52 protein-coding genes and 1 pseudogene (1 of these 53 running past the window's edge) are annotated in these 57,671 nt (G+C 49.3%); 21 read left to right on the top strand and 32 right to left on the bottom strand.

Translation table 11 applies throughout. The features are described from left to right. The 6 genes and pseudogenes from odhB to sdhC form a co-directional block, all read right to left on the bottom strand. On the bottom strand, positions 1-578 hold the start of the coding sequence (gene odhB / locus BZJ17_RS11490; protein ID WP_077640807.1) for a 2-oxoglutarate dehydrogenase complex dihydrolipoyllysine-residue succinyltransferase. The gene continues 631 nt to the left of window position 1, outside the view; 578 of the gene's 1,209 nt are visible here — the first part of the coding sequence; its start codon is at positions 576-578; its stop codon lies beyond the left edge, outside the window. A 28-nt stretch (positions 579-606) separates the two neighbouring features. Further along, on the bottom strand, positions 607-3,417 hold the full coding sequence (gene sucA / locus BZJ17_RS11485) for a 2-oxoglutarate dehydrogenase E1 component (protein WP_077640806.1): 2,811 nt from the start codon (positions 3,415-3,417) through the stop codon (positions 607-609). A 116-nt stretch (positions 3,418-3,533) separates the two neighbouring features. Next, positions 3,534-4,244, bottom strand: coding sequence for a succinate dehydrogenase iron-sulfur subunit (locus BZJ17_RS11480; RefSeq protein ID WP_069588383.1), 711 nt, complete (start codon positions 4,242-4,244; stop codon positions 3,534-3,536). Positions 4,245-4,258: 14 nt separating this feature from the next. Then, positions 4,259-6,005, bottom strand: a pseudogene (sdhA, locus tag BZJ17_RS11475) (succinate dehydrogenase flavoprotein subunit). Beyond that, a complete protein-coding gene (gene sdhD / locus BZJ17_RS11470) occupies positions 6,006-6,356 on the bottom strand; it encodes a succinate dehydrogenase, hydrophobic membrane anchor protein (protein WP_077455214.1) in 351 nt (116 codons plus the stop codon). It abuts the pseudogene before it with no gap. Then, a complete protein-coding gene (sdhC, locus tag BZJ17_RS11465; protein WP_077455215.1) occupies positions 6,350-6,742 on the bottom strand; it encodes a succinate dehydrogenase cytochrome b556 subunit in 393 nt (130 codons plus the stop codon). The genes sdhD and sdhC overlap by 7 nt, the downstream gene beginning before the upstream one ends. Before the next feature lie 400 nt (positions 6,743-7,142). On the opposite strand from sdhC, the gene BZJ17_RS11460 reads away from it, so the two are divergent. Beyond that, positions 7,143-8,432: a citrate synthase gene (locus tag BZJ17_RS11460; RefSeq protein WP_069588389.1), complete on the top strand. Its 1,290-nt coding sequence runs from the start codon at positions 7,143-7,145 to the stop codon at positions 8,430-8,432. 59 nt (positions 8,433-8,491) lie between these two features. Here the strand turns inward: BZJ17_RS11460 and BZJ17_RS11455 are convergent, their stop codons facing one another. Further along, positions 8,492-9,250: a Nif3-like dinuclear metal center hexameric protein gene (locus tag BZJ17_RS11455; RefSeq protein ID WP_077640805.1), complete on the bottom strand. Its 759-nt coding sequence runs from the start codon at positions 9,248-9,250 to the stop codon at positions 8,492-8,494. A 109-nt stretch (positions 9,251-9,359) separates the two neighbouring features. After that, positions 9,360-9,557 carry a DUF2517 family protein gene (locus BZJ17_RS11450; protein ID WP_069588700.1) on the bottom strand — a complete coding sequence of 66 codons (198 nt, stop codon included), beginning with the start codon at positions 9,555-9,557 and terminating at the stop codon, positions 9,360-9,362. 127 nt (positions 9,558-9,684) lie between these two features. Here BZJ17_RS11450 and BZJ17_RS11445 point away from each other — a divergent pair, with 127 nt between their 5' ends. Next, a complete protein-coding gene (locus BZJ17_RS11445; RefSeq protein WP_077640804.1) occupies positions 9,685-10,482 on the top strand; it encodes a DUF1853 family protein in 798 nt (265 codons plus the stop codon). 76 nt (positions 10,483-10,558) lie between these two features. Here the strand turns inward: BZJ17_RS11445 and pgm are convergent, their stop codons facing one another. Together pgm and seqA are read right to left on the bottom strand one after the other, a co-directional pair. Next, the gene (gene pgm / locus BZJ17_RS11440; protein ID WP_077640803.1) at positions 10,559-12,205 is read right to left on the bottom strand and encodes a phosphoglucomutase (alpha-D-glucose-1,6-bisphosphate-dependent); all 1,647 of its coding nucleotides are present in this window, start codon (positions 12,203-12,205) and stop codon (positions 10,559-10,561) included. A gap of 28 nt (positions 12,206-12,233) precedes the next feature. After that, the gene (seqA, locus tag BZJ17_RS11435; RefSeq protein ID WP_077640802.1) at positions 12,234-12,776 is read right to left on the bottom strand and encodes a replication initiation negative regulator SeqA; all 543 of its coding nucleotides are present in this window, start codon (positions 12,774-12,776) and stop codon (positions 12,234-12,236) included. A gap of 99 nt (positions 12,777-12,875) precedes the next feature. Between seqA and BZJ17_RS11430 the strand changes: the two genes are divergently transcribed. The 3 genes from BZJ17_RS11430 to fldA all read left to right on the top strand — a co-directional run bounded on the left by BZJ17_RS11430 (position 12,876) and on the right by fldA (position 14,584). Next, positions 12,876-13,649: an alpha/beta fold hydrolase gene (locus tag BZJ17_RS11430; RefSeq protein ID WP_069588696.1), complete on the top strand. Its 774-nt coding sequence runs from the start codon at positions 12,876-12,878 to the stop codon at positions 13,647-13,649. A gap of 60 nt (positions 13,650-13,709) precedes the next feature. Then, the gene (locus BZJ17_RS11425; RefSeq protein WP_069588694.1) at positions 13,710-13,931 is read left to right on the top strand and encodes a DUF2788 domain-containing protein; all 222 of its coding nucleotides are present in this window, start codon (positions 13,710-13,712) and stop codon (positions 13,929-13,931) included. 125 nt (positions 13,932-14,056) lie between these two features. Next, positions 14,057-14,584, top strand: a complete 528-nt coding sequence (gene fldA, locus BZJ17_RS11420) for a flavodoxin FldA (RefSeq protein ID WP_077455221.1) — start codon at positions 14,057-14,059, stop codon at positions 14,582-14,584. Positions 14,585-14,630: 46 nt separating this feature from the next. On the opposite strand, the gene BZJ17_RS11415 is transcribed toward fldA, so the two are convergent. Next, the gene (locus tag BZJ17_RS11415) at positions 14,631-15,116 is read right to left on the bottom strand and encodes a DUF4442 domain-containing protein (protein ID WP_069588692.1); all 486 of its coding nucleotides are present in this window, start codon (positions 15,114-15,116) and stop codon (positions 14,631-14,633) included. 196 nt (positions 15,117-15,312) lie between these two features. Here BZJ17_RS11415 and fcrX point away from each other — a divergent pair, with 196 nt between their 5' ends. Further along, positions 15,313-15,759, top strand: coding sequence for a ferric iron uptake transcriptional regulator FcrX (fcrX, locus tag BZJ17_RS11410; protein ID WP_069588691.1), 447 nt, complete (start codon positions 15,313-15,315; stop codon positions 15,757-15,759). Positions 15,760-15,890: 131 nt separating this feature from the next. Here fcrX and glnS read toward each other — a convergent pair whose 3' ends face one another. Beyond that, entirely contained in the window at positions 15,891-17,558 is a 1,668-nt protein-coding gene (gene glnS / locus BZJ17_RS11405) for a glutamine--tRNA ligase (RefSeq protein WP_077640801.1), read from the bottom strand. Positions 17,559-17,771: 213 nt separating this feature from the next. After that, positions 17,772-19,289, bottom strand: a complete 1,518-nt coding sequence (gene nagE / locus BZJ17_RS11400; protein WP_077640800.1) for an N-acetylglucosamine-specific PTS transporter subunit IIBC — start codon at positions 19,287-19,289, stop codon at positions 17,772-17,774. A 301-nt stretch (positions 19,290-19,590) separates the two neighbouring features. Between nagE and nagB the strand changes: the two genes are divergently transcribed. The 5 genes from nagB (at position 19,591) to asnB (ending at position 26,630) form a co-directional block, all read left to right on the top strand. Next, positions 19,591-20,391, top strand: a complete 801-nt coding sequence (gene nagB / locus BZJ17_RS11395; RefSeq protein ID WP_077455224.1) for a glucosamine-6-phosphate deaminase — start codon at positions 19,591-19,593, stop codon at positions 20,389-20,391. Positions 20,392-20,402: 11 nt separating this feature from the next. Further along, positions 20,403-21,539 carry an N-acetylglucosamine-6-phosphate deacetylase gene (gene nagA, locus BZJ17_RS11390; protein WP_077640799.1) on the top strand — a complete coding sequence of 379 codons (1,137 nt, stop codon included), beginning with the start codon at positions 20,403-20,405 and terminating at the stop codon, positions 21,537-21,539. 7 nt (positions 21,540-21,546) lie between these two features. Then, on the top strand, positions 21,547-22,761 hold the full coding sequence (locus BZJ17_RS11385) for an ROK family protein (protein ID WP_069588686.1): 1,215 nt from the start codon (positions 21,547-21,549) through the stop codon (positions 22,759-22,761). A gap of 363 nt (positions 22,762-23,124) precedes the next feature. Then, positions 23,125-24,711 (top strand): cation:proton antiporter family protein, encoded by a 1,587-nt coding sequence (locus BZJ17_RS11380; RefSeq protein ID WP_077640798.1) that lies wholly within the window; start codon positions 23,125-23,127, stop codon positions 24,709-24,711. Positions 24,712-24,962: 251 nt separating this feature from the next. Beyond that, positions 24,963-26,630, top strand: a complete 1,668-nt coding sequence (gene asnB / locus BZJ17_RS11375; RefSeq protein WP_077640797.1) for an asparagine synthase B — start codon at positions 24,963-24,965, stop codon at positions 26,628-26,630. Positions 26,631-26,701: 71 nt separating this feature from the next. Here the strand turns inward: asnB and BZJ17_RS11370 are convergent, their stop codons facing one another. The 10 genes from BZJ17_RS11370 to BZJ17_RS11325 all read right to left on the bottom strand — a co-directional run bounded on the left by BZJ17_RS11370 (position 26,702) and on the right by BZJ17_RS11325 (position 37,238). Continuing rightward, the gene (locus tag BZJ17_RS11370; protein WP_069588683.1) at positions 26,702-28,003 is read right to left on the bottom strand and encodes an inosine/guanosine kinase; all 1,302 of its coding nucleotides are present in this window, start codon (positions 28,001-28,003) and stop codon (positions 26,702-26,704) included. An 89-nt stretch (positions 28,004-28,092) separates the two neighbouring features. Next, positions 28,093-29,067: a ferrochelatase gene (gene hemH / locus BZJ17_RS11365; protein WP_077640796.1), complete on the bottom strand. Its 975-nt coding sequence runs from the start codon at positions 29,065-29,067 to the stop codon at positions 28,093-28,095. 181 nt (positions 29,068-29,248) lie between these two features. Beyond that, a complete protein-coding gene (gene adk, locus BZJ17_RS11360) occupies positions 29,249-29,893 on the bottom strand; it encodes an adenylate kinase (RefSeq protein ID WP_077640795.1) in 645 nt (214 codons plus the stop codon). A gap of 155 nt (positions 29,894-30,048) precedes the next feature. After that, positions 30,049-31,944, bottom strand: coding sequence for a molecular chaperone HtpG (gene htpG / locus BZJ17_RS11355; RefSeq protein ID WP_077479120.1), 1,896 nt, complete (start codon positions 31,942-31,944; stop codon positions 30,049-30,051). Between the two features lie 201 nt (positions 31,945-32,145). Next, complete coding sequence (locus BZJ17_RS11350) at positions 32,146-32,919, bottom strand: DUF1524 domain-containing protein (protein WP_077640794.1); 774 nt, start codon at positions 32,917-32,919, stop codon at positions 32,146-32,148. 172 nt (positions 32,920-33,091) lie between these two features. Further along, a complete protein-coding gene (gene recR / locus BZJ17_RS11345; RefSeq protein ID WP_069588676.1) occupies positions 33,092-33,700 on the bottom strand; it encodes a recombination mediator RecR in 609 nt (202 codons plus the stop codon). A 3-nt stretch (positions 33,701-33,703) separates the two neighbouring features. Further along, entirely contained in the window at positions 33,704-34,033 is a 330-nt protein-coding gene (locus tag BZJ17_RS11340) for a YbaB/EbfC family nucleoid-associated protein (protein ID WP_069588674.1), read from the bottom strand. Between the two features lie 24 nt (positions 34,034-34,057). After that, positions 34,058-36,163 (bottom strand): DNA polymerase III subunit gamma/tau, encoded by a 2,106-nt coding sequence (dnaX, locus tag BZJ17_RS11335; RefSeq protein ID WP_077640793.1) that lies wholly within the window; start codon positions 36,161-36,163, stop codon positions 34,058-34,060. Positions 36,164-36,238: 75 nt separating this feature from the next. Then, entirely contained in the window at positions 36,239-36,784 is a 546-nt protein-coding gene (apt, locus tag BZJ17_RS11330; protein WP_077640792.1) for an adenine phosphoribosyltransferase, read from the bottom strand. 37 nt (positions 36,785-36,821) lie between these two features. Next, positions 36,822-37,238, bottom strand: coding sequence for a YbaN family protein (locus BZJ17_RS11325; RefSeq protein WP_077640791.1), 417 nt, complete (start codon positions 37,236-37,238; stop codon positions 36,822-36,824). 421 nt (positions 37,239-37,659) lie between these two features. On the opposite strand from BZJ17_RS11325, the gene BZJ17_RS11320 reads away from it, so the two are divergent. Then, the gene (locus BZJ17_RS11320) at positions 37,660-38,034 is read left to right on the top strand and encodes a hypothetical protein (protein ID WP_077678158.1); all 375 of its coding nucleotides are present in this window, start codon (positions 37,660-37,662) and stop codon (positions 38,032-38,034) included. 114 nt (positions 38,035-38,148) lie between these two features. On the opposite strand, the gene BZJ17_RS11315 is transcribed toward BZJ17_RS11320, so the two are convergent. Then, entirely contained in the window at positions 38,149-38,796 is a 648-nt protein-coding gene (locus BZJ17_RS11315) for a DUF2057 domain-containing protein (protein ID WP_077640789.1), read from the bottom strand. A 103-nt stretch (positions 38,797-38,899) separates the two neighbouring features. Then, positions 38,900-39,856, bottom strand: a complete 957-nt coding sequence (locus BZJ17_RS11310) for a porin (RefSeq protein WP_077640788.1) — start codon at positions 39,854-39,856, stop codon at positions 38,900-38,902. A 520-nt stretch (positions 39,857-40,376) separates the two neighbouring features. On the opposite strand from BZJ17_RS11310, the gene dinG reads away from it, so the two are divergent. From dinG to BZJ17_RS11280, 6 genes are all read left to right on the top strand, one after another. Then, positions 40,377-42,449, top strand: coding sequence for an ATP-dependent DNA helicase DinG (gene dinG / locus BZJ17_RS11305; RefSeq protein ID WP_077640787.1), 2,073 nt, complete (start codon positions 40,377-40,379; stop codon positions 42,447-42,449). Between the two features lie 15 nt (positions 42,450-42,464). Next, a complete protein-coding gene (locus BZJ17_RS11300; protein ID WP_069588660.1) occupies positions 42,465-43,238 on the top strand; it encodes a TSUP family transporter in 774 nt (257 codons plus the stop codon). Between the two features lie 12 nt (positions 43,239-43,250). Next, the gene (locus tag BZJ17_RS11295) at positions 43,251-43,805 is read left to right on the top strand and encodes a primosomal replication protein (protein WP_077640786.1); all 555 of its coding nucleotides are present in this window, start codon (positions 43,251-43,253) and stop codon (positions 43,803-43,805) included. Between the two features lie 83 nt (positions 43,806-43,888). Next, a complete protein-coding gene (locus BZJ17_RS11290; RefSeq protein WP_077640785.1) occupies positions 43,889-44,794 on the top strand; it encodes a histone deacetylase in 906 nt (301 codons plus the stop codon). 9 nt (positions 44,795-44,803) lie between these two features. Further along, entirely contained in the window at positions 44,804-44,989 is a 186-nt protein-coding gene (locus BZJ17_RS11285) for a DUF2496 domain-containing protein (RefSeq protein WP_077640784.1), read from the top strand. Between the two features lie 577 nt (positions 44,990-45,566). Then, on the top strand, positions 45,567-46,997 hold the full coding sequence (locus BZJ17_RS11280; RefSeq protein ID WP_077640783.1) for an alanine/glycine:cation symporter family protein: 1,431 nt from the start codon (positions 45,567-45,569) through the stop codon (positions 46,995-46,997). An 80-nt stretch (positions 46,998-47,077) separates the two neighbouring features. Here BZJ17_RS11280 and BZJ17_RS11275 read toward each other — a convergent pair whose 3' ends face one another. The 6 genes from BZJ17_RS11275 to BZJ17_RS11250 all read right to left on the bottom strand — a co-directional run bounded on the left by BZJ17_RS11275 (position 47,078) and on the right by BZJ17_RS11250 (position 53,879). After that, complete coding sequence (locus tag BZJ17_RS11275) at positions 47,078-47,281, bottom strand: hypothetical protein (protein WP_069591341.1); 204 nt, start codon at positions 47,279-47,281, stop codon at positions 47,078-47,080. Between the two features lie 145 nt (positions 47,282-47,426). After that, positions 47,427-48,158 (bottom strand): 3'-5' exonuclease, encoded by a 732-nt coding sequence (locus BZJ17_RS11270; RefSeq protein ID WP_077640782.1) that lies wholly within the window; start codon positions 48,156-48,158, stop codon positions 47,427-47,429. 9 nt (positions 48,159-48,167) lie between these two features. After that, on the bottom strand, positions 48,168-50,045 hold the full coding sequence (locus BZJ17_RS11265) for a DUF294 nucleotidyltransferase-like domain-containing protein (RefSeq protein ID WP_077640781.1): 1,878 nt from the start codon (positions 50,043-50,045) through the stop codon (positions 48,168-48,170). Between the two features lie 155 nt (positions 50,046-50,200). Continuing rightward, the gene (locus tag BZJ17_RS11260; protein ID WP_198534157.1) at positions 50,201-51,817 is read right to left on the bottom strand and encodes a BCCT family transporter; all 1,617 of its coding nucleotides are present in this window, start codon (positions 51,815-51,817) and stop codon (positions 50,201-50,203) included. A gap of 55 nt (positions 51,818-51,872) precedes the next feature. Further along, positions 51,873-52,079 (bottom strand): hypothetical protein, encoded by a 207-nt coding sequence (locus tag BZJ17_RS17295; protein WP_077640779.1) that lies wholly within the window; start codon positions 52,077-52,079, stop codon positions 51,873-51,875. A 159-nt stretch (positions 52,080-52,238) separates the two neighbouring features. Next, positions 52,239-53,879: a BCCT family transporter gene (locus BZJ17_RS11250; protein WP_077640778.1), complete on the bottom strand. Its 1,641-nt coding sequence runs from the start codon at positions 53,877-53,879 to the stop codon at positions 52,239-52,241. A 619-nt stretch (positions 53,880-54,498) separates the two neighbouring features. Between BZJ17_RS11250 and BZJ17_RS11245 the strand changes: the two genes are divergently transcribed. Together BZJ17_RS11245 and yjjG are read left to right on the top strand one after the other, a co-directional pair. After that, positions 54,499-55,722, top strand: a complete 1,224-nt coding sequence (locus BZJ17_RS11245; protein WP_077640777.1) for a NupC/NupG family nucleoside CNT transporter — start codon at positions 54,499-54,501, stop codon at positions 55,720-55,722. A 143-nt stretch (positions 55,723-55,865) separates the two neighbouring features. Continuing rightward, entirely contained in the window at positions 55,866-56,549 is a 684-nt protein-coding gene (gene yjjG / locus BZJ17_RS11240; protein ID WP_077640776.1) for a pyrimidine 5'-nucleotidase, read from the top strand. A 67-nt stretch (positions 56,550-56,616) separates the two neighbouring features. Here yjjG and BZJ17_RS11235 read toward each other — a convergent pair whose 3' ends face one another. After that, positions 56,617-56,922: a hypothetical protein gene (locus BZJ17_RS11235; protein WP_077456466.1), complete on the bottom strand. Its 306-nt coding sequence runs from the start codon at positions 56,920-56,922 to the stop codon at positions 56,617-56,619. Between the two features lie 425 nt (positions 56,923-57,347). Between BZJ17_RS11235 and BZJ17_RS11230 the strand changes: the two genes are divergently transcribed. Next, the coding region (locus BZJ17_RS11230) for a fasciclin domain-containing protein (RefSeq protein ID WP_241836793.1) at positions 57,348-57,671 on the top strand (324 nt) is incomplete at its 3' end.

Genomic DNA, 57,671 nt, shown 5'->3' with positions numbered 1-57,671 from the left:
TTCGCTTCTAACAAGCGCTCAGCAACACGCTTACGCAAACGTGTCATTGGCACACGTTTTTCACCGCGCTCAGCCACTGCAGGAACGTCTTGTGCAGGTTTGTCTTGCTCGCCACCTTTTGGCTTGTTCTTCAGGTAAGCATCAACATCTTCTCGGGTAATACGCCCACCCACACCTGTGCCTTTCACCGCATCAGGAGAGATATCATGCTCGGCCAGTAAGCGACGCACGGCTGGGCTCAGTGCATCATTAGATTCTTCTTCCAGTGATGCTGTATGGCGCTTATCCGGTGACGCTTCTGATTCAGCAGGCACGTCTTTGGTCGGCTCTCCTGCCACAGCGCCTTCTTTCAACTTCGCGATGGCTTGTTTCGCCAACACGGTTGACCCTTCATCTTCAATGATTGACTCCAACACGCCATCAGCAGGCGCGGGCACTTCCAGTACCACTTTATCCGTTTCAATATCAACCAGTACTTCGTCACGGGTTACCGAGTCACCTGGCTGTTTGTGCCATGTGGCAATCGTTGCGTCAGCCACAGATTCGGGTAAATCGGGAACCAGAATTTCGATTGTCATATCGTAGTTATCCTTAATGTTCTAGTTCTTACTTGAGGGTCAGAGCGTCTTCGACTAACGCTTTTTGTTGTTTCTGGTGTACGGACATATAGCCTACCGCTGGCGATGCTGATGCCTCTCGTCCTGCGTAGGTTAAGGTAGCATCATCTGGAATCGCCGCACGGAAATTGTGTTGGCTGCTATACCAAGCCCCTTGGTTTTGAGGCTCTTCTTGGCACCACACAAAGTCCTTCGCATTAGTGTAAGGAGCGATAGCGTCTTTCACCGCATCCAATGGGAACGGATAAAGCTGCTCAATACGGATAATCGCCACATTATCGATTTCCGACTTGCGACGCGTTTCCAATAGGTCGTAATACACCTTGCCTGCGCACATGACGACGCGTTCAACCTTGTTCGCATCCAGCTCATCCATCTCGCCAATTGCGGGGAGGAAATCACCATCAGATAAGTCTTCAAGGCTCGACACACACAGCGGGTGGCGCAACAGCGACTTAGGCGACATTACAATCAACGGACGACGCATGGGACGAACCACTTGGCGACGCAGCATGTGATAGACCTGTGCAGGCGTTGAGGGTACGACCACTTGCATGTTTTGTTCGGCACACAGCTGTAGATAGCGTTCAAGACGCGCCGATGAGTGCTCTGGGCCTTGTCCTTCATAGCCGTGAGGCAACAGCATGGTTAATCCGCACATACGGCGCCATTTTTGTTCCCCAGAGCTGATGAACTGATCAATCACCACTTGCGCACCGTTGGCAAAATCACCAAACTGTGCTTCCCAAACGGTGAGACCACCAGGCTCTGCCGTCGCGTAGCCATATTCGAACGCGAGAACCGCCTCTTCAGACAACACAGAGTCAAACACTTGGAATGGCCCTTGTTTATCGTGAATATTCGCCAGTGGCAAATAGGTACTGCCGTCGGTTTGATTGTGTAAGACCGCATGACGGTGGAAGAAGGTACCTCGCCCGGAGTCTTGGCCGGTAATACGGATACGTTTACCATCATCCACCAGCGTCGCATACGCCAAGGTTTCCGCCATACCCCAATCTAGCTTTTTCTCACCTTCCACCATGGCTTTACGATCGTTATAAAGCTTGGCGACACGGCTATGAAGCTTGTGGCTTTCTGGCAATTGGCAAATCCGATGGCCGAGTTCTTTCAGACGCTTAGCATCAAACTTATTCGCCCACTCTACGGTCCAATCGTGCCCAAGGTAAGGGGTCCAATCAACCGAGTGCAACGCCATCGGGCGCCATTCTTTGACCACACATTCACCGCGGTCAAGCGCATCGCGATACTCGTTGATAAGCTCGGTCGCTTTCTCAAGATTCGCAACACCCTGCTGATCAAGAACGTCCGCATAAAGCTTACGCGGTGTCGGATGCTTCTTGATCTTTTGGTACATCATAGGCTGTGTCGCGTTGGGCTCATCCGCTTCGTTGTGACCGTGACGGCGATAACACACCAAGTCAATGACCACATCACGCTGGAATTCGTTACGGAAATCAAGCGCTAAGCGAGAAACAAAGGCAACAGCTTCAGGATCATCCGCGTTTACGTGGAAGATTGGCGCCTGCACCATTTTGGCAATATCGGTACAGTATTGCGTAGAACGAGAATCGGCTGGGTTCGAGGTGGTAAAACCGATCTGGTTATTGATGACGATACGTACCGTGCCACCAACTTGGAAACCACGCGCTTGAGACATGTTAAAGGTCTCTTGCACCACCCCTTGGCCGGCAATCGCCGCATCACCATGAATCGTGATCGGTAAGACACTCGAACCGGTGGCGTCTTCAAGACGATCTTGACGTGCTCGGACTGAGCCCATAACCACAGGGTTGACGATCTCAAGGTGAGATGGGTTGAAGGCAAGCGCTAAATGCACATCACCGCCTGGCGTGGCAAAATCAGACGAGAAGCCTTGGTGATATTTCACATCACCGGTGCCCCAGGTTTCGTCCTGTTTACCCGCAAACTCGTCAAAAAGTTCTGACGGCTTTTTACCCAGCACATTCACCAACACGTTCAAGCGGCCGCGGTGAGCCATACCGACCACCACTTCACGAGCACCTTTACCACCAGCGTGGCGGATGAGCTCTTTAAGCATCGGGATCAGTGCATCCCCACCTTCGAGAGAGAAGCGCTTTGCGCCTGGGAATTTCGCGCCCAAATAGCGCTCTAGCCCTTCAGCCGCGGTCAGTTCTTCTAGGAAGGTCAGCTTTTCTTGTTCGTTGAATTGCGGCTGCCCAACCACAGACTCTAATCGGCTTTGGATCCAACGTTTCTCTTCCGTGTCAGTAATATGCATATATTCAGCACCGATAGACCCACAATAGGTCTTCTGCAGTGCTTCATAAAGCTCGCCCAGCTGCATATTGTCTTTACCAATTGCAAATGAGCCGACATTGAAGTTTTCGTTGAAATCCTGCTCGTTAAGCGAGTGGAAAGCAGGTGATAGATCGGGTACTTGATTACGCTTCCATAAACCCAGCGGGTCAAGATTGGCCTGCTGATGGCCGCGGAAACGAAATGCGTTAATAAGTTGAAGGACTTTGACTTGTTTCGCGTCTACGTCGGGGTCATTGACTGAGGCATTTGCACGCGCTGTCTCGGTAGCTAAGCGTCGAAAGTAATCACGAACGCGAGAGTGGGGTTGTTCTACCGCGGTTTCATTCACCGCTGGTAGTTGGTCAAAGACCGCTCTCCATTCTTGATCAACTAACTCCGGGTCACTGAGGTACAGTTCGTAGAGGTCTTCTACGTAAGTTGCATTGGCGCCAGCCAAATGAGAAGACTCCATCCAAGCCTTCATCACGCCATTTTGCATTGTTATCCCTTAACCACTAGTTATTTATCCAAACACCGGTTCTAAGCCGGGTTACCTGTTATTTAGCCCCGTCCGTAGACGGGGCTTTATAGTTCACGTTAATGTACGAAAGCGTTTTAAACGCCACGCTGAATCAGCATCGACTTAATGTGTCCAATTGCTTTCGTTGGGTTCAAGCCCTTAGGACACACACTGACACAGTTCATGATACCGTGGCAACGGAAGACACTAAAAGCGTCGTCCAGATCAGATAAGCGCTCTTCGGTCGCGGTATCACGGCTATCCGCTAACCAACGGTACGCGGCGAGCAGCCCCGCCGGTCCCACAAATTTATCTGGGTTCCACCAGAAAGAAGGGCAAGAGGTGCTGCAACACGCACACATGATGCACTCATACAAGCCGTCTAACTCCGCGCGGTCCTCAGGGGCTTGTAAGTTCTCACGTGATGGCGGTGTGTCATCGTTAATTAAGTAAGGTTTAACCCGCTCGTAGTTCTCATAGAACTGACTCATATCGATGATAAGGTCACGAACAACGGGCAAACCGGGCAATGGACGGATCACAATTTCTGATTTGTCCATCAGTGATGAGAGTGGCGTGATACACGCCAATCCATTCTTACCATTCATGTTCACGCCGTCCGAACCGCACACACCTTCGCGACATGAGCGACGGAATGCTAACGTCGGATCTTGCTCTTTTAGTTGAATGAGCGCGTCCAATAGCATCATGTCCGACCCTTCAGGCACGTCGAGCGTGTAATCCTTCATATATGGCGCATCGTCCACATCTGGATTGTAGCGATAGACTGAAAACTTAACGTTCATCGTTTTCGACCCCCTTAGTAAGTACGCGCTTTCGGTGGGAAAGCGTCACGATGCACTGGCGCCATGTTGACGTCGCGCTTCGACATAGATTCCGTTTCTGGATTGTAGATGGAGTGGCATAGCCAGTTCTCATCATCACGCTCTTGATAATCAAAGCGTGCATGAGCGCCACGGCTTTCGGTACGATAGTTTGCCGCTACCGCTGTTGAATACGCGGTTTCCATCAGGTTCTCCAGCTCCAAACACTCGATACGCTGAGTGTTGAACTCAGTCGACGTATCGTCCAATCGTGCGACTTTCAAACGTTCACGGATTTCTTGCAGTTCTTTGAGGCCTTTTTCCATCGCCTCACCTTCGCGGAATACNCGCTTGGAGATCTTTACGGATTTCTACAGGGTCTTCGCCTTTTTGCGTGCTGTTCCAGCGGTTCAAGCGCGCTAAAGAGGCTTCAATATCAGATTCGCTTGCATCACGCGCTTCAACTTGCGCGGCCAAGGTTTCACCAAGGTGTAGACCCGTTGCACGGCCAAAGACCACCAGATCAAGCAATGAGTTGCCGCCCAAACGGTTTGCGCCATGGACAGACACGCTGGCGATCTCACCACAGGCAAACAGGCCTTGTACTTCAACGTCGTGTCCCATTGGATCTTGTTTGATCGCTTGACCAGACACTTGCGTTGGAATACCGCCCATCATGTAGTGGCAGGTTGGAATGACTGGAATTGGCTCTTTGACCGGATCCACGTGCGCAAAGGTACGAGACAGATCCAAGATACCTGGCAAGCGTGATTCAAGAACATCCTTACCCAAGTGGTCTAGCTTAAGCTTGATGTGTGGACCCCAAGGGCCGTCACAACCTCGGCCTTCTCGGATTTCGATCATCATTGAGCGTGCAACCACATCACGACCAGCAAGGTCTTTTGCGTTCGGCGCGTAACGCTCCATAAAGCGTTCGCCGTCTTTATTAAGCAAATAGCCACCTTCACCACGGCACCCTTCGGTCACCAAGACACCGGCACCAGCAATCCCTGTTGGGTGGAACTGCCACATTTCCATGTCTTGCATCGGAACGCCTGCGCGCAACGCCATACCGACACCGTCACCCGTGTTGATGTGCGCATTGGTGGTGGATTGATAAATACGCCCCGCACCGCCCGTTGCAAGCACGGTAGCTTTCGATTTGAAATAGCAAATCTCACCAGTTTCCATGCACATCGCGGTGGCACCAACCACCGCACCGTCTTGGTTTTTCACCAAGTCGAGGGCATACCATTCAGAGAAGATAGTGGTTTTGTTCTTGATGTTTTGCTGGTACAGCGTGTGAAGCAATGCATGACCGGTTCGGTCTGCCGCTGCGGCTGTACGTGCCGCCTGTTCACCGCCAAACTCTTTCGATTGGCCACCAAACGGACGCTGATAGATAGAGCCGTTTTCAAAGCGCGAAAACGGTAGGCCCATTTTTTCGAGTTCAATGACCGATTGCGGGCCGGTTTTACACATATACTCGATGGCGTTTTGGTCTCCGATATAATCCGACCCTTTCACCGTGTCATACATGTGCCATTGCCAATTATCCTTGTGTGAGTTACCCAGTGCCACCGTAATACCACCCTGCGCAGATACAGTGTGAGAACGAGTCGGAAAGACTTTTGATAACAACGCACAAGACAGGCCTTGTTCAGAAATTTGCAGGGCGGCGCGCATACCTGCACCACCTGCGCCAATAACGATTGCGTCAAATTCGCGAACTGGAATACTCACTTACACACCCCACAGTACAAAGAAACCGGCAAACACATAGATCAGCAGCAAGGCAACTACACCCAATTGAAGGAGGCCACGCAGCAAGGCAGGCTTGATGTAGTCAGTTAGCACTTGCCACATACCGATCCATCCGTGAATGAGAATCGACACCAGTGCCAGCATGGTAAAAACCTTCGTGCTGGTTTGGCCAAAAAAAGCTGTCCATGAGGCGTACGTAATGTCCGGCCCAAATGCAGCAAATCCCACCATATAAAGTGTGTAAAGTGTGATGATAATCGCAGTGGCCCGAATGAGTACAAAATCATGTACACCATTACGCCCCACCGATGAAATGTTTTTCGTTACCATACCAAAATCCCCGCCAGTACAGACAACACGCCGGTCAATGCAAATGCCACCTGAGCGCTTTTCGCACCCGTTTCTAACTCTTCAAAATAACCGATATCCTGCATGAGGTGGCGGATACCACCTACGATGTGATAGGCAAGCGCCGTGAGGATGCCCCAAAGGACAAACTTAACGAAGAAGCTATCGACGATGGCAGACGCAGTTTCAAAACCGCTGGGTGAAGAGAGAGACAGGCTAAGCAGCCACAATAGGATGGCGATCGAGACGAAGGTGATGACACCTGCTACTCGATGCATGATAGACGCAATCGCTGTGATGGGGAAACGAATGGTCTTAATGTCGAGGTTTACGGGTCTTGACTTTCTTTCTTTCACGATATTGCCCACTCAGCTCCATTGAGCATTTATAGTTATTTACACTCTCTGAACCTCAGTACTCAAAGCGTAAGACCTGCAACATCTGTGTAACGTGCTTTGCGTACCTTATTGCTATTAACTGCAACTTTGAGCAAATGGATCACGTCAATTTAGAAAGGTGTTTGAGCCCCTAAACGCTCTAGGATACTGATATGCCCAGAGACCTCGCAAAAGTATACGCGGCGTAACAAGCAATTACAAACGCTCAAAATTGACAGGAATCTCACAACAGATATTTAACCCGCATTGCAAATAAGTTATTAACTCGCGCACACATCGTTAGGTTAAAAATTGACATCACCTAGGCCGATCGGTAAAACGGTCGGGTCCGTATCCTGGATGGGATTATAAAATAACAAAGGAGATTGTTATGGCAGAGAAGAAAGCTACCCTACATATTGAAGGGCAAGCACCAATCGAACTGCCGATCATGGGGGGCACTGTCGGGCCAGAGGTCTTGGACGTACGTGCATTAGGTGCAAATGGATATTTCACCTTTGATCCGGGCTTTGTCGCCACGGCATCATGTGAATCGCAAATCACCTACATTGATGGCGCTGCAGGCGTTTTGCTGCATCGCGGTTACCCTATTGATCAACTCGCCAATAACGCTGATTACTTAGAAGTCTGTTATATCCTTCTTTACGGTGAAGTCCCTACGAAAAAGCAATATGAAGAATTCCGCTCGTTAATCGTGCGCCACACCATGGTACATGAGCAAATCGCGAGTTTCTTCCACGGGTTCCGTCGTGACGCTCACCCAATGGCCGTCATGGTCGGTGTCGTCGGTGCACTGGCTGCTTTCTACCACGACTCACTGGATATCAATAACGACCAGCACCGCGAAATCACCGCCTTCCGATTGCTCTCTAAAATGCCGACACTCGCGGCAATGTGTTACAAGTACTCGATTGGCCAGCCATTCATCTATCCGCGCAACGACCTAGATTACGCAGAGAACTTCCTCCACATGATGTTTGCAACACCTTGTGAAGAATATGAAGTTAACCCAGTAGTTGCGCGTGCAATGGACAAAATCTTTACGCTGCATGCCGATCATGAGCAGAATGCGTCCACTTCGACGGTCCGTCTAGCCGGCTCTTCAGGCGCTAACCCATTCGCGTGTATTGCCGCGGGGATCGCGTCACTTTGGGGGCCAGCTCACGGTGGCGCCAATGAGGCCTGCTTGCGCATGCTGGAAGAAATCGGTCATGTCGATAACATTCCTGAGTTTATTGGCCGAGCAAAAGACAAGGATGATCCTTTCCGTTTGATGGGCTTTGGACACCGGGTGTATAAAAACTACGATCCTCGCGCTACTGTGATGCGCGAAGCTTGTCATGAAGTATTGGAAGAACTGAGTATCCAAGACCCACTGCTCGATGTGGCGATGGAGCTCGAGCGTATTGCACTGTCTGATGATTACTTTATCGACAAGAAACTGTATCCGAATGTAGACTTCTACTCGGGCATCATCCTCAAAGCGATTGGTATTCCAACGTCAATGTTTACCGTGATTTTTGCGATGTCACGAACCATTGGTTGGATTGCGCATTGGAATGAAATGCACTCCGATCCCAACAATCGTATTGGTCGTCCGCGTCAGCTCTATACTGGTTACACGCAACGTGAATTCACACCAATGAAACAGCGAGACTAACACCTTGCTTGCAGAAAAACGCCGCCCAACGAGGCGGCGTTTTTGTTTTCGTCAATCACTTATACCGGGTTGTCGATATCAATAAAATCAACCGTTAAACCATACTGTTCAGCCAACCACTCACCCAGCGCTTTAACACCATAACGCTCTGTCGCATGATGGCCTGCGGCAATATAGTGCACACCTTGCTCGCGCGCTGAGAACGTGGTCCGTTCTGATACCTCACCTGAAAGATAGGCATCCATATTCTGGCTAGCCGCTAAGTCGATAAAGTCTTGCGCACCGCCCGTGCATAAGCCGACCGTTTCAATACGACGGGTGTGGCCGCCATCAATAACCAAAGGGGCTCGGGCTAGAACCGTCGCCACTTGATGTTCAAACTGGGCTAAGGTCATCGGCGTCGATAGCTTTCCGTAAACAGGAATCGACACCGGGTTACCGGGTTCTAACCCGCCAATCAACTCAATCCCCAATCGCTTAGCCAACTGTGCGTTATTTCCCATGGTAGGGTGAATATCCAACGGCAAATGGTAGCCATATAAATTAATACCATTTTCAATCAACGCTTTGATCCGTTGATACTTCATGCCACGAATTTGCTGTGGTTCACCGCGCCAGAAGTAACCGTGGTGTACCAAGATGGCATCCGCATTCTGCTCAATCGCCGCATCGATCAGATCTTGGCAAGCCGTGACACCGGTAATCACTTTTTGTACTTGCTCACGTCCCTCAACTTGTAGCCCATTCGGGCTATAGTCTTTGATTTGGTCGGGCTTTAGCTCTGCGTTTAGGATTGCTTCGAGTTCGAGGTTATTCATGATGTCTCTTTCGTCGCTTTGAGATGTTGTATGTTAGTGTAACGTGCGGAATCGACATAAAAAAGCGGCTAACGTTTCCGTTAGCCGCTCAACCAGTAAGGCGTGATGTTTATAAAAAACCGCCCGCTTTCTCAGACTCAGCCAGCCAGACCGGCTTAGTACTATCTTTTAACCAGACTTGATGAAGATGACTATAAATACGCGATGCCAAAGGTGGCACCACTAATGTAGGCGCACATACAATACCTGCAACCACAACAGCGCTGCGACGCAAAACGACTTGGGTTTTATCGAACGGTTTATACATGACTAACCTCACTCATCTGACCAGTTGTGAGAAAAGTATATCATTCGTTTAGTATGTTTACTACATATTAGCGCAAAAATCGTTCAGCTACGACGATACAATCGATTAACAAGGTAATAAAATTACAATGACGACATCACTACTGTTTGCCCGTCGGCAGCAAATCGCAAAGGATATGGCTTGGATTCGCTCCCAACCGCCTTTGTTATCCTCAGCGGATTTCCCCATGGTCAATACCTCGACGTGGCAAGTCGCTGATAACACCTTGGCAGAGATGTCTTATCGCGGACCACACCGCATTGGCTTTTACTACCAATGGCTATTAGCAAACCTGATTGCACAGCAACCTCACCTTAATGTGGTTGCTGAAGAGATACAGATTAATGATGCAGGTAAAACGGTTGGCGCCGTGGATTTCTTGATTGAAAATGGTGAGCAACTCGAACACTGGGAAGTCGCAGTAAAGTTTTATCTTGCCCATCAAGGTCGCTGGCTGGGTCCAAATGCTAAAGATGCATTAGACATTAAAGCTGCGCGTATGATGAACCATCAGCTTGCTATGTCCGATCATCCCCGCTTTTTAGCCGACCACCCACAATGGCGACCGCAAAAGAAGCGACTGTGTATCCACGGCCGTTTGTACCAGCCGTTTCACCAAAACGCACCACTCCCAGATGCACCCAGCGTCAATCTCGATTGTATTACCGGTTGGTGGTGCTGGCCTGATGCCTTACCCCAAGACCGTCGTTATGCGTCTTTATCACGCGATCAGTGGTTGAGCATCCCTGATTTTCATACTTTACCCCGCTTTGATACAGCGGCGTTGGCTTCGCTGACACGCACTTGTCATTTGGTTGATGAGTATCTCACGCCCTGGTTTGTCGTCACCCCGGACTGGCCTCAAACTCAACCGCCTAAAGTATAGTGGCCGCCAGACGCACATAAAAAAGCCGCACCTTAACGGTACGGCCTTTACAACGCGCGAGGGGATATTTGGCGTATTATACCCCTTGCTCAGCAAAAACGTTATCCACGATCTGTTGCGCTTCTTTTTCGATCATGCGCAGGTGCGCCTCACCTTTAAAGCTCTCACAATAGATCTTGTAGATCTCTTCCGTACCAGAGGGCCGAGCAGCGAACCATCCAGAGTCAGTGACGACTTTTAAGCCACCAATCGCTTCACCATTGCCTGGCGCGTGAGTCAACTTTGCAGTAATGATATCGCCCGCTAACGTCTCCGCGGTCACCATTTCGGGGCTCAACTGACTGAGCACTTGCTTTTGTTGCTTGTTCGCCACCGCTTGTAAACGGTTATAGGCGGGATCGCCATGCTTATTCACTAGTGTTTGATAGTAAGCATGAGGTGTCATGCCGGTCACCGCGAGGATCTCAGCGGCCAGTAAACACAGAATAATGCCGTCTTTGTCGGTCGACCAAGGCTGTCCATCCAAGGTTAAGAAAGAGGCACCCGCACTTTCTTCGCCGCCAAAGCCAAGCTGGCAGTGATGCAGGCCATCAACAAACCATTTAAATCCAACCGGGACTTCCACCAGCTTTCGATCAAGATCCGCAACTACTTTGTCAATAATGGCACTCGACACGAGTGTTTTACCCACACCTAAGCGACTCGGCCATTGCTGACGATGGCGGAAAAGATAATCAATACAAACCGCCAAGTAATGGTTAGGGTTCATCAAGCCATCTGGTGACACAATACCGTGGCGGTCAAAATCAGGGTCATTCCCAAACGCAAGATCATAGTGGTCTTTGTGTGCTAACAATCCCGCCATCGCATAGGGTGAGGAACAATCCATGCGGATCACACCGTCGCTGTCGAGAGGCATGAAGCCAAAAGTCGGATCGACTTTCTCATTCACGAGGGTAATATCGAGCTGATAATGTTCAGCAATTTTTTGCCAATAGCGAATCCCAGCACCGCCCAGAGGATCAACAGCCAGTTTTAATCCTGCCGCTTGAATGGCTTTAATATCCACAACACGTTCGAGCCCAGCGACATACGGCGTCACTAAGTCTTGCTCTTGGTAGTAAGCGCTTGCTCGTGCTTCGTCGATAGCCAACCGTTTCACGCCTTCTAAGCCAGCATCAATATAATCATTGGCTCGTGCTTCAATCGATTTTGTGATAGCCCCTTCTGCTGGGCCGCCATGCGGAGGGTTGTACTTAATTCCCCCATCTTGCGGTGGATTATGCGAGGGGGTGATCACAATCCCGTCCGCTTGCTCAGCATGATCACGGTTATAAGCCAGAATTTGTTGGGAAATGCCCGGCGTTGGCGTATAGCCCTGATCTGCTTGCGCAATAACCTCTACCTGATTGGCCGTCAATACTTCAACCACGGCACCGAAAGCGGGCTCGGACAGCGCATGCGTATCTTTACCCACAAAGACAGGTCCCGTGATACCAAGCGCACGGCGCTCATCACAGATGGCCTGAGCAATCGCGTGAATGTGATCACGGTTGAATGTTGTATTTAGTGCACTGCCACGGTGGCCTGATGTTCCAAACGCAACGCGCTGCGCCGGGTTGCCGGGGGTTGGCTGGGCCTGAAAAAAGCGCGTGACTAGCGCTGGAATATTGCATAAATCAGCGGCGTCTGCGCGCTGCCCTGCTTGGGGATGCACTGCCATAAATCTCGTCTCCCATGAGTGGCATAGATTAAATCGCGTTGACAACCTTTTCGATCAAATCGCTGGGGAACTGCATTTTTTCCATCAGCTGCTCCACCATTTGGCGCTTACGGCCGGTGTTGGTGTTGGTGATCACCCAAAAAGGTGTCTCTGGAATTTGCTTCGGCTTGGTGGTTTTGCCGCTTTCTAACAACGTTTGCTGATTGTCAGCAAAATACAGACGGGTACGTCCTTTTAGTGCCATCCCATCGGCAAAACCTTGCTGGTCCACACGATATAGGGTGGTCAAAACGAGCATAAAGCGGCCAATTGCACGCTCTTGCGCTGCAAACTCATCAGAGATCAATAGCGATCGCATCGCTTTAACGCGATCAATAGACGCACTGCGTCCTGCATCTTTACTCACTACGATGCCGCTGGAACGAGAGGGTGTCGGTGCAGGCTGTGTTGACTGCTGCGCCGAATCCGACAGCAATAAGCGGCGCAAAATATCTGATGCGCTCTCACCAATATGCTGCGTTTGGCTGGCAATGTACCGGTATAGCTCCTCGTCAACCTCAATCGTCTTCATTGTTTTTCATCGAGTCCTGTTTGTCGTTTAACGGGGCGATTATACAGAGATAGATAGGTATACTCTACGCCAAAGCCAGTAATCTGAGAGAAAAGCAACGTGTTATTAAACGAAAAGTCTCGCGGTGAAGGCTCACCGCTCGTATTGATCCACGGTTTATTTGGCAATCTCGACAATCTAGGCGGATTAGCAAAAACCTTGGCTGATCACTTTTGTGTTTATCAAATTGATCTACCTAATCACGGCCAGTCCTATCATACTAAGCAGGTCGATTATCAGGCACAGTCGGATGCGGTTGTCGCATGGATGGATCACCATCAACTCGACAAGGTGACGCTGGTCGGTCACTCAATGGGCGGAAAAGTTGCTATGGCTATCGCACAGCGCTTTCCTGAACGCGTGACACAGTTGGTGGTCATGGATATTGCCCCCGTCGACTATCAAGTTAACCGGCATGACGCGGTGTTTACGGCGCTAAAACGCACCCAAGACACTCCCCTGACTAGTCGCCAACAAGCACAATCGATTATGGATGAGACGATTGAAAACCCAGGCGTGACACAATTTTTATTGAAATCACTCTATAAAACCGATCAAGGTCACTACGCCTGGCGCTTCAATATTGATAATCTTTATCACGGTTATCGCGATATTATGGGCTGGCAGGCATTCGGACAGTATTCAGGCCCGACTCTGTTTGTAAAAGGGCAACAATCTGAATACATTTTGCCCGAGCATCGTGATGCGATTATAGAACAGTTCCCGCATTCGAAAGCGCACATGGTGGCAGGCACAGGCCATTGGCTACATGCTGAAAAACCTGCCGTGGTTGCCAACGTTATTGAGCGCTTTTTAATGCCGGGAGAGCGTTAACAGGTCTGTGACCCTTGTGGTATATTGCGCCGCATATGTCGGTGCTCAATGGAGGCACGCATGCTTTACGAGCACTTTCAATTGCTCGAAAAAATTGGCCTAGACCTCGTTTTTGCCGCCATTTTCTTTTTTATCGGAATGGCAATCAAAGACGTACTAAAAGAAGGCAATGTGCCAGTTTTTGGTCGACGTATTGTCTGGTTTGTTCTCACACTAGGCTGTGTTGGTTTTATTACAAAAGGGGTTATTCAACTGGTATGGGAAGGTGTTGGCATCGGCTGACTTTCCTAAACGGAGAATGATCCCACGTACGCTCTAGCGTATAGGAGTGTGAAAAAGCACCGCTTTTTCTTTAATTCGAGTTAGTTGCAAACAGCAACCCACTGAAAAAAACGGGTATTTTTTATATGGCGAGTGTAGGTCTCTTCTTTGGTAGTGACACAGGTAACACTGAAGCAATTGCAAAGAGCATTCAAAAGCAACTGGGCAAACAGATGGTCCATGTGCAGGATATTGCGAAAAGCAGTAAAGAAGATATCGATAACTTCGATCTTCTCCTGCTGGGTATCCCAACTTGGTACTATGGCGAAGCCCAGTGTGATTGGGATGACTTTTTCCCAGAACTTGAGCAAATTGACTTCTCAACCAAATTGGTCGCCATCTTCGGCTGTGGTGATCAGGAAGATTATGCAGAATATTTCTGTGATGCAATGGGCACGGTACGTGACATTGTTGAAGCAAAAGGCGCGACCATCATTGGCCATTGGCCAACCGAAGGCTATGAGTTTGAAGCCTCTAAAGCCTTGGTGGACGACAATCACTTTGTCGGCTTGTGCGTGGATGAAGACCGCCAACCTGAACTGACCGATGAGCGTGTCAGCAAATGGGTGAAACAGGTCTACGAAGAAATGTGTTTGGCGGAATTAGAAGACTAACTCGTCAATGAACCACAAAAACGCCAAGACTCTCTTGGCGTTTTTTCTATGCGGCATCTTGGGTTAGGTCACGGTACTGACGTTTTTTCCTCACATATAAGGTGCGCTTCACTTCAGCTACCACCTCCCCCTTCGCGTCTTTGACATGCACAACAAACTCGGGTAACACTTTATCCCCTCTTCCAGCCTGTTGCTGAATGTCTTGCAATACTGCATCGCTAATCACAAAGTCAGCAAATAAGTCGGTAGTGCCCGGTTTGATAAAATTAATATCCGCTTGTTTATCCCACACATGGTACTGTGGACCGAGTATGCCCATTAACATCAAGGCATAAACAGGATCGGTCAGTGAAAAGATACTGCCACCATATTGTGTTCTATTCGCGTTTTTGTTCCACCAGCGCAGTTTTAACCGCATATTGACGCACTTAAAGTCGTCACTAATAGACTCAATATGGATCCCCGCTCCCCAGAAGGGAGGCCAACTATTTAATGCCCACTTCACAATTCTTGGTTTATAGAATCGATACATAACTGATTGACGTCCTTATCTGGTCTTACCAGACAATATTTACATCTCGAAAACATTGTTGCAACCAAGAATGATCAAAATTCGTTCGTCTAAACGTTCCTTGCTGTGGCGAGCGCCGAGCAATTTTGATAGTCTTAATAAATATTTTCCTTGCTAATCAAACTGTCTCTCGCAGGCAGAAAACAGGTAGATACACATGTCAGACAATAACCAGGCGTTGAAGCAAGCTGGGCTAAAAGTCACGCTGCCACGGCTCAAGATCCTAGAAGTGCTGCAACAGCCCGATTGCCAGCATATCAGTGCCGAAGACCTGTATAAGAAGTTGATTGATCTAGGTGAAGAAATTGGCCTAGCGACGGTATACCGTGTCCTCAACCAGTTTGATGATGCCGGCATTGTCACCCGTCACCACTTTGAAGGTGGAAAATCGGTGTTTGAGTTAGCGACTCAGCACCACCATGATCACCTCGTCTGTCTTGACTGCGGTAAAGTCATTGAGTTTTCGGATGATTTGATTGAAGAGCGTCAAAAGGAAATTGCCGGTCGTTTTAATGTTCGTCTTACCAACCATAGCTTGTATCTCTATGGCCACTGCCAAGAAGGCGACTGTAAAGCCGATCCATCGATTCACAATGATGACTGAATGATCAAGGTTTGAGTGACGTGATGTTGTCATAAAGAAGCTCTCTTTATATCAACGTATTTCAGGACGGGACAAACCCATAAAAAAAGCCGGCAATGCATGCCGGCTTTTTCGTTGCGTAAAGACAAAGGTTACTTACCTTCAATCTTCGCCCATGTGTCACGTAAGCCTACGGTACGGTTAAAGACTAATGCATCCGCACGACTGTCTTTGTTATCCGCACAGAAGTAGCCCGTGCGCTCAAATTGATAGCCAGCTTCAGGCTGCGCGTCTTTCAAGCTAGGCTCAACGTACCCGTGCATCACTTGCAAAGAGTCTGGGTTAATCGTCTCTACGAAGTTTTCTGCACTTGCAGGATTTGGCACAGTAAAGAGGCGATCGTACAAGCGGAACTCAGCCGGAACAGCGTCTGTCGCCGATACCCAATGGATTACCCCTTTTACTTTACGTCCATCCGCAGGGTCTTTTCCTAGCGTCTCTGGATCGTAGCTGCAATAGACCGTAGTGATGTTTCCGTGCTCATCTTTCTCGCAACGCTCGGCTTTGACTACATAAGCATTACGTAGGCGTACTTCTTTATCCAACACCAAACGCTTATATTTTTTGTTAGCCGATTCACGGAAGTCTTCGCGCTCAATCCAGATCTCGCGAGAGAAAGGCACCTGACGCTGTCCCATCTCTGGTTTGTTTGGATGGTTAGGGGCACTTAGCCATTCAACGTCATCCGTTTTGTTTTCAATCACCAGCTTGATAGGATCTAGAACGGCCATCGCACGCGGTGCGCGTTCATTCAGATCATCGCGAATACACGACTCCAGTGCACTCATTTCGATGATGTTATCTTGCTTGGTGACACCAATACGTTTGCAGAACTCACGAATAGACGCTGGCGTATAACCACGACGACGTAGACCAGAAATCGTCAACATACGTGGGTCATCCCAGCCATTGACGAGCTGCTCTGACACCAGTTGGTTGAGCTTCCGCTTGGACATCACCGTGTATTCCAAGTTTAGGCGACTAAACTCGTACTGATGCGGGGTGCAATCGATGGTGATATTTTCCAACACCCAGTCGTATAAGCGGCGGTTGTCTTGGAACTCCAGCGTACATAACGAGTGAGTGATCCCTTCCAATGCATCCGAGATACAGTGGGTAAAATCATACATCGGATAAATACACCACTTATCACCCGTTTGGTGGTGATGTGCAAAACGTACGCGATAGATAACCGGATCGCGCATCACCATGAAAGGTGACGCCATATCGATTTTGGCGCGAAGACACGCAGTGCCCTCGGCAAATTCGCCCGCGCGCATTTTTTCAAATAACGCGAGGTTTTCTTCCACCGCACGGTCACGATAAGGGCTCGGCTTGCCCGGCTCTGTCAACGTACCACGGTACTCGCGGATTTGATCTGGGCTCAATTCATCGACATACGCCAACCCTTTTTCAATCAGTTCAACCGCAAAGCCGTACAACTTATCAAAATAGTCTGATGAATAGCGCTCTTTACCTGCCCACTCAAAGCCAAGCCATTGCACGTCGCGTTTGATCGAGTCAACGTACTCAACGTTTTCTTTTTCTGGGTTGGTATCATCAAAGCGCAAATTGCACTCACCTTGGTAATCCTGTGCAATACCGAAGTTCAGGCAAATAGACTTAGCGTGACCGATATGCAGATAGCCATTAGGCTCCGGCGGGAAACGGGTCACGACTGATGTGTGTTTTCCCTCCGCCAAATCTTTATCAATGATTTGACGAATAAAATTGGTTGGACGAGCTTCAGCATCACTCATCAAGGTTACCTCGTATCAAAACAGTGCGAATTTTACAGCTACATGGGTACTATGATCTCTTATTCCGGCACTTTACTCAACCAGTTGTTGTTAAACTCGCCCTCGCATGCCCCTAAATGCGCTTTTTTTGCTCATTCCACCTCCCGTGCATAAAAAAAACGCCCAGCGTTAGCCGGGCGTTATCGGGTTAAGATTGTCTTTGTGTGTGGTCGCTTATGGCAATTTCACTGCAGACAAATCTTCATTATCCGGGATTTGCTTCATCTCACCGGCAATGATTTCGGCCAATGGGCCAAGAATGACTTGCAAGTTATTATCCCCTAACTTCACGACACCCATCGCGCCAATGGCTTTGAGTTTCGCTTCATCGACGATTTCACGGTTTGCTACCGATAGGCGCAAGCGTGTGATACAAGCGTCGATAGATGTCAGGTTTTGGTGTCCGCCCAACGCTTTGAGGTACTTACGTGCAAGCTCACGGTTATCGCTGGTTTCATTCGTATTTGCGTTTCCAGCAGATGCGCCTTCAATGCTGTCATCTTCACGACCCGGGGTTTTCAGGTTCATGGCCATGATAGCCGCACGGAATGTCGCGTAATAAAGCACAAAGAATACCAAGCCCATTACAGGTAGCATGTACCACTCGTTAGCAACGGGGTTTTTTGACGACAACACCAAGTCGACAAGGCCTGCAGAGAAGCCAAAACCGGCAGTCCAGTTAAAGGTGGCCGCGATGAACAAAGAGATGCCTGTCAAGAACGCATGCAACACAAACAACACAGGTGCCACGAACAGGAAGGCAAACTCGAGTGGTTCAGTGACACCGGTAAAGAATGAAGCAAAACCGGCTGCAATCATGATAGATGCCACACGTGCTTTGTTCTCTGGACGCGCAGTGTGGTAAATCGCTAGTGCCGCCCCCGGTAAACCAAACATCATCACAGGGAAGAAGCCGGCCATGTACATGCCTGTGGTTCCCTTAATTGCTTCTCCAGAAGCAAGACCTTGTGCGCCCATCCAGAAGCGGCCCAAGTCATTGATACCCACAGTGTCGAACCAGAATACCGCGTTAAGCGCATGGTGAAGACCAACTGGAATCAATAGACGGTTGAAGAATCCGTAGATACCTGCACCCGCGGCGCCTAAGTTAGTGATACTTTCACCGAAGTGAACCAGACCACCAAATACGACCGGCCATACAAACATCAACACGAACGAAATCGCAATGGCGACGACAGAGACAAGAATGGGAACCAAACGCTTGCCGCTGAAGAACGCCAGTGCTTTTGGCAGCTCTACGCCGCTATAACGGTTGTAAAGCTCTGCCGATACCACACCAATTAAAATACCGATAAATTGGTTGTTGATTTTGCTAAACGCCAGCTCATTGTTGTCTAGTGCAACATCCACGAGACCAATTTGGCTTACAGCACCAGGCGCACAAAGCGTGGTGATCACCATAAAGCCGACGAAACCTGCCAAGGCAGCCGCACCATCTTTATCTTTTGACATGCCGTAAGCCACACCAATGGCGAACAGTAAAGACATATTTTCCATATCAATGATCGCTGCCCCTGATTTAATCAAGAAAGCAGCCAATGCGCTGTTACCACCCCAACCTGTTGGGTCAAGCCAGTAGCCGACCCCCATCAAGATCGCTGCAGCTGGTAGTACCGCTACCGGCACCATCAGCGCACGACCTATACGTTGCGCGTATCCAAGAATATTCACCTTCGTTCCCCCTATGTGTTCTCAGAGCCATGCCGCAGTATTTGTTGTTTTCTGCGTCTGGCGTGTCGCGTGAGATAATGACCAAAGCACTTTTTTTGTCAAACAATGTTAGTCAATTGCAGTTTATGCCAATAAATTCGCCTCGCAAATTAAAACCCCCTTATTTGTGAGATTTATCACCGATCCACACCAAAAACAGAGAAATATGTTAGCCAGATCATAAAACTTATTTTATGATGAAAATAAATGAGCATATTCGTTATGCTGTACCCGTAAGCCCACTGATTTATCGAGGTGTCCTGTGCGACTCATTCCATTACAAACCAGCCATGAGGTCGGCCTATGGTCGGCTAGATATATCGTTGATACTATTAATAAATTCGCTCCAAGCGCCGAACGCCCATTTGTGCTCGGATTGCCAACAGGCGGTACGCCACTGAATACTTATAAGCAACTGATCACCCTGTTCAATCAGGGCGAAGTGAGCTTTGAGCATGTGGTAACGTTCAACATGGACGAGTACTGCAATATTCCAGCCGATCATGACCAATCATATCGCACCTTCATGTATGAAAACTTCTTTAAGCATATTGATATTAAAGAAGAAAACATCAACTTACTGAACGGAAATGCGAGCGATGTTGATGCGGAATGCAAACGTTATGAAGACAAGATCAAATCCTACGGCAAGATCCACCTCTTTATGGGCGGTGTAGGTAACGACGGTCACATTGCGTTTAACGAGCCTGCCTCTTCGCTGGCCTCTCGGACACGGATCAAAACCTTGACCGAAGATACCCGTATGGCAAACTCTCGCTTCTTTGATAATGATATCAATCAAGTACCTAAGCACGCGCTTACCATTGGCGTCGGGACGCTACTCGATGCTGAAGAGATCATGATTTTGGTCACTGGCCACAATAAGGCTCAGGCACTTCAAGCAGCAGTGGAGGGGTCGGTCAATCACTTATGGACTGTTTCCGCGCTGCAACTGCACCCTAAAGCCATGATTGTGTGCGATGCGCCTTCAACTGCCGAACTAAAAGTAAAAACAGTGAAGTATTTTCAGGAGCTTGAAGCCCAGAACATTCATAATTTATAAGGAATAACAGCATGTATGCGTTAACCCACTGCCGGATTTTTACTGGTCATGAAGTGCTTGATGACCACGCTATTGTCATCCGTGACGGCGTGATTGAGGACGTTTGCCCGCAACATGCGCTGCCGACAGAGATAGAAAAACGCTCACTCGACGGAGCTTACGTCAGCCCGGGCTTCATTGATCTGCAGCTTAATGGTTGCGGTGGTGTCATGTTTAACGATGCGATCACAACAGACACTATTGAAACCATGCACCAAGCAAACTTGAAGTCTGGGTGTACCAACTTCTTACCGACTCTGATCACGAGTTCAGATGATGACATGCGTGCGGCGATCAACGCGATGCGCGAGTACAAAGCCCACCATCCGCATCAAGCCTTAGGCTTACACTTAGAAGGGCCTTACTTAAACAGCGCAAAAAAAGGGATCCACAGTCTCGACTATATTCGCCCCAGCAACGACAAGATGATTGCGTATTTGTGCGACAACGCCGACGTGATTACCAAATTGACGCTGGCGCCCGAACTCGCACCCAAAGCGCACATTCAGGCCCTCACCAAAGCAGGCATTCTCGTTTCCGCCGGTCACACTAACGCAACCTATGAGCAAGCACGCGAAGGCTTTGCTAATGGGATTGGGTTTGCGACCCACCTGTTCAATGCAATGACGGCCACAACCGGTCGCGAGCCCGGCATGGTTGGCGCGATTTATGATACGCCCGAGGTTTACACCGGCGTTATTGCTGACGGCTTCCATGTGTCTTACGCCAACATTCGTCTTGCACATAAAGTAAAAGGTGAGAAATTAGTGCTAGTTACTGATGCTGTGGCACCAGCAGGAGCCGACATGGATCACTTTATTTTTGTAGGCAAGAAAGTATATTACCGTGACGGCAAGTGTGTTGATGAGAATGGTACACTTGGCGGCTCTGCACTGACGATGAACGAAGCGGTTCGTAATAGTGTTGAGCATATAGGTATCGCCTTGGATGAGGCTCTGCGCATGGCAACGCTGTATCCTGCGCGCGCTATTGGTGTCGATCAGCTTTATGGCAGTATTCGCCCGGGGAAAATTGCGAATCTTGCTATTTTTGATCGCACACTCAACATCCAAGCGACGGTGGTTAACGGACAATATACACATAGCTAGGACATTTATGACTGGCGGACAAATCGGGAATGTCGACTTGGTAAAGCAGCTCAACGGAGCTGCCGTTTATCGGTTGATCGATCAACAAGGGCCCATCTCTCGCATACAAATTGCAGATGTGAGCCGTCTAGCACCCGCAAGTGTGACAAAAATAACCCGCCAATTGCTCGAACGTGGCTTGATCAAGGAAGTGGCTCAGCAAGCGTCAACCGGCGGTCGCCGAGCTATTTCTTTGACCACAGAATGCGCCCCATTTCATACCCTTGCGGTAAGACTGGGGCGTCATTTTATCGAGCTTTCACTCTATGACTTGAGTGGGACATCGCTTGCTGAACACGGGGAAGCTTTTCACTATCACGATCAGAACGAGTTAGTGAACGGCCTGATTCAGATTCTGAGTCAGTTTATTGACACCCACCAACAATCCATCAAAGAGCTGATTGCCATATCGGTCGTGATGCCCGGCCTGATTGATCCTGAATCTGGGGTCGTCGAATATATGCCTAACATCACGATTCAACAGCTGGCCCTTGCCGACACACTCCGTGAGGAGTTTGGTGTGCAGGCGTTTATTGGTAACGATATTCGCGGACAAGCATTGGCAGAGCACTACTTTGGCGCCAGCCAAGCCTATTACGATTCGATGTTAGTCAGTGTACACCACGGCACTGGCGCTGGGATTATCGTAAACGGGCAAATTTTCTTGGGCCATAACCGCAATGTAGGCGAATTGGGCCACGTGCAAATTGATCCTTTGGGCAAGAAGTGCCAATGCGGCAATTTTGGTTGTTTAGAAACAGTGGCCTCTAACGAAGCCATTATCGAACATGCACAACAGCTACTGGCTCAAGGACACCCGAGCACACTCAAACACGATGACAGTTTAACGATCGAAGCCATTTGTGAGGCCGCCGAGCAAGGTGATGAACTGGCAAGACAGGTATTGGTAAAAGTTGGCAATCATCTTGGCAAAGCCATTGCTATGACCGTTAACCTGTTCAATCCTCAACTTGTGGTCATTGCAGGTAAAATTACCGCAGCACAAAGTGTCGTTTTCCCCGCCATTCAGCGCTGTGTTGAAAACCAGTCACTGCCGAGCTTTCATCAAAAGCTAGAGATTGTAAGCGCGAAGCTAGCAGAAAAGCCTACCATGGCCGCTTTCTCGTTAGTTAAACGGGCCATGCTCAACGGCGAACTGTTACAAAAACTGCTCGAAGAGTGATCGTTTAGCGGGTTTGACGTCTTGCTACGCAAACCCGTTTTCTCCGCAAATAAAATCTCACACTTTCCCTATCTAGCGTGTACATTATATACCCAAGCTACGGTGCGCGATAAGTTGGCAATGCGCCACGAGCCTATCTCTTTTTTCAAAGTCGCATAGGCATCAATGCGTCTTGCTCCTTATCGCTAAACCTCAGAGGAGCCAAGCTCAAACAAAGTATTACCGAGGAGACCCATCAATGTCTCAAATTCATATCTTTAGTTGATTCAAAACTTTAAGATAATTGTCGATGCTGTGTTTATTGGCTTTTGCACAAAAACACGGATTCTGTTTGCTCGCTAACTCACATAATAAGCATACGATATGGAATTGGTTTACATCTCAGCAGCCTTCATCAGCGGCTATATTCTGATGCGTTGTCACTTGCCACCTCTCGTTGGCTTTTTGATTGCTGGCTTTGCGCTACATGCGTTTGGCTACGAATCAACGCCTGTGATCTCTGATCTGGCCGATTTGGGTGTCACCTTGCTGCTTTTCTCGATTGGATTGAAGTTGGATGTCAAAACCCTACTTGCCAAAGAGATTTGGTTTGGCGCGACCGCCCATAACCTGCTGACTACGGGGTTGTTCACGCTGTCCTTGCTCGGCTTGAAAGCCCTAAGCGTGCCTATGCTGGCTGGATTGAGCTTATCAGAGTTAGCCCTGTTGGGTTTTGCCCTCTCCTTCTCCAGCACCGTCTTTGCCATTAAGGCACTCCAAGAGAAAGGGGAGCTTAACGCCACCTATGGGACTCTGGCGATTGGCATTCTGATCATGCAAGATATCTTTGCGGTAGTCTTTATCACCGCCACGTCCGGAAAAACGCCTGAGCTCAGTGCATTACTACTTTTTGCATTGCCTCTGCTTAAACCAGTGTTCAACAAAATACTGGACAACGCGGGGCACGGTGAGATGTTGGTGCTCTATGGCATTTTCTTGGCGTTAGTAGCGGGGGCAGGCTTGTTTGAGCTTGTTGGCGTCAAACCCGATTTAGGTGCGTTAATTTTAGGAATGTTATTGGCAAGCCACCCTCGCGCCTCGGAAATGGCTAAGTCGCTCTTTAATATGAAAGAGCTTTTCCTCGTGTGCTTTTTCCTCAACATTGGCTTGTCCGAACAACCTACGTGGCAAAGCTTTAGTTTTGCGTTACTCATCATGCTGCTCTTGCCTATCAAAGGGCTCCTCTATTACTGGATTGTCAGTGGTTTCCGTTATCGTGTGCGTACTGCGTTATTTACCACGCTTACGCTATTTAACTTCAGTGAGTTTGGCTTAATCGTTGGAGGCTTTGCGTATAAAGCCGGCCTTATGCCTGGGCCAATACTAGTGTCCATCGCTATTGCAGTATCATTGAGTTTTGCGTTTTCCGCACCGCTCAATACCTTCAGTAATCAACTCTATACTTGGGCATCGCAGTGGTTGAAAGATAGAAACCCCGAGCAGCTACATCCCAGCGATCAGCTGATCAATCTCGGTGATGCCTCGATTCTGGTACTTGGAATGGGTCGAATTGGTTCAGGGGCGTATGACGAGCTCTCTGCCACTCATCACCAACCTATTATTGGCATTGATAACCGGGAAGATTCAGTGGCACGCCATCAAGAGGAAGGACGACGTGCGATTCTTGGCGATGCCACCGATCCTGACTTTTGGTCACGCGCCATTTCTGATGGACAGATCAAGTTAATCTTACTGGCAATGCCACATAGTCAGGCCAATATGCTTGCGCTAGAGCAAATCCGGCAAACCAACTTTAAGGGCAAGGTCGCCGCCATTGCAAAATACGAGGATGAAATTGAGCAGCTCAAAGCGCTCGGTGTTGACGAAGCGTTCAATATCTACCAAGAAGCCGGTAGTGGATTTGCTCGACATGTGCGAGAGCAGTTTACCACGCCAGCCAAAAACGCCTGACCCACCGCTATTCCAATACCCAGGCCGCTCTTTCGAGCGGCTTTTTTCATCGATGTATAGCCATTTTGTACACACACTGCACTATAGTTAAATTAAATTCAGAAAAAATGGGATAATTATAAATATTATTCACCCAAAGAGGCTTTTTGATTAAGAAATGCTTTTTTAGGCTTGTCTATCCTGACCGTGCAAGGCAGAGTGGTTGTCAACCTGTTATCGCCTTGTTGGCTTGATGAATTTGAGAGGAAAGTATGTGTTCAGTGTTTGGGGTGCTTGATATAAAAACCGACCCACAGCAGCTCCGTGAAGTGGCTTTAAAGATGTCCAAAACCATGCGTCACCGTGGTCCTGACTGGTCGGGTATTTACTCATCCGAGAAAGCTATTTTGGTCCATGAGCGTTTAGCGATTGTCGATCTAAACAGTGGGGCCCAACCTTTATATAACCAAGATAAAACCCAAGCATTAGCGGTCAATGGCGAAATTTACAACCACAAAGAATTGCGTGCTGAGTTTGCTCCTGACTATCCATTTCAAACCGAGTCAGATTGCGAAATCATTCTCGCTTTGTATCAGCAAAAAGGACCTGAGCTGCTTGACTACCTCAACGGCATCTTCGCGTTTATCCTTTATGATGAGGAGCAAGATGCCTACCTGATTGGCCGTGACCACATTGGTATTATTCCGCTGTACCACGGTCATGATGAACACGGCAACTACTACGTGGCTTCGGAAATGAAAGCCTTAACGCCAGTGTGCAAGAGCATCAGTGAATTTCCTCCGGGCCATTTCCTATGGAGTAAACAAGGCGAGCCGGTGCGCTATTACAAGCGTGATTGGATGGACTATGACGGTGTAAAAGAAAACACAACCGATAAAGCGGCGTTGAAAGAAGCACTCGAAGCCGCAGTTCACCGCCAACTAATGACCGACGTACCTTACGGCGTATTGCTTTCTGGTGGGCTAGACTCGTCCGTGATTTCTGCCATCACCAAACAGTTTGCTGCCAACCGCATCGAAGATGACGATCAAAGCCAAGCATGGTGGCCTCGTCTTCACTCGTTTGCTATCGGCCTTGAAGGCGCCCCCGATTTGAAAGCCGCCAAGGAAGTGGCGGATCACCTTGGCACGGTTCATCATGAGTTTACCTACACCATTCAAGAAGGGCTGGATGCGATTCGCGACGTGATTTATCACATTGAAACCTATGACGTCACCACAATCCGTGCCTCCACGCCGATGTACCTAATGTCTCGTAAGATCCGCGCGATGGGGATCAAAATGGTTCTCTCCGGTGAAGGTGCCGATGAAGTGTTTGGAGGGTATTTATACTTCCATAAAGCCCCAAGCGCTAAAGAGTTTCACGAAGAAACGGTGCGTAAGTTACTTGCTCTCAACATGTTTGACTGCGCACGTGCCAACAAATCCATGGCAGCATGGGGCGTGGAAGCACGCGTACCTTTCCTCGACAAAGCCTTCTTAGAAGTGGCGATGCAGGTCAAGCCAGACGATAAGATGTGTGGCAACGGAAAAATGGAAAAGCACATTATCCGCGAATGCTTTGGAGACCTACTCCCTGATTCGGTAGCATGGCGCCAAAAAGAGCAATTCAGTGATGGCGTTGGGTATGGCTGGATTGATACCTTAAAAGCGATTGCCGAAGAGAAGGTGACGGATCAGCAGCTCGAGACCGCGGCTTTCCGGTTCCCTTATAACACGCCAACCACTAAAGAGGCGTATATGTACCGCGAGATCTTTGCAGAGCTCTTCCCGCTCGACGATGCGGCGAAATGCGTACCGGGCGGCCCGTCGATCGCTTGCTCAAGTGCCAAAGCGATTGAGTGGGATGAATCTTTTAAAAACCAAGCCGATCCGTCTGGTCGTGCCGTACGCACTGTGCACGAAAAAGCGTATCAGTAATCGCAAAATGATGGGCACACCATAAATTAGAAACAAAAAAACCGCCGATTGGCGGTTTTTTTACTAGAGGCTTATCGCTCCCAATACGCCTCTTCAAGGCTATCCTCTCGCTCAGGCAGCCCACGAGATAAACGCGGTGAGTGCTGCGCCAACACTTCATAGCTGACACGGTTCGCATACTTGCACACTTGCGAGAAAGAGGAGTAGGTCATAAATGGATATTGGTGCTTACTCGAATTGGGCACGTTATCACGATGATAGCGATTAGCAGACATATCATGCAGCAACGCTGATAGAGCACCATCTCCAGCACCATTGGTGTTCTTAATCCGCTCAGGCCCCCCCATATAGGGAGCAATGTGAGAGTAAATTTTAATCGGCGTTTCACAGTCCGCTTTCATCATCGGACGGCTAAATTCATACATGTTGAATTCAGGGATCGCCCCTGGCAGCAACGGCAAGGTGGTTTGACGTTTCGACTTATCCTCAGTGTAACCGGCCATATACAAACCAATTGGTCCTGCAGTACACAACACCATATCCACCCACTGCAGTGCAGCATCGGCCGCTAAGAGCGGATCGCTCTCACCGGTTAAGGCTTCACCTTCATCTTCATTCATCGCCACGACGCTAACGTGCTCGGAAAGAAAGTCACGCCACCATTGTGGGTTTTGCTCAATCACAAACTTGGTGCCGAGCGTCATAACCACTGGCACGTTGTGCTTTTTCGCATATTCAATGGCGCGCATGGTCGCTTGCGGCATTGGGTCGCCTTCTTTGCAACGAACCAAATACGCAGTGAGTACCAACGCAGAGGCGTTTTCAAAGATATGCTCAGGAATTGAGTCAGGATGGAGTTGGTTCATCAAGCCTTCGTTGATGGCGAACGTACGCTCACCACAATCGCCAATCAAGGCGTAGCAACGACCAATCGGGCCTTGCACCGGCTGCAGGTAGTTAAGATCCATCCGGCTTGAGGTGTTGCACAGGTAACGGTAAGAATAGCTACCAATTCGAATATCTTGGCTCATCACCCCCAGCAAGATAGATTGGTCATCCGCCAGCGCTGAATAGTTGTGCAAGGTGTTACCGATAGTGCCACCCGCAAACTCATGAGTGACAAGGTTGTTGTCTTTCAATTCTTGATACAGTGCTTCTGCGCGCTCATCGTCGATGACAAGCGAGTGCCCTTTACTTAACTGATACCGCTCCAGAAATTCATCAGGCACTTTTGCTTCAATGTCGACCAAGGTTTGGTCGATACCAATCACGTGCGGGCGCTTAAAGCCACGTTCGCTGGCTGGGTTGAGCAAAGGATCACGGGCGTGAACCGGAAAATAGTGCTTAGACTTGCGTTGTCCTGGAAATTTCATGGTTCGTGTAACTAGCTAATGGAAGGGAGGCGCGAATTCTATCACAGAATTCGCGCATGCGTAGCGTCTACACGATGAAATTTATTGCCCTACCAACCTTGTGTATGTTGGGCCACCAGCGACGCCATCAGGTGAATATGAGCCTCATCGTCGTTTAAGCATGGAATAAATCGGAAGCGTTCGCCACCTGCCTCGAGGAAGGTGTCACGACATTGCTCGGCAATTTCTTCTAGGGTTTCAAGACAATCAGCGGAAAAAGCTGGGGTCATAATATCGAGGGTTTTCACCCCTTTGCTGGGTAACGTCTCTAAGGTCTTATCGGTGTAAGGCTTGAGCCACTCTTCTCGTCCGAAACGCGACTGATAGGTCATCATGATCTCGTTATCCACAAGCCCGAGTTCCGCTTGCAGCAGCGACGTGGTTTGCTCACAGTGCCGAGGGTAAGGGTCGCCATTATCGGCAAAACGCTGTGGTATGCCGTGATAAGAACACAGTAGCAAGTCACCTTTCCCATGCGCTTGCCAATGCTGCTTCACCGAGTGGGCTAACGCGGCTTGATAAAGCGGATGATCATGATAGTGGTTCACATACCGCAACGCAGGAATCACAGGGCGCCCTTTCAATGATTTAGCCACTTTATCGAACACCGCGGCAGTGGTGGTGGCAGAGTATTGAGGATAGAGCGGCAAGACCAACACCTTGTCGCAGCCCTTTGCTTGCAGCTCATCAAGCCCTTGGGCAATGGACGGATTACCGTAGGTCATTCCAAGCGCAACCGGAGCCGACACCTGTTCAGCCAGCGCTTTTTGCTGACGCTTGGCATACACCATCAGTGGCGATCCCTCCTCCATCCAAATACTTTGATACAGCTTAGCCACTTTCGGTGAACGAATCGGCAATATCACACCGTGTAACAATGGGCACCATAACCACCGGGTTAAATCAACCACACGATGATCATGCAGGAATTCAGAAAGAAAGGCTTTCACTGACTGTGATGTCGGCGCTTCTGGGGTTCCGAGGTTGACCAATAGCACACCGACTTGATTGTGTTTTTCCGTCATTTTGATTGTATTCCTTGGCGGCAATCTTAGAACAGACTGGCGTATAAACGATTTACCCGAACCAGTACGGTAACAATTTGATTTTGGGCTAGCTTGCCATAAAAAAACCGGAGCGACTAATCGTCTGCTCCGGTTTCTGCAATCGATATACTCAATCTTCTCCTTGGGAGAACATCCAGTGTTAGCCTAGGGCTTTTTCAATCTCAACACTGACGTCTGCTACCGCTTGGGTGCCGTCAAAGGTGAAGTACTGCGTATTGCCTGCATCTGCTTCTTTTTTGTAGTAAGCAATCAAAGGCGCAGTTTGATCATGATAAACCTTCAGGCGCGCACGCACTGTTTCTTCTTTGTCGTCATCACGAACAACGAGCTCTTCGCCAGTCACATCGTCTTTGCCTTCCACTTTTGGTGGGTTATACACCAGGTGGTAGGTACGGCCTGAAGCCAAGTGAGCACGACGACCACTCATACGCTCCACAATCACATCGTCTGGCACGTCAAACTCGAGCACGTAATCAATCGCAACACCGATTTCTTTTAGGCCATCCGCTTGTGGAATTGTACGTGGGAACCCATCTAGCAAGAACCCTTTGGCACAATCATCTTGCGAGATACGCTCTTTAACCAGACCCAGAATGATGTCATCTGACACCAGCTCGCCAGCATCAATAACCGCTTTGGCTTGTTTGCCCAGCTCAGTGCCCGCTTTAATCGCGGCGCGCAGCATGTCACCGGTAGAAATCTGCGGAATCCCGTATTTTTCCATGATGAACTGCGCTTGAGTCCCTTTACCCGCGCCCGGTGCACCCAACAGAATGATGCGCATAGTGATCCCCTTTTATCGTTTTTGGAGTTTCGTAAAACTGCGTCTATTCGCAAAGACCCGAAACATACACGCTTCACGAAACGCTATCAAGCCCGGCAATCCGGCCGGGCTTGTTGGTCGCTGTTCAGTATGTCGCTTTCACAGCGCGTTGTCGATTATACCTTAGTCAGAAGCTTGTTCACCGACGCCAAGAACTCAGACGGATCATCCATGCTTCCTTTTTCTGCCAGCATCGCTTGACCTAGCAGCATTTCTACCCAGGTACCAAACTTCTCTTCATCGCTCTCATCCGCCATACGCTTGACAAGATCATGCTCTGGGTTGAGCTCGAAGATGTACTTCACTTCCGGTGCTTGTTGCCCCGCAGCTTCAAGCAGTTTCGCCATCTGAGTACCCATCTCAAACTGGTCAGTTACCACAACTGCAGGCGTACCGGATAGTTTGAACGTTGGACGAACATCTTTCACGCGCTCACCTAAATGAGACTTCACGCGCTCAACCACAGACTCAAACGCTTTTTCGGTTTCTTCACGCTTGGCTTTGGCTTCTTCGTCATCGAATTGGCTAAGGTCGAGGTCTGCTTTGGTAATCGCTTGGAATTGCTTACCATCAAACTCAGTGAGATAGCTCATCAGCCACTCATCGATGCGATCGTACATCAAGATAACTTCAATGCCTTTAGCCTTGAATTGCTCAAGGTGAGGGCTGTGCTTCGCAGCGTTGTAGCTATCTGCGGTGATGTAGTAAATCTTCTCTTGCTCGTCTTTCATGCGCGACACGTAGTCCGCCAATGAAACGGTTTGCTCCGCACTGTCTTCGTGCGTCGATGCAAAACGCAACAAGCCCGCAATTTTTTCTTTGTTGCCAAAGTCTTCAGCCGGACCTTCTTTAAGTACCAGACCAAACTCACGCCAGAAGGTTTGATACTTCTCCGCGTCGTTTTTAGCCAGCTTCTCGAGCATAGATAGCACGCGCTTAGTGCAAGCACTGCGCAGTGATTGAGTGATCTTATTATCTTGCAAGATCTCACGAGAGACGTTGAGCGGCAGATCGTTCGAGTCAATCAGACCACGGATAAAGCGCAAGTAACTTGGCATAAATTGCGACGCATCATCCATAATGAACACGCGTTGCACGTACAGTTTCAAACCGTGTTTGTGTTCACGGTTGAACAGATCCCACGGTGCTTTCGACGGGACATATAGCAAGCTTGTGTAGTCATTTTTACCTTCGACACGGTTGTGGCTCCATGTCAGTGGCTCCGCGAAATCGTGTGAGACGTGCTTATAAAACTCTTTATACTCGTCAGCGCTAATGTCTGATTTAGAGCGGGTCCACAAAGCTTGAGCTTTATTGACCTTTTCCCATTTGCCTTCGCCAGTTTCCTTGCCTTCATCGTCTTTTTCGACAGTCCACATTTCAACCGGAATACCGATGTGATCAGAGTATTTGCCAATCACCTCGCGCAGGCGCCAGTCGTTGAGGAATTCTTTCTCATCGTCATTGAGATGCAAGATAATATCGGTGCCGCGTTCAGCTTTCTCGATAGGCTCTAGGGTGTATTCGCCCTCACCCGTAGATTCCCAGCACACGGCTTGGTCTGCCGCCAAACCGGCAGCACGGGTGTGCACGGTCACCTTGTCGGCAACGATAAAGGCAGAATAAAAGCCCACGCCAAACTGACCAATCAAGTTGGAATCTTTGCTTTGATCTTCATTGAGTTGCTTTAGAAACTCTTCCGTCCCTGACTTAGCGATGGTCCCAAGGTTGGCGATCACATCATCTCGGCTCATACCAATGCCGTTATCAGAGATAGTCAGCGTACCTGCATCCTTGTCTACTGAGAGGCGTACGCGTAAATCCCCATCATTTTCGTACAATTCAGGGGCCGAAAGTGCTTTAAAACGAAGCTTGTCAGCCGCGTCTGACGCATTCGAGACCAGCTCACGCAGGAAAATCTCTTTGTTTGAGTAGAGTGAATGGATCATCAATTGCAACAGCTTGGATGTATCAGAGCCAAACTGGTGTTTTTCTGGGGTTTTCACGCTCATGTCAATCTACCTAAAGCTATGATAATTAAACGCCAAGTGAGCCCGAAGCGGACTACCTGATGACGAATTGGATAAAGTCTCTTTGGATATAGGGGCCGCTCGCGACGCTTTCAAGGCTTAACTGACCAAAAATAAATCACTTAGTCATCTATTCGCGTCATCAAGCAAAGCAGCCACAAGTTCACCCAACCTTGCGCCTTGCTATCCCCGCGGCCCGTAACCACAGGCGGCAAGCCAATGGTTCACGGCCTCGCGCTCACTGGGCACGTAGTGGAGTTGGTAACGTGCGACGATACGATCAAAACGATAGACATAGTTACAACGCAGTGTCTCGACCGGTGGTAGCCATTCATCAGGTCCTTTCGCGCCTTTTTGTGCATTCAGCGCATCATCGGCGATCAGCAGGTTGTCGGGGTCATTGGCAAATTGGGCTTTTTTCTTCCGAGACCATACCTCGCCACCGTGACCGTGGGCCCACTTCAATGGCACAAGGTGATCAATGTCGACATCACTGGCTTGGGTAAACGACTGGCCCGTCAACGCACCAACCCATAATCCCGTGGCAACCGTGCAGCGATTATCCCGTGTGTAGGTCACAGGCACTTGGCTCCGGGCAATCAGGACTTCAGCACGGGTGTTTTGGCAATCTTTGTCCTCGTCCAACCAATGGGGCCAATGGTCTCGCTGGTAGGGTCCAGAGAAAGGACGCCCATCGCGCAACGCCGCGTTGATTTCTTGATGGACAAGCGCTTTTGGAGAAGACGTCGAACGCTTAGGTAAGCGCCCACCTGCCTCAAGACAGGCTGACAGCGAATCGAATGCGGTAAATCGCGTGACGCGGGTGTAATAAGGACTATTGGTGTCGTGACAAATGCCCGATTTTGAGCGCTTGACTGGCTCGGCCTGAGCCAAGTTACTGACCAATGCGCTTGCGAGAAAGAAGTTTACAAGAAAGAAAGAGAGAAGACGCTTCATACGTTAAGCACGTTTAGTAATGAGTGCTTACACAACAGCGTTTAACGACTAGTTTGTCAACAAACAAATGATTGATTGCACATTTGCTCGTCAAAGCGGAGAAAAAAGAAAAGCCTGACCAAGTCAGGCTTAAAGATTAGTGCGTCACGGTACCGCGCGTCATGCTTCTCAGCTAGTTATAGCTTAAGCGCTGCCGGCCAATGATCGAGTGTGACAGTGTGGTACCGTCCACCAACTCAAGCTCTCCACCCATAGGCACACCGTGGGCAATACGACTGGCTTGCACATCGTGTTCTCGACACAGCTCGGCAATATATTGCGCCGTAGCTTCGCCTTCAACGGTTGGGTTGGTAGCGAGGATCAATTCTTCAATGGGCTCATGCGTGAGGCGTTTTTCCAACACGTCTAAGCCGATATCGGCAGGGCCAATACCATCTAATGGCGACAAATGCCCCATTAGCACAAAGTAACGCCCAGAATATTGCCCGGTGGCTTCAACCGCAGCGATATCCGCAGGGCTTTCAACCACACAAATTAACCCCGTTTGCTGACGTCGAGGATTGTCGCAAATCGCACAAACCTCTTCTTCAGTGAAAGTTCGACACTGGCTGCAGTGACCAATCTCTGTCATCGCTGCAGTCAGCGCTTGCGCCAACTCGATACCACCTTGACGATTGCGTTGAAGCAGATGATAGGCCATACGCTGCGCTGATTTGGGGCCGACCCCAGGTAAGCAGCGCAGCGCGTCCATCAGTTGTTCAAGTAACTGACTGGTACGCATGGATTAAAACGGCATTTTCATGCCTGGTGGTAACTGCATACCACCTGTCACTTCGGCCATTTTCTCTTTTTGCTGCTCTTCGGCACGACGTGCTGCGTCATTGAATGCGGCTGCAATCAGATCTTCCAGCATGTCTTTGTCGTCTTCCATTAGGCTGTCATCGATTTCAACTCGACGAACGCTATGGCTACCCGTCATGGTGACTTTTACCATGCCTGCGCCTGACTCACCGGTGACTTCCATATTGGCAATTTCTTCCTGAACTTTTTGCATGCGCTCTTGCATTTGCTGCGCCTGCTTCATCAGGTTACCCATTCCGCCTTTACCAAACATAATTCTCTCTCTTGGTTAGGTGTTCTAAATTGGTCGAATGCTGTCTTCATCCAGTTCCGCAGCAAAACGCTGAAGAATAAAACCGACATTCGGATCATTATGCAAGCTCTGTGTCGCCTGCGCTAATTTTTGTTGATAGAGATGTTCTCGCCACTCCAATGGCGTTCGCCCGCTATCGCCTAAATGGACTTCCAATGTTATGGGGGCATTTAGGGCCTGAGACAAGGCCTGTGCGAGCTGTTGTTGTGCTTTTTCTTTATTGAGGTGAGCCTGATCAGGACGTAAGGTCAACACTACCGTATTGCCCTCACGCACCATCGACGCATTCAGTGCCATTTGCTTCACCAAGCGCGGCACCGCCAAACTGTCTGCCAACGCACACCAGTGATCCTCCGCGTTCGCTTCTTGGACAAGCTTATCCCGCATCGCTGGTGTTTTTTCATGCTCTAGCGCCTTTTTAAGCGCATTTGGCGTTAAATGTGTGGCTGTTTCTTTCTCGGGCTGCGGTTGAGTCGGCGTCCATTGATAAGGCTCGTCAGACACTGGCGCCGTTTCAGCCGTTTTTTGATGAGACAATGCCGCCGGCGCTTGCTCAAAAGATGAGTCGGACACCGGCGACGCAGGCTGGGCATTCGCAGTAATACGATCCAGCACTGACAGCGCATCTTGCTTGGCCGATGTCCGTTCAGTCTTTTTTGGCGTGTTATCCGTCTGACTCGATTGACGTTTCATACGACTACGAAGTTGATTCCGCGCCTGAATCAAACTGGATGCCGCAGATTGAGGGGCAGCCTGTGCCTCCTCCGCCCTATCCGGCTGCGTCGACGCTGGCTGTTGCGCCTGTGGCTCAGGTTGTGATTGAGGTGGCGCCGATTGGGGAACTGGCGCAGTCTGCTCCCTTGGAGCCGATGTTGCTTGCTGCACCTGCGCTTTTAACGCCCCAATCGCCTGAGACGGATTGGTGTGCGGTTTCTGAGTCGCAGCCTTTTGCGTTTGAGGGGCTTGGGCCGGCACAGAAATCGCCTTGGGTTCATAGGGGACAGTTTTGACCGGCTGGAATGCCAACATCCGCAACAACACCATTTCCAGCCCCGCACGTCCATCGGGAGCATACGGTAAATCTTGACGACCCTGCAGCGCCATTTGATAGCACAATTGCACATCTTGGGGCGATAGTCGGGTCGCCAGTGCATGCAAGCGTGCTTTGTCCGGTGACGCCTCGCTATGCGTATTAGGTAACGCTTGCAGTAAAGCGATTTGATGCAGTTGCCCAGCCAGCTCTTTGAGTAAACCGTCCCATTCAACACCTATGTGAGCAATCTGCTCTAAGGCACTCATCAGCTCCACCGCATCATGGTTAACTAGCGCCTCAAGCAGCATCAATGCGTGATCGGTACTCAGTGTACCTAGCATGTCGCTAACCGATGCCGTAGTAATTTGGCCGTTGCCTAGCGCAATCGCTTGGTCGGTTAAGCTCAGAGCATCACGCATGCTGCCTTCAGCCGCGCGAGAAAGTAGCATCAACGCACGCGATTCAGCATCTACGCCCTCTTGCGCCAAGATGGTTTCTAACTGAGTTTGAATTTGGCTGGCATCGAAATGCTTTAAGTGAAATTGCAAACAGCGTGACAGGATAGTCACCGGCAGCTTTTGCGGATCCGTCGTGGCCAATAGGAATTTCACATACTCAGGCGGCTCTTCCAGCGTTTTGAGCAGTGCATTGAAACTATGACGAGACAACATGTGAACTTCGTCAATCAAATACACCTTATAGCGACCACGCGCGGGCTTGTACTGAACGTTATCCAGTAACTCACGGGTATCTTCAACCTTGGTGCGCGATGCCGCATCGATCTCTAATAAATCGACATAACGCCCTTCATCAATCTCTCGGCACGTTTGACACTGACCACAAGGTGATGAAGAGACGCCTTGCTCGCAATTCAGCCCCTTGGCAAAAATACGCGCGATAGTGGTTTTACCTACCCCTCGGGTACCGCTAAATAAGTAAGCATGATGCAAACGGTCGTGGTCAAGTGCGTTGGCAAGCGCAGTCAGTACATGTTGCTGCCCTGCCACGGTATCAAAGCTGTGTGGCCGCCATTTACGTGCGAGTACTTGATAACTCATGTTTCTCGGCTTCCTATTTGAATATCCAATGAGGCGGAGCGTAACGAGGGCGCACAGCGCCCCAGTATGGAGAGACTAGTGACCGTCAAATTGGCACAGGCTGAATACGTTAACACCCATTTGGGCAAGTTTATCCTCACCACCAATATCGGGTAGGCTGATGACAAAGCCCGCATACTTCACCTCGCCGCCCAGACGACGCACAAGTTTTACTGTCGCCTCAATGGTACCACCGGTCGCCAGTAAGTCATCAATGACAAGCACGTTATCACCGCTGCTAATCGCGTCACGATGAATTTCTAGCGTGTCTTCGCCATATTCAAGTTGGTAGCTTTCACTGATAACTTCACGGGGTAGCTTACCGGGTTTTCGTACCGGGACGAACGGCAATTTCATCGCCAGTGCCAGTGGAGCGCCAAATAAAAAACCGCGCGATTCGGTACCGATGATTTTGGTGAAACCCATGTCACGATACTGGTTCGCGAGTGTATCTATGGTTGCCTGATAGGCGATCGGATCTTCCATCAAGCTGGTTACGTCGCGAAAAAGGATCCCGGGCTTTGGATAATCAGGAATGGTTTTGATGCTTTGTTTAATGACATTCAAGCTGTCGTTGCTCATGGCCAATACTCGCCGGTAAAAAACGCAAACCGCAATGTTATGAATTTTCAGCCGAGGCGGCAACAGATTCTGTCTCAGGCAGACGGAGAAACCAGCATAACAGCACAATTAAGCAAATTAGCAGCATGACTTTTAGCCAAACAAAGCTGACGATATAAATAGAAAAAGTAAAGCTGGCCAGGATCATCACGGTGGCCCGTATTTTTACCTTACGGCTAATGGCGCGTTTTTGATACCAATCAGTCAAGATAGGCCCAAAGGTAGGATGTGCATGCAGCCAGTTAGCAATACGTGGCGAACCACGCATAAAGCAGCCACTCGCGAGCAGTAAAAAAGGCGTCGTCGGTAGCACCGGTAAAAAAATACCCGCTGTGCCTAAGCCGACCCATAGCCAGCCAAGGCTGTTCCAAAGCCAGCGCCAACGGGGGGAAGAAGATGGCAGTGAGTGTTGCATGCTGTGGTCTCGCAAAGTTCTGGCCTGACGGTGAAATGAAACACATTTACAAGTGTAGTGACCCTCACCCGGCCAGTACAGCACAATACCGCATTTAACCGCTGATCGTGACCTATTGAATATTTAACGACCAAATAAAATACCAATCCAAGTCAGGCTTGCTGGCAAGGTGGGAATGAGGAGTACCAGCAAAAATCCAATGAAATACTTCAGACTATACGGCTCTTTAAAATCATGTTCCATTTTGTAATCTCTACTCACAACAACTTAACAACAGTGAGGCGCTACTATAGCTCAGCTTTCAACCGCTAAAAACGGACCTTTTGTAAGGTTTTATCGCTATTCTTGATTTACATCAGGGTAACAAGTGGGGTCCATGATCCATGATAAACGTCATTTCAGCCAATCAAGCGAACTGACCATGGATACAAAAACCCTCGCACAGCTTCGGCGTGAGCTCGAAACCGAGCAAGCGGAGCTGATCGCAACCTTAACCACTCGATTACGAGAAGATTGGGAAAAGGAATGCGATAATCTCAATGTGACTGACTTAATTAAAGAAAGTCAAAGCCTGCCGGGCGCAATTCGTTGCCTAGGCGATCGTTTAGAGAAAGTGGACGCCTCTTTGTGTGCCATGGATTTGGAGATCTACGGCCTGTGTGCCGATTGTGAGAGCCAAATACCGCTCAGTGATTTGATGCAAGATGCGGCAGAGCAACGTTGTCCTCAATGTCGTACATCAAATTATTACCATCACGATCCCGCGCAGCGTCGTGTTGCGACGGACCCTCACTAAATCGGTGATGCTGTGTCGGTCTACTTTCGCTTGTAGCCTGTCTCTCGCTGTTTAAGCGACGAACGCCCAGCTTTGGCTGGGCGTTTTTTTGCGTTTGAGTCAAACGAAGCCACATTATTCTTGGTCGATAATCCAGCGGCGGAAAGACTTGCGTTCTTGATCGCTAGCTTTGGTATACCAAAGTTTAAGTTGTGAGAGCGCATCGCCCTTGATGGATGCTTTGCCTTCCTCATCCACCTCGACCAAAACATCATTGAGGTTTTTGCTTTCACCTTGGTCGAAAATAATGCCATTGGCACGGTTATAGTCAGCCACTAACGCTTCCATATCCGCGTAAGCAGCAAAGCCGTCACCTTTAAGCTCAGTCGCTTTCAAGGGCATCACATCGCCACTCTCAAACTCCGCTTGCCATTGTGGGCCTGAAGCAAAATAGCTCGACGCTTGGCTTTGTGCCGAAAGGCGGGTATCAATATCAATAGTGGCATCACGTCCATCGACATTAAAATCAAACACATAAGGGCGAGACGTAAAAACTACGTCTTTGCTACCGCGCTTGACTTCCCCTTCGTAGCGCATCACTAACTGGTGTGTGCCATCGCTCAGCTCAACACTTTGCTGAGGTGCCCAGCTGTCAAATTTTACTTCAGTGCCATCAATTACTAAAAACTCGACACCCCGTGCTGAGGTAATCGTTGCGGCCTGAGCGACACCTGATAACAGGGTAACACCCAGCGCTAGCCCAGCCCATTTCAACTGCTTCATTATTCTTTTCTCACTGATTCGCCAAAACCATGAATAAAAAAGCCGCCCGAAGGCGGCTTTTTAAAACGAGTACTACATACTGTAGCGGTATCGTTAAGCTCGATTAGAACTTAACTTCCATACCTGCAACGTAGCCCCAGTCTGCGTGGTCTGCATCGGTGTCACCCACTTCCGCGTAAACTTTTGCATTGCTGTGCAGCGCATAAGTTACGTTCGCGTAGTAGCCAGTCACGTCTTCAGCGCTATCGTTGTCTTGGTTGTCGATGCCGATAGCAAAAGTAGTTTTGCCATGAGTGTAATCAGCAGCTACTGAGAAGAAATCTGCTTCTTCTTTTACTGAACCAGTGTCAACGGTGTTAACACCGTAAGACGCTGCAAGACCTACATTCTCGATGCCTTTGTATTCTACTTCTAGGTTGTAGTTTTCTACGTCACCTGTGCTTGAGTATGCAAAATCATCACCGTTAACTGCCGCATCATCCGCGTAGTAGTAGTAAACGCGCATGTCTAGATCAGCAACACGGTAGCCTAGACGGCCGTCATAAATTTTGTACTCGTCAGTACCTTCCTTACCATCGCTGTTCTGCAGAGTAGAGAAGCCGGCGTAGAAAGAACCATTGTCATAAACATACTTGGCGACTTGATCACCCTCAGTACGCAAAGTACCGTTAGATACCACGCTCAGCTCGTAGTCTTTGGTGATGCCCATGTCATCGTTGATCAGCAGTTGACGACCGAAGGTGATAGTACCCCAGTTGTCGCCTTTAAAGCCAACGTACAGCTCATCGTTTGTGGTGCTGCCGTCTTCGAATTTAAATGCGAAGTGACCGATAGCTGCTAGGTCGTCAGAAACTGCAACTTCAGTGTTAACCGCGAAGTCACCGTCATCTAGACGCCATTTAGCATTTTGATCTGAACCGATTTCTTGCATGTACTGGACTTCTGCTGCACCAGACGCGTCTACTTTAACGCCGTCTGCGTCATACAGGTTGATGCTTGCAGATGCTGAGCCAGCAGCCAGCAGAGCTGGAACTGCCATTGCTAGAATAGTCTTTTTCATGGTTAATCCACTGCCTTTTCTATTTAGTCATTATGAGTTCCTTCGTGGAACTCTGTTATGTGGTGGCTGTCATAATGCTGTAAAGAACAAAATGCCAATCCACTGAAACTTCGTGGCTAATCGTGCAGAACATTCTGGGTTCTGTCAACTAACTCGAAACCGTGCAAATCATAACCCACAAAACATAAAAAACAAATAGTTAGCCAGCCCAACTGAATAGAGATCACATTTATTGTGAGTGCGCACATCAATTCCGCAAAAAGTTAGTCGCACAACAAATCAGCATAAATATCTAATAATTGATTAATCAAAGACAATTAATAGGATAAAAAACTATTCAATAGCTTAAAATAGGTGTGTTGCCAATTGGTTGATTGTTCAGCGAGATTGGATTGATTGGTTCAATATAAATTCGTGACTGGGATCTCATTAATGTAAAGAAATCTTGCAGTTCGGGATCGTTTTCACGTTTTTGAGTCGTGTTATACTACCCGCCACTCTTCCTTAGCCGGACTTATTGATGCTTAGCCCTGCCGTAAAATCAGACATCCGTGCGTGCTATCAAACCCTACAAGCGCAACTTCCCCATTTTGTCCCTAGAAAGGTACAAAACTATCTCGTGGCAGAGCTTGCAAAAACGCTAGCAGGCGATTATGACAACAAGCGCCGGCTATTTGTGGCGGAGGCGGGTACGGGTGTGGGCAAATCGATGGCTTATCTTATGGGGGCCATCCCCTTTGCACTAAATAACAATAAAAAAGTGGTGATTTCGACCGCGACAGTGGCTTTGCAAGAGCAGTTAGCCAATAAAGACATTCCATTTTTTCGTCGCATCTGCCCAAAACCGTTTGATTTTATTCTGGCAAAAGGGCGCCAACGATATTGCTGTGCGCACAAATTGAGTGCGGTGGCGGACACAGACAGCATCCAAGGCGCGCTGTTCACCCAAAAGCCCAAGCAAAACGAGCAACGGCTACTCAATGACATGTACTCGGCATTTAGCCACGGGAAATGGGATGGCGACCGCGATAGTTGGCCTAAGCCGATTGCCGATCACCTCTGGCAAGCCATTGCATCAGACAAACATACCTGCCACGCTGGGTTGCACGCTCATCGTCAGTGCCCCTTCGCCAAAGCACGCGACGCGATGGACAAAGCGGATATCGTGGTCGTCAATCACAGTCTGTTACTGGCCGATCTCGAGCTAGGTGGCGGGGTGATCTTGCCCGAACCCGAGCAATGTCTTTATATGATTGATGAAGCCCATCATTTACCCACAGTCGCTCGCGACTTTTCGGCCGCCAATGCCAGTTTACTCGGGGCGACTGGATGGCTGGAAAAGCTCAACCAAGCCACGGTTAAGCTCGGTAATACCGCGGATATGAAGCGCGCAAACCGCTTCGTGGATAGCTTATTAGACGCGATCCAAGTGCTGATCCCCACTTTACGCGACACTAACCAAATTATTAGTGGGTTACCCCTCAATGAGGATGGCTGCTACCGTTTCGTTGATGGCGAACTGCCTGATGCCTTGGTAGAACCCTGCCAGCAATTGAAGCAGGCGAGTAAAAAAGCCAACCAGAGCTTGGCGAAAATTCACGATTTGATCAACGAGCGACTGAAAGAAAATGACATTTCGGCCAAGCTCGCCGACCCTGCGCTTGCGGAAAGTGCCTTTTTCTTACAACGGCTCGAGAACCTAGAAAAAGTCTGGTCACTGATGGCACAACCCAACGCAAACAAAGGTGCACCTCTCGCGCGCTGGGTACAGCGTTGCCAAGAGCGCGAAGATGACCGCTGGGTCCACGTCTCGCCGTTAGAAGTCGGCTGGCGTCTTGATCAAATGCTGTGGTCGCGGGCGGCCGGTGTTGGGCTGTTCTCTGCCACATTGCGCGCACTCAATCGGTTTAGCTATTTTTGTCGCCAAGTCGGTCTAAGCGAAAGCGATGGCACGCGCTATTTGGCGTTACCCTCCCCCTTTGACTATGCCAACCAAGCAAGGCTGATAGTGCCTGCGATGCCCTGTGAGCCACAAGCAAAACAGTTTACCGATGTGCTTGGCGACAAAGTGCTTGAGTATTTGGAAGGCGAAACCGCATCACTGGTGCTATTCGCCTCCTATTGGCAAATGCATCAAGTGGCTAAAACCTTGGAGCCGCACTGTCGCCGTCATCAATGGCAACTGCTCTGCCAAGGCACCCTGTCACGTAGTGCACTGTTAGAACAACACAAAAAGGCGGTTGCCGCCGGGAAAATCAGTATTATTTTTGGGACTGGCAGTTTTTCTGAAGGGCTAGATTTACCCGGCAAACTACTGACAAACTTGATTATTACAAAAATTCCCTTTGCTGTGCCCACCTCACCGGTGGAAGAGGCCCACGCCGAATACATAGAGAAATGTGGCGGCAATCCGTTTCTGCAAATTTCGGTTCCCGAGGCAAGTAAAAAGCTAGTGCAATCGGTCGGACGCTTACTGCGCAAAGAGGAAGACTCTGGTAGAGTGGTGCTTCTTGACCGGCGTATTATCACCCGCAGATATGGCCAATCATTACTCGACTCGCTACCACCTTTTAAGCGCGTCGTCGAACAATAACTAGAAAGAATTCGCATGCTTGAACTGATTGACCTCTCTACCCTGATTATTTTAGGGCTTACGGCGTTTGTCGCCGGCTTTATTGATGCGGTAGCTGGCGGAGGTGGAATGCTCACTGTCCCCGCCTTGCTATCCTTGGGCTTGCCGCCACATATTGCCTTAGGGACCAATAAACTTGCCGCCACTTTTGCGTCAAGCACCGCGGCCTTTACCTATTACAAGAAGCGGCTTTTTTCGCCTCGGTTCTGGCAGCATGCCTTTTGGGGGACCTTAATCGGTGCCACGTTAGGTACTTTGTTGGTCGACGTATTGAGCACCGAGTGGCTTGAAAAGGCGATTCCTTTGGTGGTGCTGATCGCTGCGGTTTATACCGTATGGCACCCTCAGCCCAAGGTCGATAACCATAAATTGCCCACGCCCTGCCCGAAGCTCCCCATTAAGCAATGGGGGCAAGGCCTATCGCTGGGCTTTTATGATGGGGTGGCTGGACCTGGAACCGGCGCGTTCTGGACAGTCTCGACCATGTCGATGTATCGCATGAACATTTTGCTGTCATCGGGACTTGCCAAGGCAATGAATTTTACCAGTAATTTCACTTCCTTGGTTGCCTTTGCACTGCTGGGACATGTTAACTGGGCACTCGGGCTAACCATGGGTGTCTGCTTGATGTTAGGCGCTTTTATTGGGGCCCATTCTGCCATTCGCTTTGGTAGCCGATTTATCCGTCCGATTTTTGTCACGGCCGTGGTCGTGCTCGCGGGTAAGCTTGCATTAGACGCATGGTTTTAAGGCAATTTAATCATGAAAGCTCAGCTCGAAACAATGCATCAGTTACTCGACCAACTGGCCAAGCGTGCCGCTGAGGTCGATAGACGTCGCGGAGAAGCAAACGCGCCTTTGTTCTCCATTCAGCTTTTTCAGTGCCAAGGCAAGCTGCTTACCCCTTGTGTAAACGAAGCGCAAGGGCTGCTTAATGTGATGCGACGCGACGACGAGCAAGGGCTATTGACCGAAGCAAGAGCGACACACATTTGTGAAACCTTATTGGCACAAATCAGTGCGCTGCAACGTGAGCTGGCGACGCTTCCATTACGTAAACAAGAACAAGCGACCCGTGGACGTCGCCGCCAATCCATAGGTGAGCTTTACCAAGAGCTCGCCAAACACCAAGATTGGGAACGACGCTTGGAAGACAAACTCAGAGATGCGAATGCCAGCGTCGATGCTGCAAGCACACCGGCAGTCCGCCAAGACTACCAGAAGCAAGTTTTAGCCCTAGAGCAACGCTTAGCCCGTTGCCGCCAAGCTCGCGAGCGTATTGAAAGTACCATCAGCTATCGTGAGCGCAAGACCTAGGGGCACACGGGGTAAATCCAACATCATATTAAATCTGTTACGGCATTAGCCAATACGCGCAAATCAGCACAAAGGAGCTTAGGGTGTTACCTCTGATTTACCATCCTATTTATTCTGACTTCCCGCTCCCTGAAGGTCATAGGTATCCCCTTCAGAAGTACCGCCTCCTATACGAGCGTCTCAGCGCATGCAACTTGCCAGTCACGTTCGACCAACCGACAGCGGCAGACCGTCGGGTGATCGAACCCGTGCATGACCACGGCTATATCAGTCACTTAATCAAAGGCGAGCTACCGTTGGCCAAAATGCGTCGAATCGGCTTTCCATGGAGTGAGGCTTTAATCACGCGCAGTCTCACCTCGTTAGGCGGCACTACGTTGACCGTTGACCACGCGCTCGAGACCGGACTTGCCATTCATCTAACCGGTGGTTACCACCACGCTCACTACGATTTTGGCAGTGGTTTCTGCTTATTTAATGACTTAATGATTGCGGCACGCCACGCACTGTCTCAGCGTGGTGTAGATAGGGTGTTAATTGTTGATTGTGACGTACACCATGGCGATGGAACAGCCGCGTTAGCGGCAGATCACCCGGATATCATCACCTTTTCAGTTCATTGTGAGAAGAATTTCCCCTCCCGTAAGCCACCGTCGACAATCGATTTACCGCTACCTAAAGGAACCGGTGATGATGACTACCTCGGCGCATTTTTGCCCTTGCTCGATCTCGCCATCGCGCAGTATCGTCCTGACATGATCATTTATGACGCCGGAGTCGACATTCATCGGGACGATGCGCTCGGCTATCTCGACGTCTCAACAGACGGTATCTATCAACGCGATCTAGGCGTACTTTCGTGTTGCAAACACAACCAAATTCCCGTCGCGGCAGTCATTGGTGGCGGTTATCACGATAATCACGACAACCTCGTCCCACTCCATGAACAATTGATCCGTGCCGCGTTACGCGTGACCGAAAAACAATAAGGACTCCTCATGAACAAAGACGCATCCCACACTCCGAGCGGCCTTGAGAACGCTCCCGATGACGTTAAGCTCGCCGTCGACCTGATTTATTTGCTCGAAAGCCATCAAATTGATATCGATGTTGCACTGTCAGCGCTTGACATGGTTAAAGCAGACTTGCTCAATAAAAAAGGCAGCGCGTCAACACAAAGCTAGGCAGGCATGGCTTGCTCGCTTCATCCGTGTGGCGACATTTTCATCAAACCCACGTGTTTTTGATCACAATTTTACGCGCGCTGACATAGTCCGTCTTTAGTCGCTTTTAACGAAAATTTATGCAACACAGCGTTTTACTAAATCGCGTAAGTTCAAGTAATTAGCATGAAAAGCATTACATTTTATTTACAGTCAATATCACCAAAATCAACATATCGAGCAGGTTAATTTTTAATCAAACCGCCCTTCTCATAGTGTTTTGTCTCACAAATATCGGTATTATCCGGTGCGCTCCGCGTTGTGTACCTACTCATTCAATCAAGGTGCATAACTAACGTGAGAGCACTCTGGCAACAGTCGAGCATGGATTCAAAATGCTGTTGCACACCACGCTGGTTCCACGTTAGGCCACCAACCTAACCGCCCCTCAATATGGGGACCAGCTGTTCGCCTGCATGGACTGCAGTTAAGTCACATGGACAGTGGTTGTCGGCCTTGACGCTTGTCGTCACCTTTGCAAACACTCGACTTTTCAAGCTCAAGGCGTCTCCCAACAGACGAAAAACAGAGTTTTATGATGGAACTACTAGAAAACCTATTTGTGTCCATAGTCGATACAGGTAACAGCCTCCTTTGGGGAAGCGTACTGATTTACTTATTGATTGGTCTAGGTCTGTACTTCACCGTACGTTCTGGCTTTATTCAATTCCGTAACTTTGGCCACATGTTCAAACTCATGGCCAATAGCCGCGATGGCGCCTCAGGCGGCATCTCCTCTTTCCAAGCATTTAGCACCAGCTTGGCGGCACGCGTGGGTACCGGAAACATGGCCGGTGTCGCTGTGGCGATTTACTTAGGTGGCCCTGGCGCTATCTTCTGGATGTGGTTAACCGCATTGGTCGGTATGGCCACCAGCTTTGTCGAGTCCACCCTCGCACAAGCTTACAAAGTCAACCACAAAGACAACACTTATCGTGGTGGTCCGGCGTATTACATTGAAAAAGGTCTTGGCCAGCGTTGGCTCGGTATCGCCTTCGCCGTGTGTCTGATTATTGCATTCGGCTTGGCCTTTAACGGGGTACAATCCAACTCAATTGCCGCTGCAATGAATACGGCATTTGGGGTCAATGAACTCGCTGTCGGGATTGCAATTACACTGGTCACTGCACCGGTTATTTTTGGTGGTATGCGTTCAGTGGCACGTGTGGCGGAGCTTATCGTTCCGTTCATGGCACTTGCATATCTTGCCGTGGCACTGTTTGTCGTTGCGATGAATATCGAGCAACTTCCTGCCGTTATCTCGATGATCGTTAAGAGTGCGCTGGGCGTTGAACAAGCTGCCGGCGGCGCGATGGGTTATGCCATTGCTCAAGCAATGATGCAAGGTATCAAACGCGGCCTGTTCTCGAACGAAGCCGGTATGGGTTCCGCACCCAATGCCGCAGCAACAGCCACCACCAAGCCTAACCACCCTGCTGCACAAGGCTATGTACAAATGCTTGGTGTGTTTGTCGACACCATTGTGATCTGTACTGCAACCGCCTCGATTATCTTGATGTCTGGCATGCTCGACCCAGAGAGTGGTCTTACCGGCATTGCACTGACTCAAGAAGCGTTGGTGAGCCAAGTGGGTGACTGGGGTGCAGGCTTTATTGCCATTGCAATTTTGTTGTTCGCCTTTACGTCTATCATTGCGAACTACTCGTATGGTGAATCTAACATCGAGTATATCTTCAAGTGTCGTAAAGCCATCACTTTGTACCGTATCGCGGTTCTCTCTATGGTATTGGTGGGGTCAATTACTGACTTGCCGTTGATCTGGAGTTTTGCTGACTTATCGATGGGTATGATGGCGGTGATCAACTTAGTGGCGATTGCGCTACTATCTGGCATTGCGTTTGCGTTGATGAAAGATTATGAAGACCAACGCCGAGCGGGTAAGAAGCCAACGTTTGATCGCACTAAGTTCCCGAAACTGGACAAGCAAATCGATAAAGACGTGTGGTAACGACACCGATCTGTCGGTATCAACCTACAAAAACCACCGCTCAAGCGGTGGTTTTTTATCGTTAAAGTAAGCGCGGATCATCACCAAGTCAGCCAATAGGCAATTAACAGCGCAAACACAATGCACGCACCAGCATAAAAGCCCAACTCAATTTTACGTGCCGTCATGTCTTCCGCCTCTTCGGGCTTTAACGTGAGTCCCCAGTAAGCAAAGCCAATGCCTGATGACAACAACAACACCCCAAGGCCAAACACGAGCCCTTCTACTGCATGGATAAATGTCATGTGCTTTCCTCTGATTATCAGTCGCTGGTGTTGTAGCACATTATTATTGCACTGAAAACCAGTACACGACGTGCTATCGCCTGTAAACGAGTCTACGAACCATCCGTGTCTATGGTTCAATAACAAAGTGATAGCCGTCTAGACATTAGCTCCATACATCACTAATCGGTGTGTCAGGGGAAAAGTCGTGGGCCACTTGTGCTTGCAACAGCTCTGCCGTGGCAATGGCGTCGGTCAAGGCATGATGACTTTGATAAAAAGGCAACTGATACCGCGCGCGACTATCAGCTAACCGAATCGACGCTGGGGGACGACGCATAATACGGTCCATCAAGCTGCGCTTCCCGGTACGGTGTTTCCGCGCCTCAAGCTCCATGGTGTCGACCATCGGAAAAATAATCCCTTCCCCTAAACGCTGCTTAATGGCGCGGTCAAGGAACTCTCGCTCGATACGGCGGTAATGCACCACAACGATCGCACCGGCGAGCGCACTTAGCAGTGGTTCAATCACATGAGAAAAGTCTGGTGCATTCATAATGTCTGAATGGGTGATCCCATGAATAACAATCGAAGACTCTGCCAGCGGCCGATTGGGATTCACAATCCAGTGCTGCGCCTGTTGGCAGCGAATGCGACTAAGGCTAAAAGGCACCAGACCAATACTGACAATGGCATCCTTTTCACTGTCTAGACCCGTGGTTTCAAAGTCGAGTGCGACAAAGGGCACATCCTTAAGAGGCGTGTCTGGTGCTACCCAGCCTTGTTGATAAAACGCTTGTAGCGTTTCATGTTTCACCTGCTCACGTTTGGTATCCAGCATGGCTTGCCAGTCCACGTGTTGCGCCGGGGCTTTCTTTTTCAGATCCAAATGCAACATGCCCTCCCCTTATGACCGATTCGGCTGGTAGCGGAATTTCAAGAACTTCTGAGCGTTACTTAAAATCTGGAATGCATCTTTGAGGTTACGGCGCTCAAAATCGGATAAATTCTCCGGTTCCACATTGTTATCTGGCTCACGTCCCGCTTCGATATCCAGCGCTTGGTGACGAATACGCACCATGGAAATAAACTCCATCGCATCTCGAAGGTCAGGTCCTCGGCCTTTGGGCAAGATCCCAGATTCAATAATGTCATCTAAGCGCTCAAACGAGTTTTGTGAGCGTGAATCGATAGCCAATGCGTGCACACGAATAAGATCGGCTAATGGCGCTGTGCCACGGCGTTTGAGGTTAATAGAGTTATTGTGTCGCCCATCTTGCTCCATGACAAAGTCTTTGAAAAAGCCCAATGGCGGTGTGCGATTTAAGGCATTGCGTGCCATCGATGCTAAAAAGCGATTATTGCGACGTGCACGGCGACCAATGAAGGCCTTGAGTTGTTCAGCCCAGTTAGTTCGACCATAGACACCATCTAAATCAAAGAAAATATTGCTGTCGAGTAACGAGCGTGGGCTCGGGTTATCAATCCAATCGGCGAAGCATTGTTCCCACTCTTTCAGTGTTTTCCGCCACTCAGGGTTAGTCGCCATGATATTACCAGTACAATAGGTATACCCGCAGGCATCGAGCCCATCAGACACGCGCTTCGATAGTGCCTCAAAATACGCGTTATGCTCGTCGTGGTTAAAGCTATCGTCCAAGATAATGGCATTGTCTTGATCGGTCACAATCAGCTGCTCATCGCGTGCCATCGATCCCATCGCCAAAAAGCAATACGGGATAGGCGGCTCACCCAGTTCTTCTTCTGCCAACTCCAACAGGCGCTGCTTAAAACTGCGGCCAATCACAGACATCGCAGACCCTATCATGTGTGAGTTCGCGTCCTCATTGACCATGCGTACAAAGCAATCTTTGACTTGTTTCGCCAACACCACTAAATCGTCCACCGATTGTTGACGGAAAATACTGGCGACGAGGAACAAGCTGTTTTGCGATTCGTAACGTGCAATATCCGATAGTGCGACCACACCCAGTGGTTTGCCATGTTGTAATACCGGTACGTGGTGGAGGTTTGAGCGCAGCATGGTGAGCATGGCTTCAAAGATGTAGGCATTATGATCGAGGGTGATCAGCTGGGGCGACATGATTTCTTGTACCGGCGTTTCATAAGGCAAGCCTTCTGCTAACACGCGATTACGTAAGTCACGATCAGTAATGATCCCCAGCACGGGATTGAAGCCGGTTTCGGGATCGGGCTCATCGCCCATCACCAAAATTGAAGAGACCGCTTCTTGCGACATAACTTGCGCTGCATATTGTACCGAGTCGGTACTATCGATCATCACGGGGTCGCGAATAATCAGCTTCTTAACTTTGGACGTCGTCAGATCATTGGCTTCATTATGGCTCGATACCGCCTGACGTAATCGCGTCCGGTCTTCGACCTCGACAAAATCGGCAAAGTGTTCAAATTCATCAAACAAGCGGTTAAATGTCGCCTCAGGGATGAAATACACCAAGGTATCTTCGATCGCCTTGGCGGGCATACGCACCCGGTTGTTCATCAAAAGGCCCATCTGGCCGAAAATATCCCCCTCGGCGATACGGTTATACAAGGTGCCATTACGGCGATATAACTCGACAGCACCGCTACGGATCATGGCTAAATCATGAATCTCATCGCCGTAGGCAAAAATCGTCGTGCCCGCTCGGTGATAACTAATTTCGATGCTTTGCGCGACCTCAGCAACTACCTCTTCAGGAATCGATTCAAAAGGGGCGTATTGGGAAAGAAATGTCGCAATTTCAACTTGTTCAGCTTCCATGATGCTCACCTAGCGTTGCGAGAAAGTGCAAGGGTATACTATCAAACGTCCGCCATCAGACAGCGGCGAAGAAAAGCCCCTTGCGGGTCAAGAATGGTTGGCAATAAAAAAGGCAGCCCCGAAAGCCTGCCTCTTTCATCATAGCTAAATATCAGTTACTTGGCACGTGGCTCTGATGCTAATCCTTTAAACAAGGAAACCGTCGCAACTAATAGCACTACCGCAAATGGGAAGCCTGTTGAAACTGCCATCGCCTGCAAGGCGACCAAGCCACCACCAAGGATAAGCGCAACCGCGACCAAGCCTTCAAAGGATGCCCAGAAAACACGTTGTGACACTGGCACGTCCATCTTGCCGCCTGCCGAAATCGTATCAAGCACCAAAGAGCCGGAATCCGATGAAGTGACAAAGAACACAATCACCAAAATAATTCCGATAAACGAGGTGATCTCAGCCAGTGGTAATCCTTCTAGCATGGCAAACAAAGTCAACGAGAGCTCTGCATCAACCACTGCGGTATACCCATCGCTAACCAGTTGATCGATCGCCGTTCCACCAAATGATGTCATCCACAGAACACTGGCAGCCGAAGGGATCAATAACACACAGGTAATGAACTCTCTGACCGTACGACCACGTGACACGCGCGCGATGAACATCCCCACAAATGGGGACCAAGAGATCCACCAAGCCCAGTAGAAGGATGTCCAACCTTGAGTAAAGTTGGCGTCATCTCGCCCAAACGGCATCGCTAATCCAGGCAGATGCTCTAAATAAGCGCCTAGGTTTGCAAAAAAGCCGGTGAGAATGACAAGTGTAGGGCCGACCGCAATAACGAACAGCAGGAGTAAGAAAGCAAGAATTAGGTTCAACTCAGATAAACGCTTCACTCCTTTGTCGACCCCAGCGACAACCGAGAAGATTGCCATCGCGGTGATCACAACCACTAAAATAACCTCTGTGGTCTCTCCCAACGGCGTATCAAACAAATAATGGAGTCCTCCCGATGCTTGAGACGCACCAATGCCTAACGAGGTCGCAAGACCGAATAAGGTGGCGACAATGGCCAATACATCAATCAAATGCCCCGTCCAACCCCAAATTCGTTCACCGAATAACGGGTAAAACACGGATCGAATTGTCAAAGGTAAACCTTTGTTATAGGCAAATAGCGCAAGGCCAAGTGCAAGCACAGCGTAAATGGCCCAAGGGTGTAAGCCCCAATGGAAAATCGTTGCCGCCATTCCCAAACGACGAGCCGCTTCCGTATCGCCCATAGCGCCACTTAATGGCGCCCAGTCTGTGCGCACGCCATTGGCACCTGTCACCGTACCATCAAGTGCTGATTGAAAGTGAGTGAGCGGCTCAGAGACGCCATAGAACATTAAACCAATGCCCATGCCCGCGGCAAAAAGCATCGCGAACCACCCTCCATAACCAAAGTCGGGCTTGGCTTCGGTACCGCCAAGACGCACTTTCCCCAACGGGGAGGCGATCAATACCAAACAGGCAATAACGAAGACATTGCCCGCAGAAAGGAAAAACCAGTCGAGATTTGCGGTCAACCATGCGCGTAAATCTCCAAATACCGGTCCCATCTCGTTTTGAAAGGCCAACGTTACAAAAACAAAGGCCATAATAGCGAGCCCTGAGACCATAAATACACGGTTGTGAATATCAAAACCAAATGGGCCTACTTGAAGGGCAACATTATCTTGACCAACCTGATAGTCAGTATCGATCGGATTCACCTGACCATCGGGCGTCATCATATCTTCATGGCTTTTATCGCTCACGCGTAACTCCTTAGTCCGCCAATTCGGAAACTTATGCGTGCTGCCGACGACTGCCTAACATTGCTTGGTATTTAAGCGTGATATAAATACCAAAAAGGGTAGCAATGACAACACTATCAGCAAGAATATCATAGAGAGCGCGCGCTTTGATTAAGCCTCTAACCGCTTGATTGTTTTGCAACCAGCCCACTACCAACAAATGGCACAGAAATACTCGTGCGGTAAGGGGAACAATCATTTGGGCGCATGATGTAGGAACGATAACGTCGATGAGGCAGTGAGAAGAAAAAGTGCCGGGTTAACAGTAATATGGATTATACGCTTAGTAATAAAAAAGGCAGTCCCGAGGGACTGCCTTTTATGTCATGACGCGCTGTCAGTGACTTATTACGTACAGTTACTTAGCACGCGGCTCTGATGCTAACCCTTTGAACAAGGAAGCAGTCGCTACCAGTAGTACAATCGTGAACGGGAAGCCAGTTGAAACCGCCATCGCTTGTAGGGCAACCAAGCCACCACCAAGGATAAGCGCCACCGCAACTAGGCCCTCGAAAGACGCCCAGAAAACACGTTGTGGCACTGGCACGTTCACTTTACCGCCTGCAGAGATGGTATCGATAACCAGTGAGCCTGAGTCAGACGAGGTCACAAAGAACACGATAACCAGAATGATACCGATGAATGAAGTAATCGATGCCAACGGCAAATCATCCAACATCGCAAACAGTTTAAGTGACAGTTCAGCATCAACAACTGCGGTGTAACCTTCGTTCACAAATTGACCAATCGCGGTACCACCGAATGCGGTCATCCACAACACACAAGCTGCAGATGGGATCAGCAATACACAAGTGATGAACTCACGCACTGTGCGGCCACGAGAAACACGCGCAATAAACATACCTACAAATGGGGACCATGAAATCCACCATGCCCAGTAGAACGAGGTCCAGCCCTGCGTAAAGTTGGCATCTTCACGTGCAAACGGCATAGACAGCGCAGGCAAGTTTTCTAGGTACGCGGCGAGGTTACCAAAGAAACCAGTCAAAATGGCTAGCGTTGGACCCACTGCAATCACAAAGATAAGCAGTAGCAGTGCGAGCAACATGTTCACTTCAGAGAGGCGTTTCACCCCTTTATCTACCCCAGCAACCACAGACAGGATGGCCATACCGGTGATACCCATGACAAGCAGCACCTCTGTGGTGTTACCCAGTGGCGTATCAAACAGATAGTGAAGACCAGCAGACGCCTGTGAGGCACCAAGGCCTAGTGAGGTTGCAAGACCGAAGAGCGTTGCGATGATCGCAAGAATATCGATCACGTGGCCGGTCCAGCCCCATACACGCTCACCAAAAAGTGGGTAAAAGACAGAACGCATGGTCAAAGGCAAGCCTTTGTTATAAGCAAACAAGGCCAGACCTAGCGCCAAGACAGCGTAGATAGCCCAAGGGTGAAGGCCCCAGTGGAAAATCGTTGCCGACATGCCTAGGCGTCGAGCCGCTTCAGCGTCCCCTGCTGCTGCGCCCAACGGTGCCCAGTCGGTACGAATACCGTTTGCATCAACAGCGGTACCGCCCAATGACGTTTGGAAGTGTGTTAACGGCTCTGAAACACCGTAGAACATCAAACCAATACCCATACCGGCGGCAAACAACATTGCAAACCAACCCGCATAGCTATAATCCGGTTTTGCTTCTGTCCCGCCGAGACGAACGCGCCCCAAAGGTGACGCTATCAGCACTAGACAGGCGATAACAAAAATATTACCTGCAGAAAGGAAGAACCAGTCTAGATTCGAGGTCAACCAACCCCGTAAATCACCAAAAACAGGGCCGATTTGGTTTTGAAAGGCCAAAGTAATAAATACAAAGGCCATAATGGCCAGTCCCGAGACCATAAATACTCGGTTATGAATATCAAAACCAAACGGGCCAAGTTTAACGGCCACGTTATCCTGACCGACCTGGTAGTCAGTATCGATCGGGTTAACTTTCCCGTCCGGTTTCATCATATCTTCATGGCTTTTATCGCTCACGAGTTAACTCCTTAGTCCGTTTGTTCGGAAGCCTGTGAGTGTCGGTGGCCTGTGCGCTCAATTGGCCTTTTCATCGCAAAACGCAGATAAAAAAGTTGACCAGCAGCAAGAACCGCAACATCCACACAGCTCACTACCCTAACATAAATGCGCAACCAATTTAATTAGGGCACTAACCAAATGTCGATTTTATAACCAGCTATTAATCAATATATCCACTCAAACCCCAGGCCAAATGCGGCCTAGAACTCATTTGAACTCTTTATTTCAGAGCTATAAAGGATTGTGTCATAGACTCTCCTCTTTTAGGTTTAGCGGAAATACGCCGTATCATAAAAAGAATTCGTTGATTGCGCTCACAAAAAATACCTATGTTCACCAGCAAAACTTTTGATGGATCACAAGGACATCGTGAATAGCGCGCTTCTTTTCAAGTACCTATCGTAAGACCGCCTTTAACTCGCATGACTCGCCTACGAGCACATAACCTCCAGGCCACATAAATGCAAAATAGTGCAACAAGATGATTTATTCGTGACACTTGTCACATCGAGAAATATAAGTACAATACCGCCGCAATCGTTTTCCATCCCAGTTTAACGTTTGCGGAGCAAGCATCATGCAATTTGGCATCGGCCTTTTGGGGATTAGCGTCCTCTTTCTTATCGCGATTGGATTTTCAGAAAATCGTCGTGCAATCAACTGGCGTACCGTCGGTGGCGCTTTCATTATTCAAATCGTCTTTGCCGGGTTTATCATCTCCGTCCCGCTTGGTCAGCGTATTCTGGCTAACGCATCAGAAGCCGTATCCGCAATTATTAGCTTTGGCGATATTGGTGCTGAGTTTCTGTTTGGTGATCTCGCTAAATTTAAACTTGGCTTTATCTTTGCTTTCAACGTTTTACCAACTATCGTCTTTTTCTCCGCTCTGATCGCCGTGCTTTATCACTTAGGGATCATGGCTTGGATTATTCGCCTGATCGGTGGCGTACTACGACGCGTACTCGGCACTTCGCGCACTGAATCGATGTCAGCCACTGCCAATATCTTTGTCGGATCGGTAGAAGCCCCTCTTGTCGTGCGCCCTTTTCTCGCCTCAATGACGCGCTCAGAATTATTTGCAGTCATGGTCGGTGGATTAGCCTCCGTGGCTGGAGGCACCATGGTTGGATACGCAGGCCTCGGTGTTGAAATGAAATACCTGATCGCTGCCGCTTTTATGTCCGCACCAGCCGGTCTAATGATGGCAAAAATTATGGTCCCGCAGACCGAAGCGCCTATCAGCCATACCCAAGCGCAAGCCGAGCAAGATAACCACGATAAGCCTGTCAACTTGATCGATGCAGGCACACAAGGTGCTCTAAGTGGATTACAAATTGCGATGGCAGTCGGGGCTAGCTTGCTGGCCGTGATCAGCATGATTGCGCTGATTAACGGCGGGTTGGGCAAACTTGGCCCGATGATCAATATGCCTCAGTTAAGTCTGGAATGGATATTCGGCTATGTGTTTGCACCAGTCGCTTGGCTCATCGGCATTCCTTGGGGCGAAGCGATGACTGCGGGTACCTTGATTGGTAAGAAAATTGCGGTGAATGAATTTGTGGCGTTTGCTGATTTTATGAACCTAAAAGGTGCACTTTCTCCCCATAGCCAAGCCATTGTTACCTTTGCACTGTGCGGCTTTGCCAACCTCACTTCGATCGCGATGTTGATGGGCGGACTGGGCGGTATTGTTCCAGAGCGCCGAGGTGATATCGCCAAATTAGGAATGCGTGCCATTCTTGCCGCCACCTTAGCGAATCTGATGAGCGCAACATTAGCAGGGCTGTATCTGACTTTGTAACCTCAATCACGCTAGATCGTTTTACCATCATTCTGATGGTTCAGTGTTTCTCACCAAGGACGGTGAGTGCACAAAAAAGCCTCGAAGAGAACGGACTTCATCTGTTACACTTCATTTACTTAACGTAAAGAGATGTAGTCACCATGCGGTATCCTTGGGTTCTTTTTGATGCAGATGAAACACTGTTTCACTTTGATGCGTTTGCAGGACTGCAACGCATGTTTTCACACTATGATGTCGATTTCGACCAGCACGCCTTTGCCGAATATTCAGAGCTAAACAAACCTTTGTGGGTGCAATACCAAAATGGCGAAATAGACGCACACACGCTGCAAACCAAACGCTTTACCCACTGGGGAAAGCGGCTCAAGGTGGCTCCGACAACGCTAAACCAGCATTTTTTGGATGCGATGGCCGAGATCTGTGAGCCACTCCCAGGCGCAGAAGCACTGCTAAACGCGATTCGTCCACACGCACACATTGGTATTATCACCAATGGATTTACCGCGTTACAGGATGTGCGCTTGGAAAAAACAGGGTTCAAGCCAGCCATTTCTACTCTCGTGGTATCCGAGCAAGTCGGTTTTGCCAAACCTGACCCTCGCATCTTCGAGCATGCATTTGCAAAAATGGGCCATCCACCTAAGTCTCAAATCCTCATGGTCGGCGATAATCCAATGGCCGATGTCCTCGGTGGCATGCGCGCAGGCATAGACACATGCTGGTTGAATCGCAACAAAAAGCCCCTACCAGAAGGCGTGACGCCCACCCACCAAGTGGACTCACTGCATGCACTCCAAGCGTGGCTCATGCCTGACAACGCCTAATCATAAAAAAAGAGAGCCTATGCTCTCTTTTTTGCTTTCCAACGATGTCTTTGCCTAGTGGGGCAAATTAGCTGCGGTCACCGGCAACAAAAGCGGCTTTTTCTGCTTGTTGGCCTTGGTCGGTATTTGCAACATAAGTCACTGAACCACTGTTTTGATCTTGGCTGTAAATGAATACACGACCTGATTCGTCAGTCACTTTGGTGTCCATGCTTTTTGAGCTGGTCACTTTCGCGCCTTTAACGGCTTGACCTTGTTCAGTCACTGATACCCAAGCACCGCCTTCTGCAGGTTGTACGTCAAGGTTAAGACCGCTCGCCATTACTGAGGTTGATGCGAGTGTCAGTGCAAAAATAGCTGCTAATTTTTTCATGGTTGTTTCCTCTCTCGTTGTCGATTGATTGTTATTAAACGCCAATCTCGGTGACCAATTGTCACCACAATGTCTCTATTTGAAGATTTTCTTTGCGACCTTTCGTCGCGGAACGAGAGAGAATGTACGCCGATAAAAGTGTGCTCACAATCACAGTTATGCGAATGACTTGTTCGAAAAATTGCACGTGATTTCACGATCAATCAGGCGTAAAAGATCATAGATGTGTGCCTCTCCTTGCCTACCAAAAGTGATCTTCTTTGCCGTTTCACTCGTTTTGCCAAGAGCCACGACATTCCTGAGCAGTCACTCACTATCATTGCTGATGATGGTTTGGTGAGGAATGACCAATCGATGAAAAGGAGAGCAACATGCTAAAACGTACCTTAACGAAATTTGCGGTGACTGCCGCCTTGATCCTAGGAATGGGAAGCGCGATGGCTGCGCACCACAAAGGCGGCCACGATATTGTGGACACAGCTGCAAAAAATGATGACTTTTCTACCCTTGTCGCCGCCGTCAAAGCTGCAGGGTTAGTGGATACCCTCAAAGGAGAAGGGCCATTTACCGTCTTTGCACCCACCAACGCAGCATTCGCTAAACTGCCAGAAGGGACGGTGGACATGCTGCTCAAGCCCGAAAACAAGGATAAGCTGGTCGATATCCTCACCTATCATGTCGTACCGGGTAAGGTAACCGCAGAACAAGTGATGGGTATGTCGTCCGCCACGACGGTACAAGGCAGTGAC

It is taken from the genome of Salinivibrio sp. IB574, from assembly GCF_001996205.1.
Lineage (GTDB): Bacteria > Pseudomonadota > Gammaproteobacteria > Enterobacterales > Vibrionaceae > Salinivibrio > Salinivibrio proteolyticus.
This window is presented reverse-complemented; position numbering and strand designations above follow the sequence as displayed.

What these genes read in the sequence shown, in the direction of transcription:
- sucA (WP_077640806.1), bottom strand. Translation starts at nt 3,417, where the DNA reads ATGCAAAATGGCGTGATGAAGGCTTGGATGGAGTCTTCTCATTTGGCT.
- BZJ17_RS11480 (WP_069588383.1), bottom strand. Translation starts at nt 4,244, where the DNA reads ATGAACGTTAAGTTTTCAGTCTATCGCTACAATCCAGATGTGGACGAT.
- sdhD (WP_077455214.1), bottom strand. Translation starts at nt 6,356, where the DNA reads ATGGTAACGAAAAACATTTCATCGGTGGGGCGTAATGGTGTACATGAT.
- BZJ17_RS11460 (WP_069588389.1), top strand. Translation starts at nt 7,143, where the DNA reads ATGGCAGAGAAGAAAGCTACCCTACATATTGAAGGGCAAGCACCAATC.
- BZJ17_RS11455 (WP_077640805.1), bottom strand. Translation starts at nt 9,250, where the DNA reads ATGAATAACCTCGAACTCGAAGCAATCCTAAACGCAGAGCTAAAGCCC.
- BZJ17_RS11450 (WP_069588700.1), bottom strand. Translation starts at nt 9,557, where the DNA reads ATGTATAAACCGTTCGATAAAACCCAAGTCGTTTTGCGTCGCAGCGCT.
- BZJ17_RS11445 (WP_077640804.1), top strand. Translation starts at nt 9,685, where the DNA reads ATGACGACATCACTACTGTTTGCCCGTCGGCAGCAAATCGCAAAGGAT.
- pgm (WP_077640803.1), bottom strand. Translation starts at nt 12,205, where the DNA reads ATGGCAGTGCATCCCCAAGCAGGGCAGCGCGCAGACGCCGCTGATTTA.
- seqA (WP_077640802.1), bottom strand. Translation starts at nt 12,776, where the DNA reads ATGAAGACGATTGAGGTTGACGAGGAGCTATACCGGTACATTGCCAGC.
- BZJ17_RS11425 (WP_069588694.1), top strand. Translation starts at nt 13,710, where the DNA reads ATGCTTTACGAGCACTTTCAATTGCTCGAAAAAATTGGCCTAGACCTC.
- fldA (WP_077455221.1), top strand. Translation starts at nt 14,057, where the DNA reads ATGGCGAGTGTAGGTCTCTTCTTTGGTAGTGACACAGGTAACACTGAA.
- BZJ17_RS11415 (WP_069588692.1), bottom strand. Translation starts at nt 15,116, where the DNA reads ATGTATCGATTCTATAAACCAAGAATTGTGAAGTGGGCATTAAATAGT.
- fcrX (WP_069588691.1), top strand. Translation starts at nt 15,313, where the DNA reads ATGTCAGACAATAACCAGGCGTTGAAGCAAGCTGGGCTAAAAGTCACG.
- glnS (WP_077640801.1), bottom strand. Translation starts at nt 17,558, where the DNA reads ATGAGTGATGCTGAAGCTCGTCCAACCAATTTTATTCGTCAAATCATT.
- nagA (WP_077640799.1), top strand. Translation starts at nt 20,403, where the DNA reads ATGTATGCGTTAACCCACTGCCGGATTTTTACTGGTCATGAAGTGCTT.
- BZJ17_RS11385 (WP_069588686.1), top strand. Translation starts at nt 21,547, where the DNA reads ATGACTGGCGGACAAATCGGGAATGTCGACTTGGTAAAGCAGCTCAAC.
- BZJ17_RS11380 (WP_077640798.1), top strand. Translation starts at nt 23,125, where the DNA reads ATGGAATTGGTTTACATCTCAGCAGCCTTCATCAGCGGCTATATTCTG.
- asnB (WP_077640797.1), top strand. Translation starts at nt 24,963, where the DNA reads ATGTGTTCAGTGTTTGGGGTGCTTGATATAAAAACCGACCCACAGCAG.
- BZJ17_RS11370 (WP_069588683.1), bottom strand. Translation starts at nt 28,003, where the DNA reads ATGAAATTTCCAGGACAACGCAAGTCTAAGCACTATTTTCCGGTTCAC.
- hemH (WP_077640796.1), bottom strand. Translation starts at nt 29,067, where the DNA reads ATGACGGAAAAACACAATCAAGTCGGTGTGCTATTGGTCAACCTCGGA.
- adk (WP_077640795.1), bottom strand. Translation starts at nt 29,893, where the DNA reads ATGCGCATCATTCTGTTGGGTGCACCGGGCGCGGGTAAAGGGACTCAA.
- htpG (WP_077479120.1), bottom strand. Translation starts at nt 31,944, where the DNA reads ATGAGCGTGAAAACCCCAGAAAAACACCAGTTTGGCTCTGATACATCC.
- BZJ17_RS11350 (WP_077640794.1), bottom strand. Translation starts at nt 32,919, where the DNA reads ATGAAGCGTCTTCTCTCTTTCTTTCTTGTAAACTTCTTTCTCGCAAGC.
- recR (WP_069588676.1), bottom strand. Translation starts at nt 33,700, where the DNA reads ATGCGTACCAGTCAGTTACTTGAACAACTGATGGACGCGCTGCGCTGC.
- BZJ17_RS11340 (WP_069588674.1), bottom strand. Translation starts at nt 34,033, where the DNA reads ATGTTTGGTAAAGGCGGAATGGGTAACCTGATGAAGCAGGCGCAGCAA.
- dnaX (WP_077640793.1), bottom strand. Translation starts at nt 36,163, where the DNA reads ATGAGTTATCAAGTACTCGCACGTAAATGGCGGCCACACAGCTTTGAT.
- apt (WP_077640792.1), bottom strand. Translation starts at nt 36,784, where the DNA reads ATGAGCAACGACAGCTTGAATGTCATTAAACAAAGCATCAAAACCATT.
- BZJ17_RS11325 (WP_077640791.1), bottom strand. Translation starts at nt 37,238, where the DNA reads ATGCAACACTCACTGCCATCTTCTTCCCCCCGTTGGCGCTGGCTTTGG.
- BZJ17_RS11320 (WP_077678158.1), top strand. Translation starts at nt 37,660, where the DNA reads ATGGATACAAAAACCCTCGCACAGCTTCGGCGTGAGCTCGAAACCGAG.
- BZJ17_RS11315 (WP_077640789.1), bottom strand. Translation starts at nt 38,796, where the DNA reads ATGAAGCAGTTGAAATGGGCTGGGCTAGCGCTGGGTGTTACCCTGTTA.
- BZJ17_RS11310 (WP_077640788.1), bottom strand. Translation starts at nt 39,856, where the DNA reads ATGAAAAAGACTATTCTAGCAATGGCAGTTCCAGCTCTGCTGGCTGCT.
- dinG (WP_077640787.1), top strand. Translation starts at nt 40,377, where the DNA reads ATGCTTAGCCCTGCCGTAAAATCAGACATCCGTGCGTGCTATCAAACC.
- BZJ17_RS11300 (WP_069588660.1), top strand. Translation starts at nt 42,465, where the DNA reads ATGCTTGAACTGATTGACCTCTCTACCCTGATTATTTTAGGGCTTACG.
- BZJ17_RS11295 (WP_077640786.1), top strand. Translation starts at nt 43,251, where the DNA reads ATGAAAGCTCAGCTCGAAACAATGCATCAGTTACTCGACCAACTGGCC.
- BZJ17_RS11285 (WP_077640784.1), top strand. Translation starts at nt 44,804, where the DNA reads ATGAACAAAGACGCATCCCACACTCCGAGCGGCCTTGAGAACGCTCCC.
- BZJ17_RS11280 (WP_077640783.1), top strand. Translation starts at nt 45,567, where the DNA reads ATGGAACTACTAGAAAACCTATTTGTGTCCATAGTCGATACAGGTAAC.
- BZJ17_RS11275 (WP_069591341.1), bottom strand. Translation starts at nt 47,281, where the DNA reads ATGACATTTATCCATGCAGTAGAAGGGCTCGTGTTTGGCCTTGGGGTG.
- BZJ17_RS11270 (WP_077640782.1), bottom strand. Translation starts at nt 48,158, where the DNA reads ATGTTGCATTTGGATCTGAAAAAGAAAGCCCCGGCGCAACACGTGGAC.
- BZJ17_RS11265 (WP_077640781.1), bottom strand. Translation starts at nt 50,045, where the DNA reads ATGGAAGCTGAACAAGTTGAAATTGCGACATTTCTTTCCCAATACGCC.
- BZJ17_RS11260 (WP_198534157.1), bottom strand. Translation starts at nt 51,817, where the DNA reads ATGATGACGCCCGATGGTCAGGTGAATCCGATCGATACTGACTATCAG.
- BZJ17_RS17295 (WP_077640779.1), bottom strand. Translation starts at nt 52,079, where the DNA reads ATGATTGTTCCCCTTACCGCACGAGTATTTCTGTGCCATTTGTTGGTA.
- BZJ17_RS11245 (WP_077640777.1), top strand. Translation starts at nt 54,499, where the DNA reads ATGCAATTTGGCATCGGCCTTTTGGGGATTAGCGTCCTCTTTCTTATC.
- yjjG (WP_077640776.1), top strand. Translation starts at nt 55,866, where the DNA reads ATGCGGTATCCTTGGGTTCTTTTTGATGCAGATGAAACACTGTTTCAC.
- BZJ17_RS11235 (WP_077456466.1), bottom strand. Translation starts at nt 56,922, where the DNA reads ATGAAAAAATTAGCAGCTATTTTTGCACTGACACTCGCATCAACCTCA.